Source organism: Rhodopseudomonas sp. P1 (assembly GCF_039642825.1).
Classification (GTDB): Bacteria; Pseudomonadota; Alphaproteobacteria; order Rhizobiales; family Xanthobacteraceae; genus Rhodopseudomonas; species Rhodopseudomonas palustris_H.
Genome location: NZ_CP088006.1, coordinates 968,906 through 1,026,576, shown reverse-complemented (window position 1 = coordinate 1,026,576; position 57,671 = coordinate 968,906). Strand labels below are relative to the sequence as shown.

Below are 57,671 nucleotides of genomic sequence, written 5' to 3'. Positions count from 1 at the left end.
CCGTGAACTGCATCTGCCCTGGCCCGATCACCACCGGCATGACCGACCGCATCAGCGCCGACCACAAGCAGAAATACGCCCGCCGCCGCACCGCTTTGCACCGCTACGGCGACCCGGAAGAAGTCGCCCACATGACGCTGAGCCTGTGCCTGCCCGCCGCATCGTTCATCACCGGCGCGGTGATCCCGGTCGACGGTGGTTTGATGGCGCGGAATGCGTGAGGATCACATGATCCTCACGTTTGTCATTCCGGGGCGCGCGAAGCGCGAACCCGGAATCCATACGCCGCAGCATCAGTGATGCGGCAAAGACGTAGTAACGGGTGCCTCCACGTAACCGCGAACACAGGGGCTATGGATTCCGGGTTCACGCAGCTTCGCTGCGCGCCCCGGAATGACTCGTGGATAGTTTGTACCTGATAGCGCCGCCCCATCCTCAGCCGTCATCCCCGCGCAGGCGGGGATCGAGTATTCACGAGCGGTCACATCAGGGCACGCCATCACAGCAACGCTCTGCAACCAGATCGCCCGATCACGTCGGGCGATGCCGCAGCCGCGCGGCGTAAGCGCACGGCCTCATCCCATTCTCCGTTCCACACTGTCAAACAGCCACGGCCAATCGCTCTCGCGGCTCGATGAGCCCGAGTTCTGCGCCCGTCGCTATCGCAGCGAGGGGCTGGGGCGCGCCGTGCGGCGCTAAGGGTGGATCTTGTCGCGAGGGCTTGCGATCCCTCGCGCAACGCCTCACGGCGCGCCCACCGCGGCGATCTTTGGGCCGAAGGACCGTTCTTCCGGGACACAGCGAGCTTGCGGGCTTTCCCCGGCCTCCACTGTACCCGTCCAGCCTCTGAAGCGGCGGCCGCTCGTAGTAGCGGCGGACGGTGACCCTCGGCCTCCCGGGCCACGTGGCTGCGAACCACGCAACGCAGGACGCCGCCCCTCTCCCCGCCTCAAGACGCCTCCGGAGGCGCCCCTCGATGGGAGAGGGTAATCGGAATATAATCCTGTATCAGCGCTTGTCAATCTGGAAAGTGAGGCAGCTATCAGAAATGAAGATTGGAAATAAGATCAAGCGAACTGATAATCCGCCAAGCCGTTCTTAGGGACGGCGCTAATGTTAGGGTCAGACCGATACCGTACAAGAGAGACACGCCGCCCCGAGTAAGACTGTGCGCCACATCGAGAGCTCGGTAGTACTCGTTCAAGATACCTAGTTTAACCGCCTCCGAGTCAACGCTGCCGAGTTCACCTGCGACAAAGTCCCGAGTCGAACTGTGCTTCAAAATACGGTCTGAAACGGCGTGATACGCAAGAAGATCAGAGGTGGTAGCAACGCCTCGGACAGCCAACGTGAACGCCTCGGCCGAATCGAAGCGCTTGATGTGCGGGTGACACACCAACTGATAAATGAAGGAAGCGACACCGATGAACATTAGTCCAAAATAAAGCTGATAAAGATTAGCTAGATTGAGCGCCACCACACAAGCCTTGTCAGCACAGGAAGGAAGCACGTCCGCAACCAACTTAAGAGCATCAACCAATTTGTCGTTGAACAGGATCATATAGCCAACGAACGGCATGACGACTGCCAAACGGGCGGGCAGCGAATTTCCAATAACTCGCAATGACGACCACTTTGGGAACAATTACTTAACCTCTCAATGAATCGATAACGTCCTGAATGTCTTGCGGCTGCAACGCCCATCGATAAGCTGGATGTATCTCCCAATCATATCCAAACTCAACAATCTCGCTGGCCAAGAATCTACTCTCGTCGAAGTATTTTCGATCGATCTTTCCTGCGAGATCCTCTTTCCTTGCCGTTATGAAGTCAATTTTATAAAGAAACTGAATAAGACTTCTCGGCGTAACATAACGACCATTGGTAAATCTCAAAGATACGTGCCCCATTATCTCCTGCAATTTCACACTGAGCTGATCCGTTGTAAATTGATAACTTTCCGCAGTCCTTCGCTGCTTCTTCGTCGGCCTCATATGCAACAACAGCTTCTCGATTTCAGGCAACTCGCTACGAAATTCGTTGATTACGTCCTGCAATCGATCTTGCGAATAGGCTTGAAAACTACTCTCCAAATCTTCCGAGCTAATTATCTGGTGGTTCTTGGCATGAGCCTTTTTCGCCGCCCCCTGGAATAGCTTCACCAGATCTCTTGGCCGCGCCCGAGTTAGCGACGTGAGGATCACGTGGATCGGGCGCTTGCTCCAATGTCCTAGCCCGCGAAACGTTGGATCAATAACCTTAGAAAGGACAGTCTGGGAGATTTGGGATTGTTGAATTTTGGCCAGATCCTCGTTTGAAGGAGTTCCTCCGAAGAATGTCTCGATACGTTTTGCTGCCAGTCGCAGAATTTCATCGTTATTCCACCGAAGCCATATTACGTTGCGCTCAATTTTGTCGGTGGACTCATCGGACGTACGAACGAGGAAATAGACGTCGCTCCTTAAACCTATACGGAATCGAATCCTTCTATCGATGCCCGCAATGTCTCTCATTGCGTTCAGGAGCGCAGAAATGTTGCTTATGTCCTTCTGCTGAGCAGCCCAACCGCGATCAATATCATCGATATACAGATTTATCGCGGCGGCCCGATATCCCCGCCGCTCCCCCTCTTCCAGAGTCTTCCCTAAAAGCTTGACAAGAGATTGAGTCGAGCCGGCCGCGATCTTCGTACGATTTTCTTCAGGAGATTGACCAAACACCTGCTCTACAGTAGCGGTCGTGAGAAAGATTAATATCTCTCTTTTCCATGCCTCAATTCGACCGGAAAATTCCGTCGCTGCTGATACGCGATCTTTTATTGGACTCAGATCGCTTGATTGTATCCAGATTGAAGGATGCTTCTTCTCGCAATCATCTAGATAAGCACGACGCAGCAGCGCACTCTTACCAACGCCTTTATGCCCAACCAGGATGCGTATCGGAAGATTTGCTACAAGAGAATCGTACGCCCGATTGAAATAGAAATAAGCGAGAAACCTCGCGGGCTCCTCGTTCTCTGCATCGTCAGCACCGAATAGTACTTCGATCGTTTGATCATCAAAGTTGGGCATGCAATCGCCTCAGAATTCGAATCACTAACAGTACCTTTTTATGAAATGATGCCGGTTGCAAGCGGCGAAGACAACTTAGAGTTGGACCGAGTTTGCATTTGCGATGTAGCCGCACAGAGGCTACCCGCCCCACATTGAGCGCGTGGGGGACGAAGCTTGACTACGGCAAGACTGACTGAAAGACGACTATTGATTGAGACGCTTTACCAAACTCTGCTTGGCCGAAGTTACACCCAAAGCTGGGGGCGCCCTCTACCCCCGCAGCGGCGTCGAGTTCGACGAAGCATGATAATGGGATTCGCTGCGCTCAACCCATCGTACAAGACTGCGTTATTGCCTCGCTTGACCTGGCAATCCATCCTTCGAGACGCCCCGGCTACGCTCTTCGAGCTTCGCCGCGGCTCCTCAGGATGAGGCCGTGCTCTTGGTATTGGTTGCGCGTTACGCGCGCGATGGATGCGCGGGTCGAGCCCGCGCATGACGCCTGTGTGAGTGACCGTCTGTAGGATGGGTTGAGCAACGCGAAACCCATCGCTGCGCGGCGAGGCGGTGATGGGTTTCGCTGCGCTCAACCCGTCCTACAGCGCTGCTGATAGCAAAGAGATTCCGGGCTAGCGACCTAGCGGTCGCGCCCGGAATGACTCGGGGTGGGCTGAGGTCACAACTCGACGTCAACGCCAGACGTCACTTATCACCCGCCACGCTCTCCCGCTCCTTCATGGATGGAGTGACCGGTTCGCGGCACGTGAGGTCGAATGGCCGGAGTCGCCAGCGCATCGAGCACGGTCTGCATCACGCCGTCGAAGTATCGATCGATGTCGGAATCCCAAAAATGCAGCACACGGAAGCCTTGACGGCGCAGGACAACACCGCGCTGCCGATCAGCGGTGAAATACGCCGGCATGGCGTGCTGATCGCCATCGGCTTCGATGATCAACCTGGCGGACAAGCAGACGAAGTCGACCACATAGCAACCGATCGGCGCCTTCCGCCGGAAGTGATAGCCGCGCGGCTTGAGCCCGCGCAGCCCAGCCCACAGCCGCGTTTCCTGCGGCGTGAGACGCTTGCGAAGTCCACGTGCGGTGGCACTGGCCACGGCTGATCCTCTCGCTCGGCTGCAAGAGCTTCGATCCGCGTGGGTGCGCCGTCAACCAGGACGGGTAGTAGGCGGGTAAGATTCGCGTTTTGGATGCGGGTGCCGCGAACCCGGCGGGCCGGCTACCCGCTTCGTGAAGCGGGAGCATGGAGGCAGAAGCTGCGGCTGGGCGGCAGCTCGTTGCACCCACCACCGTCATTGCCGGGCTCGACCCGGCAATCCATCACTCTTCTCGTACGTAATGTTGATCGCGCGCTAATGCGCGCGATGTATGCGCGGGCCTTCGCCGCGCCGAAGCGGGTACGGCCGCGCAGGCGGGTCGAGCCCGCGCATGACGCCTGTGTGAGTGATCGTCTGTAGGATGGGTTGAGCGACGCGAAACCCATCGCTGCGCGGCGAGGCTGTGATGGGTTTCGCTGCGCTCAACCCATCCTACGGCGCCGCTTACCGCGGCAGCGTCGTGCTACCCATCAGGAACCGGTCGATCGCCTGGGCACAGAGGCGGCCTTCGCGGATCGCCCACACCACCAGCGACTGGCCGCGGCGCATGTCGCCGGCGGCGAACACCTTGTCGACCGAAGTGGTGAAGTGCGACAGGTCGGCGGCGACGTTGCCGCGCGGGTCGAGCGCGACGCCGAGCTGGGTCAGCAGGCCTTCCTTGACCGGCGAGACGAAGCCCATCGCCAGCAGCACGAGGTCGGCTTCGAGCACGAATTCGGTGCCGGGGATCGGCTGGAACTTGGCGTCGACGCGGACGCAGTTCAGCTTCTTGACGACGCCGCCCTCGCCTTCGAACGACTGCGTCATCACGGCGAATTCGCGCTGCGCGCCTTCGGCCTGGCTCGACGAGGTGCGCATCTTCATCGGCCAGTTCGGCCAAGTCAGCGCCTTGTTCTCTCGCTCCGGCGGCGCCGGCATGATTTCGATCTGGGTCACCGACTTGGCGCCCTGACGGATCGAGGTGCCGATGCAGTCCGAACCGGTGTCGCCGCCGCCGATCACCACCACGTTCTTGCCGGCGGCGAGGATGTCGGTGCCGTTCACGGCTTCGCCGGAAACGCGGCGGTTCTGCTGGGTGAGGAAGTCCATCGCGAAATGGATGCCGCCGAGCTCGCGGCCCGGGATCGGCAGATCGCGCGGCGCTTCGGCACCGCCGGTCAGCGCGACGGCATCGTACTGCTTGAGCAGCTCGGCCGGATCGACCGCGCCCGGAGCGCTGCCGCCGACCGGCGCGCCGTAGTGGAAGGTGACGCCTTCGGCTTCCATCTGAGCGACGCGGCGGTCGATCAGAGTCTTCTCCATCTTGAAGTCCGGGATGCCGTAGCGGAGCAGGCCGCCGGCCTTGGCGAACTTCTCATAGACGTGGACGTCGTGTCCGGCGCGCGCCAGCTGCTGGGCGCAAGCAAGGCCCGCCGGGCCGGCGCCGACGATCGCGACGCTCTGGCCGGTCTTGACCGCGGCGATCTCCGGCTTGACCCAGCCGTTGTCGAACGCGGTGTCGACGATCGCGCATTCGATCGTCTTGATGGTGACCGGGTTGTCATCGATGTTCAGCGTGCACGACGCTTCGCACGGCGCCGGGCAGATCCGGCCGGTGAATTCCGGGAAGTTATTGGTCGAGTGCAGGGTGCGCGCGGCTTCCTGCCAATAGCCGTTGTAAACCAGGTCGTTCCAGTCGGGGATCTGGTTGTTGACCGGGCAGCCCGTCGCGCCGGGCTGCGGCGAACCGGTGCCGTGGCAATACGGGATGCCGCAGTTCATGCAGCGGGCGGCCTGGTCGCGCAGGTCTTTCTCGCTGAGCGGAACCACGAACTCGCTGTAGTTCTTCACCCGTTCGGCGACCGGCGCATACGCGCGATCGTGCCGCTCGATTTCCAGAAACCCCGTGACCTTGCCCATCGAACTCTGACGCCTCGAATTCTTGTCTTCGACTTTGTGTCTTGGCACGCACTCTCCGTCATTGCGAGGAGCGAAGCCACGAAGCAATCCAGCTCAACGCAAGGAGCTTCTGGATTGCTTCGCTTCGCTCGCAATGACGAGGAAGCGCTGGTGTAACTACGCCCCGATCGCGATCTTCGGCTCCTCGGCGGCGCGGGCTTTCATCTCGCGCAGCGCGCGGCGATACTCGACCGGCATCACCTTGCGGAATTTCGGCAAGTAGCTCTTCCAGTTCGCCAGGATGTCCTGGGCGCGCTTGGAGCCGGTGTACTTGGCGTGGCGCGAGATCAGCACGTGCAGCCGCTCGACGTCGGCGCCGAGCAGATCGGCGAACACGTCGACCTTGCCGTGCGCTTCGAGATCGCCGGCCTGATGGAACGCACCGGCGTTGATCATCTCTTCCGACAGCACCGGCTCAAGCTCGACCATCGCCATGTTGCAGGTCTTGGCGAAGCTGCCGTCCTCGTCCAGCACGTAGGCGACGCCGCCCGACATGCCGGCCGCGAAGTTACGGCCAGTCTTGCCGAGCACCACCACGATGCCGCCGGTCATGTATTCGCAGCAATGATCGCCGGCACCTTCGACCACCGCGACCGCGCCCGAGTTACGAACCGCGAAGCGTTCGCCGGCGATACCATGGAAGTAGCACTCGCCCTCGATCGCACCGTACATCACGGTGTTGCCGACGATGATCGACTCTTCCGGCACGATGCCGGAGATCGCGGGCGGGCGAACGATGATCTTGCCGCCCGACAGGCCCTTGCCGACGTAGTCGTTGCCTTCGCCTTCGAGATCGAAGGTGATGCCGCGCGCCAGCCAGGCGCCGAACGCCTGACCCGCAGTGCCCTTGAGGTGCACCTGGATGGTGTCGGCCGGCAGGCCGGCGTGGCCGTAATGCTTGGCGACGGTGCCGGACAGCATCGCGCCGGCCGAGCGGTCGGTGTTGTTGATCTCGATCTCGAACTTCACCGGTGCGCCGCGGTCGATTGCCGGCTGCGACTTGGCGATCAGCTTGCGGTCGAGCACGCTGTCGAGATGATGATCCTGGCCTTCCGAATGGAAGATCGTCTGGCCCTTGTCCGCCTTCTGCTTGAAGAACAGCTTGGAGAAGTCGAGGCCCTTGGCCTTCCAGTGCGCCACCAGAGCGGCCTGGTCCAGCATCTGCGACTGGCCGACCATTTCATTGAAGGTGCGGTAACCGAGGCTCGCCATCAGCTCGCGAACTTCTTCGGCGACGAAGAAGAAGTAGTTGATGACGTGCTCGGGCTGGCCGGTGAAGCGCTTGCGCAGCACCGGGTCCTGGGTGGCGACGCCGACCGGGCAGGTGTTGAGGTGGCACTTGCGCATCATGATGCAGCCGGCCGCGATCAGCGGCGCGGTGGCGAAGCCGAACTCGTCGGCGCCGAGCAGCGCGCCGATCACCACGTCACGGCCGGTGCGGAAGCCGCCGTCGACCTGGACGGCGATGCGCGACCGCAGCCGTTCGCGCACCAGGGTCTGGTGGGTTTCGGCGAGGCCGATTTCCCACGGCGAACCGGCGTGCTTGATCGAGGTCAGCGGCGAAGCGCCGGTGCCGCCTTCGAAGCCCGAGATGGTGACGTGGTCGGCGCGCGCCTTGGCGACGCCCGCCGCGACGGTGCCGACGCCGATCTCCGACACCAGCTTCACCGAGATCGCGCTCGACGGATTGACGTTCTTCAGATCGTAGATCAGCTGCGCCAGATCTTCGATCGAGTAGATGTCGTGGTGCGGCGGCGGCGAGATCAGGCCGACGCCGGGGGTCGAGTGGCGCACCGCCGCGATGGTGGCGTCGACCTTGTGGCCGGGCAACTGACCGCCTTCGCCGGGCTTGGCACCCTGCGCCATCTTGATTTGGATCATGTCCGAATTGGCGAGGTATTCGGTCGTGACACCGAACCGGCCCGAGGCGACCTGCTTGATCGCCGAACGCATCGAGTCGCCGTTCGCCATCGGCTTGAAGCGATCCGGCTCCTCGCCGCCCTCACCGGTGTTCGACTTGCCGCCGATCCGGTTCATGGCGATCGCCAGCGTGGTGTGCGCCTCGCGCGAGATCGAGCCGAAGCTCATCGCGCCGGTCGAGAACCGCTTGACGATCTCGGCGGCCGACTCGACTTCGGCGAGCGGCACCGGCTTGCGGCCTTCGGCCTCCGCGCCCTTGATCTTGAACAGGCCGCGCAGCGTCAGCAGCCGCTCCTGCTGCTCGTTGAGCAGCTTGGCGAACGCGCGGTAGCGCTCCTGCGAGTTGCCGCGCACCGCGTGCTGCAGGGTCGCGACCGAATCCGCGGTCCAGGCGTGGTCCTCGCCGCGGGTGCGGAAGGCATATTCGCCGCCGACGTCGAGCGCGGTCTTGTACACCAGCGCGTCACCGAACGCGTCGCGATGCCGGCGCACGGTCTCTTCGGCGATTTCGGCGAGGCCAACGCCTTCGATCTGCGAGTGGGTGCCGGCGAAGTACTTGGCGATGAAGTCGTGACGCAGGCCGACGGCATCGAAGATCTGGGCGCCGCAATACGACTGATAGGTCGAGATGCCCATCTTCGACATGACCTTGAGCAGGCCCTTGCCGATCGACTTGATGTAGCGCTTGACGATTTCCTTGTCTTCGAGCTTGGCCGGCAGCCGGTCCTTCAGCGCGATGATGGTCTCGAACGCCAGATACGGGTTGATGGCTTCGGCGCCGAAACCGGCCAGGCAGGCGAAGTGATGCACTTCGCGCGGCTCGCCCGACTCGATCACCAGGCCCACCGAGGTGCGCAGACCGACGCGGATCAGGTGATGATGCACCGAGGCGCAGGCGAGCAGCGCCGGGATCGGAATCCGATCGGTACCGGCGGCGCGGTCGCTGAGGATGATGATGTTGACGCCGTCACGCACCGCAGACTCGGCGCGGCCGTTGAGGTCGTCGAGCACCTGCTCCATGCCGGCAGCGCCGAGCGCGGAGTGGAAGGTGGTGTCGAGGGTGCGCGACTTGAAGTGCGGATCGCCGATCTCGGAGATCGAACGGATCTTCTCGAGGTCGCCGTCGGTCAGGATCGGCTGACGCACTTCCAGGCGCTTGGTGCCGGCGAGACCTTCGGTGTCGAACAGGTTCGGCCGCGGGCCGATGATCGACACCAGGCTCATCACCAGCTCCTCGCGGATCGGATCGATCGGCGGGTTGGTGACCTGGGCGAAGTTCTGCTTGAAGTAGGTGTAGAGCAGCTTCGGCTTGTCCGAGAGCGCCGACAGCGGGGTGTCGTTGCCCATCGAGCCGTTGGCTTCTTCGCCGGTCGACGCCATCGGCGTCAGCAGGATCGAGATGTCTTCCTGGGTGTAGCCGAACGCCTGCTGCCGATCGAGCAGCGGCAGGTTGGAGCGCTGGCCCTTGACCGGCGCGTCCTTCAGCTCTTCCAGCACGATCTGGGTGCGATGCAGCCAGTCGGCATAGGGCTGGCTGGCGGCGAGCTGCGCCTTGATCTCTTCGTCCGGGATCAGGCGGCCCTGCTCGAGGTCGACCAGCAGCATCTTGCCGGGCTGCAGCCGCCACTTGGTGACGATCTGGTCCTCCGGAATCTTCAGCACGCCCATTTCGGACGCCATCACGATGCGGTCGTCCTTGGTGACGAGATAGCGCGCCGGGCGCAGACCGTTACGGTCGAGCGTCGCGCCGATCTGGCGGCCATCGGTGAAGGCGAGCGCGGCCGGACCGTCCCACGGCTCCATCAGAGCGGCGTGATATTCGTAGAAAGCGCGGCGCTTCTCGTCCATCAGCGGGTTGCCGGCCCACGCTTCCGGAATCATCATCATTACGGCATGCGTCAGCGAGTAGCCGCCGCGCACCAGGAATTCGAGCGCGTTGTCGAAGCAGGCGGTGTCGCTCTGGCCTTCGTAAGAGATCGGCCACAGCCGGCTGATGTCTTCGCCGTACAGCTCCGAATGCACCGACGCCTGACGCGCCGCCATCCAGTTGACGTTGCCGCGCAGGGTGTTGATCTCGCCGTTATGCGCGACCATGCGGTACGGATGCGCCAGCGACCAGGTCGGGAAGGTGTTGGTCGAGAACCGCTGATGCACCAGCGCCAGCGCGCTGGCGAAATCGTCTTCGTGCAGGTCCGGATAGTACTTGCCGAGCTGGTCGGCCAGGAACATGCCCTTGTAGATCACGGTGCGGCACGACAGCGACACCGGATAGTAGCCGGCGAGCGCGCGCTCGCGACGCTGATAGATCGCGTTCGAGATCGACTTGCGCAGGATGTAGAGCTTGCGCTCGAAATCGTCTTCGGAGGTGATCGCGGTGCCGCGGCCGATGAACACCTGCATGTTGGCAGGCTCGGTCGGCTTCACGGTCTCGCCGAGCGAGGAGTTGTCGGTCGGCACGTCGCGCCAGCCGAGGAAGGTCAGGCCTTCGGCCTTGATGCGATCCTCGATGATGCTCTTGATCACCTTCCGCCACGAAGTCTCGCGCGGCATGAACAGCGCGCCGACGGCGTATTCGCCCGGCGCCGGCAGCGAGAAGCCGAGTTCGGTAGCCTTGCGGCTGAAGAAGGCGTGCGGGATCTGCACCAGGATGCCGGCGCCGTCACCGGCGCGCGGATCGGCGCCGACGGCGCCGCGGTGCTCGAGGTTGCACAGGATGCGCAGCGCGTCGCAGACGATCTGATGCGACTTGACGCCCTTGATGTTGGCGATGAAGCCGACGCCACAGGCGTCCTTTTCGCGCGACAGGTCGTACAGACCTTCGGCCGGCGGACGCCAGGTGTGCTCAGGACCGGTGGTTTTGACAGCCGAGTCCGCCGTCAGCGCATTGGCAACCATAATTTCGCGCTCGCACTCAGACCCGCTCATCTTCGTCCTCTTCATCCCGGGAGGGGATACACTATCCAGCATCGGCGCACTTCGAACGCTCGCGGCACCCTCCGGGCCACCGCTCGCGCTCTGCGAGCCACGATTTGCGTATTCAGACCCCGGTGTCCATATCGCCCAACGGACAATCAGGTGCCGCGCGCGACGTCAATCGTCTCGCGTGACGCTGCAAACCCCGTGCCGGGCTACCACCGTAAATGAGACAGCGATGCTGTCCTAGCACGACTTTGCCAAATTTTTGTCTAGCACACAAGCGCGCCCACGTCCCCCATTCGATGGTGGCTCCGGCGCGTTTCGGCTTTGGTTTTGCAGCAGCGACGCGATCGCAGCTGCCGCGGATTCACGCCAAATGCGCCGCGTTTGGGCCAAGCCCAGGCCAAATTCCCCGGCGAGGCTCCCGCCCGCACCAGAACGGGGCGGGCGCTGCAGGGAGCATGAAGCTATGAAATTCAAGGGGTGGGTAATGTCGGCGGGTCTTGCCGCGACCGCCGCGACCACGGCGATGGCCGATCCGCTACCGGCCGGCGGCGCCGCGCGGCCGCCCGTCACCCGGGTGTCGGACCTTCAGGGCTCGTATGCGGCGATGCCGCCGCCGCCCCGGCGCGATCTGCGCCGCGCGGCCCCGCTGGCCGAGGTGCTGGAGGTGCTGTCACCGGACGAGGTCACCCGCGCGGCCCGCGCCGAGGGCTTCTCGCCGCTCGGCTATCCGCGCCAGCGCGGCGTGGTCTACACCATGGCGGCGATCAATCCGGACGGTGACGATGGTCGCCTGGTGATCGACGCCCGCACCGGCCGTCTGGTCCGCTTCATGCCGGCCTGGCAGATGGGCGACCGCATGGAAGAGGTGACGGTCGCCAGTTACGGCCGGATCCAGGGACTGCCCCGGTTCGTCGAGACCAATCCGCCGCGGCCGCCGAAGCCGGTCGCCCGCGTCGCCAACCGCAATGCCGCCACGCCGATCCCACGCCCGGCGCCACAGCACCCCGCCGGCGACAAAGCCGCCAAGGCCGCAGGCGACGCCGCCGCCAAGGACGGCTCCAAGCCGATGCTCGATCAGGCCAGGCAGGACGCCGGCAAGGACACCAAACAGGACACCGCAGCGGTGCAGAGCCCGGCCAGCGCCGTGCCATCCGCCGCAGGCCCCTCGCCGGTGCGAGCCAAGCCCTCCTCCTCGGCGACGATCCGCCCGACCGAAGCAATGCCGCCGGTGCAGGGGCTGGAGTAGCCGCTCGATCGGCTTTTCAGACGAGTTGTGCCCTCGCTTACAGACCGCAACAGTCTTCCAACAGCAAAGCGCCCCGGCTGCCCGGGGCGCCTGCTTGGCTAGGGGTCTATGCAGCGAAAGAAAGTTCGCAAGCCGGCGGCGCGTTACGCGGCCGCCTTCTCGCTGTTGTCGGTGACCACTTGCGGGCCGGCCTGCGCATTGATGCTGATCGGAATGCTGCGCGGCTTTTTCGCCTCGGGAATCTCGCGCACGAGGTCAACGTGCAGCAGACCGTTTTCGAGGCTGGCGTTCTTTACCGTGACGTAGTCGGCGAGCTGGAAGGCCCGCTCGAAGGCGCGCGCGGCGATGCCGCGATACAGCACTTCGGCCTTGCCGGCCTCTTCACCGGTCTTCTCGCCCTTGATGGTCAGCGTGTTCTCCTTGCTGACGATCGACAGCTCGGACGGAGAGAACCCGGCGACCGCGACGGTGATGCGATAAGCATTCTCACCGGTGCGCTCGATGTTATAGGGCGGATAGCCAGGGGCGGCCGCATCCGCAGAGGTCTGGTCGAGCAGATTGAACAGACGGTCGAAGCCGATGGTCGAACGATAGAACGGGGTGAGATCGAAGCTACGCATGGTCAAAGTCCTCCTAGAAGCGACTATGTGATGACCCGCCCGCCATCGGGCCGGGCCTTGTCCGTGCAGCCGGGGAAGTCAGTTCCTGACCCCTTGGTGTGGCCTGCACGGAAATGATATGGGAGGGGCGTTTCGGGGTTCAAGAGGGGGCCCGAAGCAGTTCGCGCCCGCCGCTTTCATCCCGATTTTCCAGGCATTTGCTCCCCTTCCGGACCCGGTCCATGACGCTCGTCTCGACTCCTGCCAATCCGGTGCCCGAAGACGCCGTCTCCGGTTTCATCAAGACGCCCGACGGCGTGCAGCTGCGGTTTGCGCGGTGGGAGCCGGCGGGGCATCGCAAAGGCACCGTGTGCGTCTTCACCGGACGCACCGAACAGATCGAGAAGTACTTCGAGACGGTGCGCGATCTGCGCGACCGCGGCTTTGCGGTCGCGGCGCTCGACTGGCGCGGCCAGGGCCACTCGGAACGACGCTTACGCGACTATCGCAAGGGCTACGTGCGCAACTTCGCCGACTTCGAGGTCGACGTCGAAACCTTCGTCCGCGAAGTGGTGCTGCCGGACTGCCCGCCGCCGCATTTCGCGCTGGCGCATTCGATGGGCGGCGCGGTGATGCTGCGCATCGCCCGCTCCGGCAAGCGCTGGTTCGACCGCATGGTGCTGTCGGCCCCGATGATCGACCTCGCCGGCAACACCACCGCGCTGCCGATCAGGCTGCTGCTGCGGGCGATGCGGCTGGCCGGCCAGGGCGGTCGTTACGTGCCGGGTGGCAACGACGTGCTCGCCAACACCGAGCCGTTCGTCGGCAACAAGCTGACCTCGGATCCGGTACGCTACGCCCGCAACGCCGCGATCGTCGCCGAAGACCCGACCCTCGGCCTCGCCTCGCCGACCGTTGCGTGGGCCGACACTGCCTTTCGCGCCATGCACGCCTTCAAGGCGACCAACTATCCGTCGCAGATCCGGCAGCCGATTCTGATGATCGCGGCCGGCATGGACGGCGTTGTGTCGACGCCGGCGATCGAAGAGTTCGCTTATCATTTGCGGGCCGGGTCGCATCTGGTGATCCCCGGCGCCAAGCACGAAATTCTCCAGGAGCAGGATCGTTACCGCCAGCAATTCTGGGCGGCGTTCGATGCTTTCGTACCGGGGACGCCGCTTTTCTGATGTGACATTCTGTCTCCGGCGAGGCTTCGCGCCGCGTTTCGGAACTTCACACATCCGCCTTGGTTGCAGGCTGCAAGACCGTACGGTTTCGCCCTTCCGTCCCTCTCGAAAGATTTCCAGATCATGAAAATCCGTAAAGCCGTCTTCCCGGTCGCCGGCCTCGGCACCCGCGTTCTCCCCGCCACCAAGGCGATGCCGAAGGAGATGCTGACCATCGTCGACAAGCCGCTGATCCAGTACGTCGTCGACGAAGCGCGGGAAGCCGGCATCGAGCACTTCGTGTTCGTCACCGGGCGCAACAAGGGCATGATCGAGGATCATTTCGACCGCCAGTTCGAGCTCGATGTGACGCTGGAGAAGCGCAACAAGAAGAACGAGATGGAAATCCTGGCGCGCGACCAGCCGGAAGCGGGCGCGATGAGCTTCACCCGCCAGCAGGCGCCGCACGGACTCGGCCACGCGGTGTGGTGCGCTCGCGACATCGTCGGCAACGAGCCGTTCGCAGTGGTGCTGCCGGACGAATTGGTGCTCAACACCCCGGGCTGCCTGAAGCAGATGATCCAGGCCGCCGAGAAGCTCGGCGACAAGGCCAACGTCATCGCGGTGGAAGAAGTGCCGGCCGACCGCACCCATCAGTACGGCATCTGCGGCGTCGGCAAGCGCACCGGCAAGGTGTTCGAGGTCGACGGCATGGTCGAGAAGCCGGCGCCCGGCACCGCGCCGTCGAACCTGTCGATCACCGGGCGCTACATCCTGCAGCCGGAAATCTTCAAGATCCTGGCGACACAGGAGCGCGGCGCCGGCGGCGAAATCCAGCTCACCGACGCGATGATCGGGCTGTCGAAGACCCAGAAATTCTACGGCGTGGAGTTCGAAGGCGAACGCCACGATTGCGGTTCGAAGGCCGGCTTCCTGCGCGCCAACATCGCATTCGCGATGCAGCGCGACGACCTGCGCGCCGGCCTGATCGAAGACATGAAACGCTATCTGGACAAGTAATCGCGCGGCACCGAAGCGCCGGAGAGGTTACGCCACCAGCGTGACCTCGCCGCGCACGGCGACGACGCAGCGATTGCGGCCGAGTTCCTTGGCCGCATACAGCGCACGGTCGGCGGCTTCGACCAGATCGTGCCATTGATGCGCGGCCATCGGCGTGGTGCTGGCGACGCCGATCGAGACGGTGACGCCGCCCTCGATATCCGACCATTCCTCGACCTTGCGCCGGATGGTCTCGGCGATGGCTTCGGCTGCCGGCGCGGTCAGCCCCGGCAGCAGCACCGCGAACTCCTCGCCGCCGAACCGGGCGACGCAGTCGCCGGCGCGATGCACGGTGTCGGCGATACACACCGCGATCCCGACCAGCATCTGGTCGCCGGCCTGATGGCCGAAGCTGTCGTTGTAAGCCTTGAAGTGATCGGCATCGATCATCAGCAGCGCGATCGGCGTGTTCTGCCGGATGGCGCGGCGCCACTCGGTGTCGATCGCGGCGTCGAATTTGCGCCGGTTGGTCAGCCCGGTCAGCGGATCGGTGGTGGCAAGCTCCTCGAGCCGGCGCTCGGCCGCGGCGCGGCGCTCGATCTCGCGGATGAAGAACACCGTGACGGCAGCGACGAAGCCGGCCAGCACCAGCAGCACGATGCCGATCCAGATCGCCTCCTTGCGCCACATCGCGTAGATGTCGTTCCACGACTTGGCCACCAGCACCACCAGCGGCTTGGTGCTGTCGCTCCACACGAACATCCGCTGGACGCCGTCCAGCGTACCGGTGCCGGCGAACCAGCCGTTGCGGCGGCTGAACATCTTCTGCACACCCGAAGTGAACAGCATGTTCTTGCCGATCAGCTCCGGCTCGAACGGGGTGCGGACGATCAGGGTGCCGTCGTGCGCGATCACCGCGATCATGTCCTGCGGGCGCAGCCGCAGCCGCTTGAACAGGTCCTGGAAGTAACCGAACTTGATCGAGCCGGCGACGACGCCGAGAAACGTGCCGTCGGAGCCGGTGACACGTCGGCTGAGGATCACCGAGTAGTGGCCGTCGACCTGCTGCGGCTTGCTGATGTACAGCCCGGCATATGGCTCGTCGCGCTGCACCGTGAAGAACGGCTCGTTCGCGCGGTTCTCCTTCGGCGGGTTGGTCAGGGCGGAATCGCGGGTGAGATTGCCGTGCTCATCATAGACCCGGATCGCGCCGAAATGCGGACCGGTGACCGGATGATCGAACAGGATCAGCCGCGCCAGGCGGGCGTCGACCTGGCGGAGTTCGGGCAGCACCAGATTGGACGCGACCGCACGCAGCGAGGCGTCGTACAGCTCGACATTGCGATTGATGTCGGCGTCCATCGAGGCGGCGAGATTTTCGAGCGTCTGCCGCGCCAGCTCTTCGGCGCCGCGCCGCATGTCGAGCAGCACGCTGCCGCACACAGCGGAAAAACCCAGCACGGTGATCAGCGAAAACATCACCATCACCCGCGCCGACATCCGGCGCCGACGGTGGAGCTCCTTGCTGATCCTGTCGAACAGAGCGTGCGTGTCCATCATCTCAGGTTCCACGCAATGTCTTGCAGAGCGCTTAAGTTGCGCTATTGACGTAATGCGGGGTTAACACGCTGTTTCACCGCATAACGCCGGACTCGGCCGGAGAACGCACTTAGCGTCCTCCAAACGACCATCCATCCGCTCCCTTCGACCAACCACGGCGCCCGATGAAATCCTACGAACCCCTACGAGAGTATCTGGCGCAGCAGACCGCCCCGGAGCTGGTGCTCAGCATCGACGCCATCGAGGAGATGCTCGGCTTCGACCTGCCGCGCGCGGCGCAGCGGGCGGCGTGGTGGGATTCGACCTATGCGCCCGACGAGAAGATGCCGCAGCGCGAAGCCTGCCTCGCCGCCGGCTACATCGCCACCCGCCTGCCGGATGGCTCCGGTGTCCGCTTCCGGCGGATGAAGGCCGAACGGTCGCGCTGGCGCGGCTGACGGGTTCCGCGGCGGGCGCAGCGGCGCGCGCGACCGGCATTGACAGATTGCCGCACCCCGCGTCCTGATGCGTGACACGCGTCGCGGCCCGCCTGGGCCTGCGAGCCGCGAACGTCATGAGGAAACGCCGATGCGCAGAGTTGTCGCCGCCCTGTTTGCCGTCCTGCTGACCGCCGTGCCGGCGGCTGCGCAGACGTCGCTGAAGATCATGGTGGGCGGCATCGACAAGCAGATCTATCTGCCGGCCAAGCTCGCCGCCCAGCTCGGCTTCTTCAAGGAGGAAGGCCTCGACGTCGAACTGTTCAACTCGACCTCGGGCTCGCAGGCCGCCACCGCGCTGTTGGCGCGCGAAGTCCAGGGCGTCGTCGGATTTTACGATCACACCATCGACCTGCAGGCCAAGGGCAAGTTCATCACCGACGTGGTGCAGTTCTCGGTCGCGCCCGGCGAGGTCGTGCTGGTGAAGGCGGCCGAGGCGGACAGACTGAAGCAGCCGGCGAACTGGAAAGGCCTGGCGCTCGGCGTCACCGGCCTCGGCTCGGCCACCGACTTTCTCACCCGCGCGCTCGCCGCAAAGGCTGGCCTGAAGATGCAGGACTACACGCTGGTGCCGGTCGGCGCCGGCGACACCTTCCTGGCGGCGATGCAGCAGGGCAAAATCAGCTCCGGCATGACCACCGAGCCGACCGTGCAGCGCGCGCTCAGTTCCGGCACCGCCAAGATCGGCATCGACCTGCGCTCGCCGGACGAGACCCGCAAGGCGCTCGGCGGCGACTACCCGGCCGCCTGCTTGTACATGGACCGCGGCTGGATGGAGGCCAACAAGCCCACCGTGCAGAAGCTGGTCAACGCCTTCGTCAAGACGCTGAAATGGATCCAGGCGCATTCGGCCGAAGAGATCGCCGACAAGATGCCGAAGGATTACTACGCCGGCGACCGCGCGCTCTACGTCCAGGGCCTGAAGGACGGCAAGGTGCAGTACTCCCCGGATGGCGTGATGCCGAGCGGCGCGCCTGAGTCGGTCGCCAAGATCCTGGCCAGCTTCTCGCCCAACCTGCAGGGCAAGACCGTCGATCTGTCGAAGACCTACACGACGGAATTCGTGGCAAAGGCGAATGCTGGGCAGTGAGGGCGGCGATGCCTGTCGATCGGGCCAATACACACGAGCATGGAGTGACGCGACGCGTCTTCTCCCCTCCCCCTTGCGGGGAGGGGTTGGGGGTGGGGGTCCCCAGGCACTGTGCCCGCGTCGCCCTCACCCCACCCCTCTCCCGCAAGCGGGAGAGGGAGCGCGCCGCGCTCGCGGCTCGCGCATTATTTCAGATGCGAGTAGTTGCTCATGACTAGCCCCTCCGCCGTCGAACTCCATCAGGTCGCCCGCCGCTTCGTCACGCCGTCGGGCGAGGTGCTGTCGGCGCTGGAGGATTTCGACCTGTCGATCGCGCCCGGCGAGTTCTGCGCCATCGTCGGGCCGACCGGCTGTGGCAAGTCGACGACGCTCGGACTGATCGCCGGACTGGCGAAGCCGCAGGCCGGCCGCGTCACCTTGTTCGACGCGCCGGTCGAGGGCGTCGATCGCCGCGTCGGCTTCGTGTTTCAGCAGGACGCGGTGTTTCCCTGGCGCAGCGTGCTGCACAACGTGATGGCCGGCCCGCTGTTCCGCGGCATCGGCAAGAACGAAGCCGAGGCCCAGGCGCGTGACTGGATCGGGCGCGTCGGGCTGAAGGGCTTCGAACAGCACCACCCGCATCAGCTCTCCGGCGGCATGCGCAAGCGCGTGGCGCTGGCGCAGACCTTCATCAACAATCCGCAGGTGCTGCTGATGGACGAGCCGTTTTCGGCGCTCGACGTCCAGACCCGCGAACTGATGCAGGAAGAACTGCTGCAGCTGTGGGCGCAGGCGCGCTCCGCCGTTCTGTTCGTCACTCACGACCTCGACGAAGCGATCCTGCTGGCCGACCGTGTCGCGGTGCTGACGACGCGTCCGGCGCGGGTGAAGTCGGTGCACGCCATCGACCTGCCGCGCCCGCGCGACGTCGCCACGCTCCGCTATGACGAGCGCTTCATCGCCATCGCCCGCCGCATCAGCGACGACCTGCGCGAAGAAGTCCTGCGCGCGAGGGCGGGACATTGAAGATGCCACGCGACCGTCATTGCAAGGAGCGCAGCGACGAAGGAATCCAGAGGCCGCGGATGAGGCCTGGATTGCTTCGCTTCGCTCGCAATGACGTGGAGGCGAGCCGATGACCGATACATCGATGAACAACCCCGCCGGCATTCGCGCCGAGCCAATGGCTGTCCGCATGCGGCGGCGGGCGCGGCTGGTGCTGGTGCTGCGGCTCGCGGTGCTGGTGGTGCTGATCGCCGGCTGGGAGCTGGGCGTACGGTTCGGCGTGATCGATCCGTTCTTCTTCGGCCAGCCGAGCGGCATCGTGCTCAAGCTGATCGACTGGATGCAGAACGGCACCTCGATCGGCCCGCTGTGGCAGCAGGTGTGGGTGACGATCTACGAGGCTGGCGCCGGCTTCCTGATCGGGGCGGTGCTCGGGGTGCTGTGCGGCATCGCGCTCGGCCGCAACCACCTGCTGTCGGACGTGTTCTCGATCTACATCAAGGTCGCCAACTCGATTCCGCGCGTGGTGCTCGGCTCGATCTTCATCGTCGCGCTCGGGCTCGGCGCGGCGTCGAAAGTCGCACTGGCGGTGGTGATGGTGTTCTTCGTGGTGTTCGCCAATGCGTTTCAGGGCGTGCGCGAGGCCGACAAGAACCTGATCGCCAATGCGCGGATTCTCGGCGCCAGCCCGTGGCAGGTGACGACCTCAGTGGTGATCCCTTCGGCGCTGTCGTGGATCCTTGCGAGCCTGCATGTCAGCTTCGGCTTCGCGCTGGTTGGCGCCATCGTCGGCGAATTCCTCGGCGCCCGCGAAGGCATGGGCCTGCTGATCGCCACCGCCCAGGGCTCGTTCGACTCCAACGGCGTGTTCGCCGCGATGATCGTCATCGCCGTGGTGGCCCTGGTCGCCGAAGGACTGCTGACCGCGCTGGAGAAGCGATTGCTGACGTGGCGGCCGGAGGCATCGGCTCTCAACGATTAGCGGGCGATGGAGGCCGGCGGATCCGAACGCCCCGCGGCTCAGTTCTGCAGCCGGACGCTGAGCATCACCACGGTGGCGTCGTAGCTGCCGCCGACGACGTTGGAATCCAGCTTGTCGTAGCGAAGCTGGCCCTTCACCCATACCGAGCGATTCAGCTTGTAGATCAGGTTGCCTTCGATCGAATTCATTCGGTCGGAGCGGCCGGAGCCCTGATAGTCGTAGGTGCCGTAGGTGAACTTGCCGATCGCCGTCAGCCAGCGGCGGAAATCGTGGTCGACCTCCGCCGTATAGGTGCGGGTGAACACGCCCGACACGCCGGGCAGCGGCGATTCCGAAATCTGAGTGTCGGCGTTGAACTTCACCGTAGTCAGCGGCGTCACCGTCCACACCAGCGAGGCGGTGGTGAGCAGGCCACCGAGCTTCTCCAGCCGCGGGTCCACATAGGTGCGCGTCGCATAGCCGATCGAAATTTCACCGGTGAGCAGCCGCGTCAGTTCGAAGCTGGTACCGCCCTTGGCATAGCCGCCATTGGAGCCGCGCAGATACAGATAGCGATCCACCGGCACATCGTGCACGCGGGTGTCGCCCTCGATCTCGACGAACGGCTTCAGGCCCGGCTTCAGCTCGTAGCTGACCCGGCCGACGCCGCCATATTGATTGTAGTTACGGTCCTTGTTCGAGTCGCTGGTGCCGTCGGTCAGCTGCGAGTCCTGATACACGGTACGATCGAAATTGCCGACCGCGGTGACCTGCAGGCGATTGAAGCTCTGATCGATGCCGCCGGAGAAGCCGGTGGTGGTGAACAGCGGATATTTGGTCAGGCCGGCCTGAATGTTCGGGCTGCCCGGGTTGTCGGTGCCGACGATCAGCCGGCCCTGGCCGATCAGATGCGTGTCGCGGCTGACGTCGAGCCGGCCGTCGACATGGCCGTTGAACTCCGGCCGGTCGAGACTGATCGGCGCCGGCGACACCGTTCCGGCCGGCGGATTGAAGTCGTGGCCATAGCCGGTGAACGCACCGCGCAGATCGGCCACCAGCGCGTGCCGCTCCCAATCCGAGGTGATCATCAGCTCCGGCGACACCTTGTAGAAGCCGGAGCTGCGCGGCGTGTTGGTGCGCGCCGGGTTGGTGTCGTAGCCGCCGCCGACTTCGAGCGCGCCCTTGATCAGGAAGCTGCCGGCGTAGTCACCGACCGGACCGAACGGATCGTCGTCGGTCTTGAGCTGCCGGCGCGTCGGTTGCCCGGGCACACGGCCGGCGAGCGCGGGCGGGAGCGGCGGTTTGGCGGCGGTCTGCGACGGCGGCAGCGGCCGCGCCGGCGGCGGCGCCGGGGTGACCATCGGCGATCCCGGTCCCACGGCCTTCGGGCGCGGCGCACCCGGATAGTATTTCGGCCGCTGGCGCTTTCGGTTCAGCGCGTCGTAGGCGACGCCGGCATTGTCCGGATTGGCGCTGCCGGGCGGAGGCTGCAGCGCCGCCGTCGAAGTCGGCCGCAACGGCGTATTGGTGTCATCGTCCTCGGGCTGCGTGAAGACGTTGCGGCTCCGGGATGCCGAGCTGGTCGCGGCGCCGGGCGTCGGCCGCAGCGGCAGGTTCTGGGCGGCGACGAAGCCACCGCGTTGCGGATTGAGCAGATCGCTCGTCAGGCTCTGCGCAGCCGCCGGAGTGGTGCCGACCGCAGCGAGCGCCAGGCATGCGGAACCGGCGCACAAAGCTGTGCGAGAGCGGCGGCCCGGTGCTGGAGCCCACGTCACGACTGCAAAAACTCCAACGAAATCAGAATCCTGAACAACGATGAGGAGCAGATGCGCGGCTCCTCATCGTTAATGGAGTTAAAACAACTATGGTTAAGGAGCGGTTGAGAACGGCGGCAGGCTGGGATCGGCCGCGTCGCATCCCGGCCGGCGCCATGCTAGGAGAAGGCCCGGCCGCTTCGCGGCCCATGCCGGAGACCCTGCATGGCACTGTCCAAAACCCACACCAAGATACCCGCAATGAGCGAGCAAGCTGCCGCCGCGATCCCCTCGGCCCTGCGCACCCTGGAGGCCGAAGCCAGCGGTGTGACCGCGCTCGCCACCGCGCTGCAATCCGATCTCGGCGTGCGCTTCGCCGCCACGATCGACCTGATTCAGAACGCCAAGGGCCGGCTGATCATCACCGGCCTCGGCAAGTCCGGCCATATCGGCCGCAAGATCGCCGCGACGTTCGCCTCGACCGGCACGCCGGCGTTCTTCGTGCACGCCTCCGAGGCGAGCCACGGCGATCTCGGCATGATCACCGCCGACGACATCATTCTCGCGATGTCCTGGTCCGGCGAGCAGCCGGAGATGAAGAACCTGATCAACTACGCCAAGCGCTTCAAGATCGCGCTGGTGGCGATGACCTCGGACCCGACCTCGACGCTGGCGACCGCGGCGGACGTGTCTCTGACGCTGCCGAAGGCGCGAGAGGCCTGCCCGCACAATCTGGCGCCGACCACCTCGTCGCTGATGATGCTGGCGCTCGGCGATGCGCTGGCGATCGCGCTGCTCGAAAGCCGCGGCTTCACCCCGGGCGATTTCAGCGTGCTGCACCCCGGCGGCAAGCTCGGCGCGATGCTGAAATACGCGCGTGACCTGATGCACACCGGCGAAGCGATTCCGCTGAAGCCGCTCGGCACCCGGATGTCGGATGCGCTGGTCGAAATGTCCGCCAAGGGTTTCGGCTGCGTCGGTATCATCGATAGCAATGGTCAGATCGCCGGCATCGTCACCGACGGCGACCTCCGCCGTAATATGCGGTCCGACCTGATGACCGCCACAGTCGACGAGGTGATGACGCGGAATCCGAAGACGATCAGCCCGAACCTGCTCGCCGGCCAGGCGCTGGAACTGCTGAACTCCTCGAAGATCACCGCGCTGCTGGTCGCCGAAGGCAAGAAGCCGCTCGGCATCGTGCATCTGCACGACCTGCTCCGCGCAGGCGTCGCTTAAGCACTCGCGCGCCTCAGAGCCTGACTGGAAATGCGGGCAGCTGATTCAGAGGCTTTCGTAAGCCGTTCAATTGAAGATTAGTTCGTCATGGCCGGGCTTGTTGTTCAGCCCGGAGACATGACCTACGGGTGTTCGGAGACATAGTCGACGCATCATAGTGGCTGGATTTGGCGGTTGGAGGCCAAGTCCATGCCCTGGCGTGAGGTGTCGGCAGTGGATCAGAGACGCGAGTTCGTACGGCTTGCGATGCAGGAGGGGGCGAACCGGCGCGAGCTGTGCCGGCGGTTCGGCATTCATTGGACGACCGGCTACAAATGGTTGGAGCGATGGGCGGCCGGAGGTGATCTCGCCGACCTGTCGCGGCGGCCGCACGACAGCCCGCGGCAGACCTCGGCGGCGTGTGAGGCACAGGTGCTGGCGGTTCGTGATGCGCATCCGGCATGGGGCGCGCGCAAGATCGCCAGCTCGATGGAGCGGTCCGGACAGCACGCTCCGGCGGTGTCGACGATCCACGAGATCCTGCGCCGGCACGGCCGGATCAAGCCTGCCGCCGGCGGTCCACCGGCGACGCTGCGGTTCGAGATGCCGGCGCCGAACATGCTTTGGCAGATGGACTTCAAAGGCTGGGTTCGGCTCGGCAACGACGTCCGCTGCCATCCGCTGACCGTGGTGGACGATCACTCACGCTACGATCTGTGCCTCCAGGCTTGCGCCGATCAGCGCGGCGAAACCGTGCAGGACAGGCTGCAAACGACGTTCCGGCACTACGGCTTGCCCGACACGATCTTCGTCGACAACGGCTCGCCGTGGTCGGACAGTTCCGGCGAGCGCTGGACATGGTTCTCGGTGTGGCTGCTCAAGCTCGGCATCAGGGTGATCCGTAGTCGTCCCTATCACCCGCAGAGCCGCGGCAAGAACGAGCGTTTTCATCGCACGCTGGACGACGAGGTGTTTGCACTGCGGCCCTTGCGCGACCTCGCCGAGGCGCAACGTGCCTTCGATTCCTGGCGCGAGGTGTACAACTTCGAGCGCCCTCACGAGTCGCTAGGCCAGCTGGTGCCTGCTGATCGCTACCAGCCGAGCCGGCGTTCTCTGCCGGACCGCCTGCCGGCTCCAGAATACGATGAGCGCGACATCGTCCGATCCGTCTCGAAAACCAAGGCCTATGTCAGCTTCAAAGGTCGTTTGTGGAAGGTGCCGCAAGCCTTCGCCGGAGAGCGCTTGGCCATCAGGCCGCTCTCCACCGACGGCAAATACGGCGTGTTCTTCGCTGCCCACCAAGTCGCCACCATCGACTTGACGGGCGTGGAAAGTGTCGGTCATGTCTCCGAACACGTGTCGACTATGTCTCCGGGCTGAACACTTGTCCCGGCCATCCACGCCTTTCCTGCTGTTTTCGCTGCAAGACATGGATGCCCGCATAAGGCCGGGCATGACGGGTTGAAGCGAAAGTGCTTGATTTCACTGCCCGCATTTCCGGGCAGGCTCTCAGGATGACGCTCTTTCCAGAATGGTGCCCCTTCGCTTGAAGGATCGGAAGAAGGCCTAAACCACCGCTACCGTTAGCTGCACGCCATCCGCCGCAACGATACGAATGCGGCTGCCGGCAGGAGTGTCGGGGCCGGACACGCGCCACACCGTATCGTCGATCCGCACCGTTCCAACGCCGCCCTCGATCGGCTTCTCAAGTGTGAACTCCCGCCCCACCAGAGCATCGGTGCGGCGATTGAGGAACGGATTGCTGGCGTGCACCTCGACGTCGCCGCTGCGCGCCATCCGCCGCCATAGCGGCACTGCGGCAGCGGCGAACAGGCCGAACAGCAGGATCTGCGCCTGCCATCCCGGCTCCAGCAGCAGCGAAAGCACTCCGACGAGGAGTGCTGCGAGCCCGAGCCAGAACAGAAAGACGCCCGGCGCCAGCAGCTCCAGTGCCATCAGCACCAAGCCGAAGATCAGCCAGTTCCAGACGCCGAGCGCGGCGAGGATCGCGGTCATGGCAGCGGCCTCCGTCTCACCGTGCCGGCGGCACCGGCGTCGTCGGCGGCACAGAACCGCGGCGGGCGGCCTGCGCGGAAGCCGCGCTTTCGCCGAAGGTCGCCTTGGCGATCTCGCCGATGCCGGCGAGCGAGCCGAGCATGCTCATCGCCTCGACCGGCAACATGATCACCTTCTGGTTCGGCGAGTCGGCGAGCTGGCCGAACGCCTTGATGTATTTGTCGGCGATGAAGTAGTTCAGCGCCGCGACGTCGCCCTTGCCGATCGCTTCCGACACCATCTGGGTCGCGCGTGCTTCGGCTTCGGCAGAGCGCTCGCGTGCCTCGGCGTCGCGGAACGCGGCTTCGCGACGGCCCTCGGCCTGCAGGATCTGGGCCTGCTTGGCGCCCTCGGCGCGCAGGATCTCCGACTGACGCTGACCTTCGGCCTGCAGGATGTCGGCGCGCTTGACGCGCTCGGCCTTCATCTGCCGGCCCATCGCCTCCACCAGGTCGTTCGGCGGCACGATGTCCTTGATCTCGATGCGATTGACCTTGATGCCCCACGGCGACACCGCAGCATCGACGACGCGCAGCAGCCGCTCGTTGATCTCGTCGCGATGCGACAGCACCTGGTCGAGATCCATCGAGCCCATCACCGAACGGATGTTGGTCATGGTCAGCACAATGATCGCCTGCTGCAGATTATCGACCTCGTAGCTCGCCTTGGCGGCGTCGAACACCTGGTAGAACGCGACGCCGTCGACGGTCACGGTGGCGTTGTCCTTGGTGATAACTTCCTGCTGCGGGATCTCGATCACCTGCTCCATCACATTCATCTTGCGGCCGACGCGATCGAAATACGGAATGATCAGGTTGAGGCCCGGCGCCAGCGTCCGGGTGAACTTGCCGAACCGTTCGATGGTCCAGTTGTAACCCTGCGGCACCGTCTTGACGCCCGCGAACAGCGTCAGGATCACCAGCAGGACGAGAACGATGGACACCACATCGAACCCGCTGAGATCATAAAACATGCAAACTCTCCTCGCCGGATTTCGGCATCCGTGCGGTCATGGTGATGCGTGCGCCGGCACGGCGCAACACTGGTGGGTCGCGGTCGCCGCAATCCAGGTTCGACGATGGGGGATTTGGTCGCGGAAGCCTGGCGCTGACGACAGCCTTCGCTTTGGTTACAGCCAGCCTTGCAGCTCGCGCAGTACGAGCTGGCGGATCACCTGCACACCGGCGTCGGAGTCGTTGAGGCAGGGAATCGCGGTAAATTCCTCGCCGCCGTGCTCCATGAAGATCTCGGCGTTTTCCTGCGCGATCTCTTCCAGCGTCTCCAGACAGTCGGCCGAGAAGCCGGGCATCACCACGGCGAGCTTGCGCACGCCCTTGCGGGCCAGCGCCTCGATGGTTTTGTCGGTGTAGGGCTGCAGCCACTGATCGAAACCGAACCGCGACTGGAAGGTCAGCAGCAGCTTGTCGTCGGCAACGCCCATCCGCTCACGCAGCGCCTCGACGGTCGCCACGCACTGCGCCTGGTATGGATCGCCCTTGTCGATATAGGCCTGCGGCATGCCGTGGAACGAGGCCACGATCAGTTCGGGCTCGAACGACAGCGAGGCGAGGTGCGATTTGATCGAGGTCGCAAGCGCGTCGATATAGGCCGGGTCGCGATAGTACGGCGGCGTGACCCGCAGCGTCGGCTGGGCACGCAGCTCGCGCAGCACGCGAAACGCCTGGTCGCACACCGTCGCCGAGGTGGCGGCCGAATACTGCGGATACAGCGGCACCACCAGCAGCCGGGTGCAGCCCTTGGCCACCAGCGCCTCGATCCGGTCGCGCAGCGACGGATTGCCGTAGCGCATCGCCCAATCGACGATCAGATGGCCACGATCGCCCAGCGACGCCGACAGCTTCTCGGCCTGTGCGCGGGTGATGGTCTTGAGCGGCGACTCGTTCTTCTCGTGGTTCCAGATCTTCTGATAGTCCTTGGCCTTGCGGGCAGGACGGGTGTTCAGAATGATGCCGTTGAGCGCCAGCTTCCAGAACAACCCCTGGTTCTCGATCACCCGCGGATCCGACAGGAACTCGCGCAGATAGATGCGCACACCCTTGGTGTCGCAGCTGTCCGGGGTGCCGAGGTTCACCAACAGCACACCGACCCGCTCCGGCGCGGGCGCCGGGGCGATCGCTGGTCCATGGATCGGAACAATGACGCTCATGTTGCTGCTGGCTTCGCGCTTTGGCCTATCGTTGTCAAGACGACGCGGTGACGGTCAGTGCGTCGTACACCGCGGCATCGCGAGGGCGGTTCCATGGTGTCCTGATCATCTACGCACAAGCCGCCGTCGGGTTTTGCTGAAACCCACGCACGGCGCAGATTTGCAGGCTGCTGGTTAAAGACACGTCACACGTTCGGCTGCGACATACCCTAGGAGAAGTCCGCAGCCGAGCAGCAGCACCAGACCGGCGGCGCCAAACTCGAGGCCCCGCATCACCAGCATGCCGCCGCCATCGCGCTGTGCGGCCAGTTTGCGGGCCAGCCCCTTTGCCGACACCGCCGCTACCGCGATGGTCGCGACCGTGATCGCGGTGCCCAGCGCCATCACGAAAGTGGCGACGATCCCGGCCCAGAACAAGCCCTGGGCGAGCGCAAACACCATCAGCAGGATCGCCCCCGAGCAGGGGCGGATGCCGACGGTCAGCACCGCACCAAGACCGCGGCGCCAGCCGCCTGGGCCGGCGAGCTCGCTCGGTTCCGGCCCGTGCGAATGTCCGCAATGGTCGCAGGCTTCGCCGGGGCCGTGATGATGGTGGTGATCGTGGTGGCTATGCGCATGAGCGTGGTCGTGGCCGTGCCCATGGTCATGACGATGGTGCTGATGATCGCCATGCGCCGCGCGGGCGTGGGCATGGCCGTGCCCAACGTGGTCGTGATCATGATCGTGGTGGTGATGGTCGTGATCCGTCAGCGCCGCCGGCACGCCGGCCATCGCCAACTGCGGCTTGCGCATCGAGGTCTGCAGGGCGCGCAGAAAGCCGCCGCCCTTGACCCAGACCAGCCGCGCGCCGAACAGCGCGATCAGCGCGTAGCTGCCGATCTCGATCGCGCGCTCGGCGCTGCACATCGTGCTCGCGGTGGCATTCAGCAGCCAGGCGCAGATGCCGACGATCAGCACCGCCACCACCGCCTGGAGCATCGCCGAGACGAACGACAGCGCGATGCCGCGCCGCGCGGTCTCTTCATTGGCGACCAGATAGGACGAGATCACCGCCTTGCCGTGGCCCGGTCCGGCGGCATGGAACACCCCGTAGGCGAACGAGATCGCCAGCAGGGTCCACACCGCGCTGCCGTCGGCCTTGGCGGCGCGGATCGTCGCCGACATCTGCTTATAGAACGCCGATTGCTGCGCCAGCAGCCAGCCGACGATGCCCCCGGCTTGCGGCTCCGGCGCCCCCCTCGGCGCGCCGAACGGATTGTGGGCGAACGCCGCATGCAGCGTGGCGTCGCCGAGCACGAGCGCGGCGACGCAGACGAACAAGGCGGCAACCGCAAACCGGCGATGAGACGTCATGGGCAGGTCACCGCGATCTTGTTGGCGAACATCGCGCCGTAGTTGGAGTTATCGCCGTTCAGGAAGTTGTCTTCGCTCATCCGCTGCGCGGTGGCGCTGCCGTCGGTCGGGCGCTGGAAGTTCAGCGCGCAGCCGGACGGCGCGCCGACCAGGCTGACCGGGTTCTTTTCGGCGAACGAGAAGTCGATGAAGTAGCTCGGGTCGAACACCTCGACCGACAATTCGCTGCTCTTCACCGGCGTCTTCAACGGCAGGAAGAAGTGCAGCGTCAGCACGTTGTCCTTGTAGGACAGGTAGTAATCGACCGGCTCGCCGAACTTCTGCTTCTTGCCGCCGACCTTGGCGAAGGTGAAGTAGGCGAATTCCTTCAGCGACTCGACGTTGGTCTGCGCCAGCGGCGCCAGCTCCTCGCGGCTATAGACGCCTTTCTCCTTGGTCTCGATGCCCTGCAGCGCATAGGTCGAGAACATGTCGTCGAACGCCCAGGCGTGGCGGACGCCGGTGAACGAGCCGTCGGGCGCATAAACCAATTCGCTGGTCGAGGTCACCCAGACGTGCGGGTGGGCCTCGGCGGTGCCGAAGCCGAACAGGGCCACGACCGCCGCGACCAGCGCGGAGCGGACGGCGGCGCGGCGCAATAGGCCGATCATGCGGCTACGCGGCCTCCGGGGTGTCGAGCAGACCGCGGCGGCGCAGAAGCGCGTCGGGCTCCGGCTTGCGGCCGCGGAACGCCACATAGGCCTCTTCCGGATCGCGCGAGCCGCCGGACGAATAGATGTCGTCGCGCAGCCGCTTGGCCACCTCCGGCGCGAAGATGTCGCCGGCCTCCTCGAACGCGCCGAACGCGTCGGCGTCCATCACCTCGCTCCACATGTAGCTGTAGTAGCCCGAGGCGTAATGATCGCCGGAGAAGATGTGGCCAAACTGGGTCGGCCGGTGCCGCAGCGCGATCTCTTCCGGCATGCCGATCTTGTCGAGCTCCTTGCGCTCGAAGGCGCGGATCTCGCCGATGCCGGCGGCCGGCTGGGTGTGGAATTCCAGATCGAGCAGCGCCGAGGACACGAACTCGACCGTGGCGAAGCCCTGGCCGAACTTGCGGGCGGCAATGAAGCGCTGCAGCAGGTCGTCGGGCAGCGGCTCGCCGGTCTGGTAGTGACGGGCGAACTGCCGCAGCACCTGCGGCTGCTCCTGCCAGTGCTCGTAAAGCTGCGACGGCAGCTCGACGAAGTCGGTGAACACGCTGGTGCCGGACAACGAGGGGTAGGTCACATCGGATAGCATGCCGTGCAGGCCGTGGCCGAATTCGTGGAACAAGGTGCGGGCATCGTCGGGCGACAGCAGCGACGGCTCGCCGCCGGCGCCCTTGGCGAAGTTGCAGACGTTGATGATCAGCGGCGCCACTGCGCCGTCGAGCTTCTGCTGATCCCGCAGTGACGTCATCCAGGCGCCGGAGCGCTTCGACGGCCGGGCATAGTAGTCGCCGTAGAACAGCCCGCGATGCGCGCCGTTTGGGTCCTTGACCTCCCAGACCCGGACGTCCGGATGCCACACCGGGACGTCCTTGCGTTCCTCGAAGGTGATGCCGAACAGCCGCGTGGCGGTGTCGAACGCCGCGGCGATCATGCCGTCGAGCGTCAGATACGGCTTGATCGCGGCATCGTCGAAATTGGCGCGGCGCTGGCGCAGCTTCTCGGCGTAGTAGCGCCAGTCCCATGGCGCCAGCTTGAAGTTGCTGCCTTCTTCAGTAACCAGCTCCTGCAGCGCGTCGCGGTCGGCGAGCGCGCGGGCGCGCGCCGGCTTCCACACCCGCTCGAGCAGGCCGCGCACCGCTTCGGGCGTCTTGGCCATCGAGTCTTCGAGCCGATAGGCCGCGAAGGTCGGATAGCCGAGCAGCTTGGCGCTTTCCTCGCGCAGGCTGAGGATCTCGCCAATGATGGCGTTGTTATCGTTGTCATTGCCGTTGTCGCCGCGGGCGATGAAGGCGCGGTACACCTTCTCGCGCAGGTCGCGCCGGCTCGACATCTTCAGGAACGGCTCGACCGACGACCGCGACAGCGTCACCACCGCCTTGCCGGGCATCCCGCGCTCTTCGGCCGCGGCGCGGGCGGCGGCCACGAAGCTGTCGGGCAGCCCCTCGGTATCGCCCTCGCCGAGCTCCATCACCCACTCCTGCTCGTCGCCGAGCAGATGATGGCTGAAGCTGGTGCCGAGCTGCGCCAGGCGCTCGTTGATCTCGGCCATGCGCGCCTTCGCGGCCTCGTCGAGGCCGGCGCCGGCGCGGTGGAAGCGGGTGTAGCTGCGTTCCAGCAGCCGGCTCTGCTCCGGCGTCAGGTTCAAAAGCGCCGCCTTGTCGCGCAGCGCCGCGATCCGGCCGAACAGCACCGCGTTCATCATGATCGGATTCCAGTGCCGCGCCATCCGCAGCGACACCTCTTCGTCGATCTTGAGCAGCTCGGGGCTCGAATGCGCCGACACCAGGTCGTAGAACACCGCGGCGACACGGTTCAGCAGCTTGCCGGCGCGCTCCAGCGCCGTAATGGTGTTGTCGAAGTCCGGCTCGGTCGGATCGTTGACGATCGCAGCGATCTCGCCGGCGTGGTCGGCGAACGCCTGCTCGAAGGCCGGCATGAAGTGCTCGGGCCTGATCTCGGCGAACGGCGGGGTCTCGAACGGGGTGGTCCAGGCGGCCAGCAGCGGATTGCCGGCATCAGCGGGTGCGGCAATCGGTCCGGAGCTTTCTGACATCAATCCATCCTGAATGCGGGGCCTCGTAATTGCACGACATATACCATTGCGTACGGCTTTTTTGCGCCCGGATTGCCTTGTTGCTGCTGGTAAATTACGCAAGGCGCGCCAGACGCCCCACTGCTGACACTTTACGGGATCATCGGCTTGCGCTTGCCGACGCGGGCGATTTCGTTAGATTGCGCCCGCCAGAAGGACCTTCGAACCATGAGCAAGCCTGCCACCGCCGCCGGATCGCGCCAGATCGCCTGGCCGAGCGTCATCACCGTCATCAGCGCCGCCATCCTGATTGGCGCCGAGGTGTTCGGAGCCGCATTTGCGGGCGGGTGGGCACTGGCGATCCTGTTCGGTCTCGGCGAGAGCGCCGCCCACATCCTCCAAGTGGTTCTGTTCGTGATCGGCGTAGTGATCATGGTCGGCTTCATCCGCAACGCGCAGCGCATCGAACCGTTCTTCAAGCGCGCCTGATTTGGCTCCGCGGCCAGCCGCCGCGCCGACGCACCGCCGTCATAATTGTCCCCGTCGTTATTGACGAACTTGAACAGACGTTCAGCTTCGCCGTTGCCGGTGTGATTGATCGGCAACGCTTCCCGACGAGCCGGGATAATTCTCCGGTTAAGACAAAAAAAATCTTGCGGCCCGGCATCGAAACACCTATCTCCAGCCTTGCCCAATTTCGCACGTGCCCGTGGTCGTGTGTCAGTCGGTAGGTATCCGGACAAGAGGCCGGACAGCCGCCAAGGGATGAAGAGCCGAGGGTCTCCAAGCGGCAACGCGACGAGGCCAGCATCTCTCTCAAGAGATGCCGTTGAAGGTGGCTTCCTCTCTTGCAACCGTGACTGACAGCCGGAGGCGAACCGGCGCACCTCGTTCTCAACGGGGGACGCGACTTAAAGCAACGACGGAGCGGGCTTTTTTGGTCTCTGCCGGCTTTCCATCAGCCGGCGCGAATACCGAAGAGGCTTGTCCTTCATTGCCAGTGAGCGGGCGGGATCCTTCCCAACCAATCCAAGGCAGCACTGCTCGTCCGAGCTGATCGCTCGTCGCGCCTCCATCGCGCGACGGCGCTGAAGCCGTCGGATCAGCGCCATCGTTGGTAAGCGCCCGTCGCTGGGCGCGTGGGAGAGTGCCATGACCGAACGTATCCGTGAATTCCTGCGCGACCGCCGCGCCAAGGGTCTGGACGTCGAGCCGTGCCTGGTCGTCGACCTCGAAGTGGTCCGCGACAACTTCATGCATTTCGCCAAGGCGCTGCCGGACAGCCGCGTGTTCTATGCGATCAAGGCCAACCCGGCGCCGGAAGTGCTGTCGCTGCTGGCCTCGCTGGGCTCGTGCTTCGACTGCGCCTCGGTGCAGGAAATCCAGATGGCGCTGGCCGCGGGAGCGACCCCGGACCGCATCTCGTTTGGTAACACCATCAAAAAGGAGCGCGACATCGCGCGCGCCTACGAGCTCGGCATCCGCCTGTTCTCGGTCGACTGCACCGCCGAGGTGGAGAAGGTCGCGCGTGCGGCGCCCGGCTCGAAGGTGTTCTGCCGCATCCTGTACGATTGCGCCGGCGCCGAGTGGCCGCTGTCGCGCAAGTTCGGCTGCGATCCGGAGATGGCGGTGGACGTGCTCGACAACGCCAAGCGTCTCGGCCTGGAAGCCTATGGCATCTCGTTCCATGTCGGCTCGCAGCAGCGCAAGGTGAAGGCGTGGGACCGCGCGCTGGCGATGGCCGCGACCGTGTTCCGCGACTGCGCCGAGCGCGGCATCCAGCTGTCGATGGTCAACATGGGTGGCGGCTTCCCGACCAAGTATCTGAAGGAAGTCCCGCCGGTCGTGCAGTACGGCCGCTCGATCTTCCGGGCGCTGCGCAAGCACTTCGGCAACCAGATCCCGGAGACCATCATCGAGCCGGGCCGCGGCATGGTCGGCAACGCCGGCGTGATCGAGACCGAAGTCGTTCTGATTTCGAAGAAGAGCGACGAGGACGACGTGCGCTGGGTGTATCTCGACATCGGCAAGTTCGGCGGTCTCGCCGAGACGATGGACGAGTCGATCCGCTACGCGATCCGCTCGCGCCACGACGGCGCCGAGATGACGCCCTGCGTGCTCGCCGGCCCGACCTGCGATTCGGCCGACGTGCTGTACGAGAAGATGCCGTATCCGCTGCCGGTGACGCTCGAGATTGGCGACAAGCTGCTGATCGAAGGCACCGGGGCCTATACGTCGACCTACTCGTCGGTGGCGTTCAACGGCTTCCCGCCGCTGGCGACCTACCACATCTGATGTCCGCTCCTCCGCGCTGCGGAGGTCGGATAGCAGGGTGAATCAGCGACTGGTGTCGCCCTCACCCCGGCCCTCTCCCGCAGGCGGGAGAGGGAGCAGAAGAATTGAGGCCGGCTTGCCGGCCTCTCCCTGTCACATTGCTATCTGCTGACAACACGCTGCCGGCGCGGTTCGCCGGACGGCGTGGGGATCGACGTGCCATGACGAACACCCTCGCCCACCTGACTGCCTTGAACGTCGCAGCCGTTCCGTTCGCGATCCGTGCGGAAAAGAGCTCCGACATTGCCGCGCGTGAGCGCCTGCTGGATGCGTGCTTCGGCGAAGGCCGGCATGCGCGCACCTGCCAGCGTTTGCGTGATGGACGCGCGCCCGCGGAAGGCCTCGCTTTCTCCGCGGTCCGTCAAGGCCGGCTGGTCGGCACGGTGCGGCTCTGGCACGTTGACGCAGGGGGCCGGGCCGCACTCGTGCTCGGCCCCCTCGCCGTCGATTCGTCGTGCCGTGAGTTCGGCGTCGGTGGCGCCTTGATGCGCGTCGCGCTGGCGGAAGCCGCCGCCCGCGGCCACGGCGCCGTGATCCTGCTCGGCGATGCGCCGTACTACGCGCGGTTCGGCTTCTCGGCCGAGAAGATGACTGAGCTGGCGCTGCCCGGCCCGTTCGAACGCGACCGCCTGCTCGGCCTCGAACTGCGCGAAGGCGCGCTCGATGGCGCCGCCGGCCTCATCGTCGCCACCGGCGCCGCCGCCAAGCCGGCGCGCGCCGAGCGAGTGCGTCTTCGTCGCGCCGCGTAAGGAGGGTCCGATGCGTTTTCCCCGTCCGACCCACCGCGTCTTCGCGCCGCGCGATCCGGCCAAGCGGCCGCGCGTGACCGTATTCGTGCTCGCCGTATTCGCGCTCAAAATCGCGGTCGACGCCTTGCGGCGCCGGCGCACCCGCGTCCCGGAGACCACGACAGCCTGATCCCGCCACCGCCGCTCCCGTCTCCAGCAAGGCTTGATTTGCCGGGACAGACGCGGCATTGGCTGCTCACCCAAGTTCCCCTCAACTTCAAGGTCGTCCTGATATGTCGCGTCGCCTGATTTCCACCGGATCGCCGTTCGAAAAGACTGCCGGCTACAGCCGCGCCGTGGTCGATGGTGATTTCGTCTTCGTCTCGGGGACCACCGGCTACGACTACACGACCATGAGCCTGCCCGAGGACGTGACCTCGCAGACCCGCAACTGCTTCAAGACCATCGGTGCGGCGCTGAAGGAAGCGGGCTTCGCGATGGAAGATATCGTGCGCGCAACCTACTACATCACCGACCCGAAGGATGCGGACGCGGTCTTCGCAGTGTGTGGTGAGAATCTGAGCGAGATCCGCCCGGCGGCGACGATCGTCGCGGTTGCCGGCCTCTACAAGCCGGAAATGAAGATCGAAATCGAAGTCACCGCGAAGCGCCGGAGCTGACGCGGGGCGGCCAAAATGCCGCACCGCTCACTTGGCGCAACCGACCCTTCTCGGCTTCCCCGTTGACTTTCGGACGGGGAGCCCTACGTTCCGACGATCATGATGATCTTGCCCCGCAACCGCTTGACGCTGCGCGCCGGTCGCCTTCACGCAGGAAGGTGACCCGGGCGCGCGCGTGCGCCGTCCGGGCTTAACGATCTCGTCGACGACTTCTCCCCTTTTTCAGACTGCTACTTATCCCGTGAATGCCGCTGCGCATGACGCGCTCGGCGTGACAAGGACCCGTGAAAGACATGATCCAGTCCATTCGTACCCAACGACCGCCGATTACCATCCGGAATCGCGATGCCGAACGGCTCGGCCAGCTCGCCGAAGCCGCTGCGCAGCGCTATCCGGCCACGGCCGATTTCCTCGCCGGAGAGGTCGCTCGCGCCAATGTGGCGCCTGACCACGATCCCCTGCCCGGGATCGTTTGCATGGAGTCAGCCCTCACCTTCCGGGACGATACCACCGGCAAGGAAAAGCAGGTCACGCTGGTCTATCCGACCGAAGCCGACGTCGAGGCTGGTCGTATTTCGGTATTGACCCCGATCGGGGCGGCCCTTATCGGCCTCTCCGTCGGACAATCGATCAGTTTCGAGACCCCGTCGGGCGAGCGACGCTCGCTGACGGTGCTCAGCGTGTCCGAACCGAATTGAGTAGCCGTCGCAGGTGACATCTGAAATTCACCTCGCCGTCACATTCCCGAACTGTCTTGCCCGCACATAGCGGCGTAACCCCTGCCACCCTGTCCGGAGTTCAAACCTGATGTCGTCTACCTCGAAGATCCACGCCAAGATCACCGGCCCCATTGTGATGATCGGCTTCGGCTCGATCGGCAAGGGCACGCTGCCCTTGATCGAGCGGCACTTCGAGTACGACAAGAAGCGGTTCGTGATCATCGATCCGCACGCGGACAGTGAACTCGCCGAGAAGCACGGCGTCCGCTTCATCAAGCAGGCGGTGACCAAGGACAATTACCGTGAGCTGCTGGTTCCGCTGCTGACCGAGGGCGGCGGCCAGGGCTTCTGCGTCAACCTGTCGGTCGATACCGGCTCGGTCGACCTCATGACGATGTGCCGCGAGATCGGCTCCCTTTACATCGACACCGTCGTCGAGCCGTGGCTCGGCTTCTACTTCGACAAGAACGCCGGCCCGGAGAAGCGCTCCAACTACGCGCTGCGCGAGACCCTGCTGGCCGCCAAGGCCAAGAACCCGGGCGGCACCACCGCGGTGTCGACCTGCGGCGCCAACCCCGGCATGGTGTCGTGGTTCGTCAAGCAGGCGCTGCTCGATATCGCCCGCGACACCGGCGTCGAAGTCAACGAGCCGAAGAGCCGCGAAGGCTGGGGCCAGCTGGCGCAGAAGCTCGGCGTCAAGGGCATCCACATCGCCGAGCGTGATACCCAGCGCGCCAAGACCCCGAAGCCGATGAACGTGTTCGTCAACACCTGGTCGGTCGAGGGCTTCGTGTCCGAAGGCCTGCAGCCGGCCGAACTCGGCTGGGGCACCCACGAAAAGTGGATCCCGGACAACGGCCGCAAGCACACCGAAGGCTGCCAGGCGGCGATCTACCTGCTGCAGCCGGGCGCCAACACCCGCGTCCGCACCTGGTGCCCGACGCCGGGCCCGCAGTACGGCTTCCTGGTGACTCACAACGAGTCGATCTCGATCGCTGATTACTTCACGGTCCGCGACGGCCAGAACGTGGTGTACCGGCCGACCTGCCACTACGCCTATCACCCGGCCAACGACGCGGTGCTGTCGCTGCACGAGATGTTCGGCGCCGAAGGCAAGATGCAGCCGAAGTGGCACATCCTCGACGAGAACGAGATCGTCGACGGCATCGACGAGCTCGGCGTGCTGGTCTACGGCCATGCCAAGAACGCCTACTGGTACGGCTCGCAGCTCTCGATCGAAGAAACCCGCAAGGTTTGCCCGTATCAGAACGCCACCGGCATGCAGGTGTCGTCGGCGGTGCTGGCCGGCATGGTGTGGGCGCTGGAGAATCCGGAAGCCGGCATCGTCGAGGCCGACGAGATGGACTTCCGCCGCTGCCTCGAAGTGCAGACGCCGTATCTCGGCCCGGTGAAGGGCTACTACACCGACTGGACCCCGATCACCGACCGCCCCGGCCTGTTCCCGGAAGACATCGACACCTCCGATCCGTGGCAGTTCAAGAACGTGCTGGTGCGCTGAGGCAAGACCGCCTCAGCCCCACCACAACTACACGCGCCCCTCCCCGACCGCAGCGCGCTCCCTCTCCCGCTTGCGGGAGAGGGCTGGGGTGAGGGCGACGCGGGCACGGCGCCTGCGTGAAGACGTCCTGGGCGCTGTGCCTGTGGACCCCCACCCCCGACCCCTCCCCGCAAGGGGGAGGGGAGCAGATGCGCTGCGGCATGGCAGCCGCCTGATCGATCTCAAGCTGTTACGACTCACGCGTTCTCCCCACGCACAGCGCCCTCTCCCGCAAGCGAGACCTCTGCGAAACTTGTTGATTTGGCGAGTTGGCAGCTGGAGGGGTGATGGCGTGATGCGATTTGGCTGCGAGCGGCGGTTTCGGCCGCCGTGGCCGGAGATTGGTCAGCGGATGGCGGCTGCGGTTCGCAGGTTGTAGGCGATCGAGATTAGATCGAGGTGGAATGCGTTGGCGGTGATGCCGGCGTAGCGCATGCGGGTGAAGCCGTAGCGGCCTTTGAGTTGCGAGAAGGTCCGTTCGATCGCCTGCCTCACGCGCCCGATCAGCTTGTTGCGTACGGCCTGCCATCGCGGCAGCGTCTTCTGGTGTTTGTTGCGACGATGCTGGATGCGATCCTTGATGCCACGAGCTTTGAGGGCTTGGCGGCGCGCACGCTTCTCGTAGGCCTTGTCGGCATAGACCGCCTTCTCGTCGCCGAGGACGAGATCGTCGGCGACTTGGCTCTCATACGTCTTCGCCCCGGTCAGTTTGCGGGCCCGGATCAGCCCCGATCCCTGATCGATTGCGATGTGCGCCTTGTAGCCGAAGAACAGCTGGCGCTTGGGGCCCTGCCTTGTCCAGTTGGCTTCCGGATCGTGTGACGAGCGGCTCTCGACCTCGCGCGGGGTCGATCCCGAGGCAGGCGTCCGCCCTGAACTTTGAACCAGGGTTGCGTCGATCAAAGTCCCTGTCCTCAAGACATATCCAGCCGCTTCGAGCTGCCGGAGAACTTCCTGAAACAGGGCGTCTCCCAGGCCGGCCTGCTGCAAGGCATTGCGAAACCGGCAAAGCGTCGTCTCGTCGGGTGTCTGCGCATCCAGCGCGAACCCGCAGAAGCGCCGGAACGAAACTCGGTCGAGCAGGGCCTCTTCGAGACCGGGGTCGGACAGTCCGTACCACTGCTGCAGCAACAAGGCTTTGAACATTGTCAGCGGCTCGTAGGGCGGCCGACCGGTCTCGCCCGGCCGCACCTTCCGGATCAGGACGGCAAGACGGCCCCAATCGAGCAGGCCCGAAATGCGCTCCAGCCGCTCGTTGCGCCCAAAGCCCGCCGGCAGCAAAGCCTCAATGAAACTGTCCTGCGCCATCCCGTTCACCTCCGACTAAGCGCAAGTGAATCACATCTGGATAGAACAGTCAGGTTTTGCAGAGGTCTCGCTTGCGGGAGAGGGCGCTGTGCGTGGGTGTGCTTCGCCGATTACAACTGACCACCAAAAGAGACCGAGCCCGCAAATGCGAGCCCGGTGAGGTGATCGTCGGCTGTTTCTTGGTGGCGGCGATTAGCCGCCCTTTGGTTGAATCGGGTCGCCGAGTTTCTCCGGCGGCGCTGGCGGCAAGGCTGGCTTGGCGCCGGACTGCACCGCGTCGGCGTCCGGCCGGGCCGGTTGCGGCGGAATATCGTGCGGGCGGGCGCCGCTGTCTTGGGCGGGCTCCGGCGCGCTCGGCTTGCTCTCGGCGCCTGGCGTGGACTGCGGCGGCTGCGGCGTCGCCTGGGCGAATTGCAGCCGCCCAGTGCTGGTATCAACCTGGGTCAGCGACAGGCCGGATAGCGCCACGCCCGCCGCGATCAGCACACCGGCCAGCAGCAGATCCCGCTTGAGGCCGCGCTCCTTGTCGTTGTTGTTCGCCGTCATGACCCTCATCCCTTGCTCGCCGAACCAACGGACGCGCGCGGGCATCGTTCCGGGTTCCGGTGTCGCACCGGGTTCCCGAACGGTCAGAATTAGCGACAAGGTGAATCAATCTTTAGTGCTGGTTTCCCAGGTGGCGAATTCGACGCCGGCTTCCCTGCCGAGTTCGTCGACCACCGCATCGAGTTCGCTCGGCTCCACCGCGGTCGATACCAGCGTGGCAACGATCTCGACCTTGTCCTCGGCATGCTCAAGCGCTTCGACCTCGACTTCCGCCACCGGATAGTCGGCCTTTTCCAGCCGCTCCTCGAGGTGCTCGCGCAGCCGCCCGGCAGCCGCGCTGCCGGCGGTGAGACGCACCGCATAGGTCGCCTCCGAAGTGCGTTCGTCGAACGGGATGCGGTTGATCGCATTGACCAGCGGCCGCAGCAGCGTGTTGCCGGCGATCACGAACACCGTCAGCGCCACCGCCTGGGCCACCAGATCGCCGCCGGCGCAGCAACCGACAGCCGCCGAGCTCCACAGCGTCGCCGCGGTGTTGAGGCCGCGGACGTTCATGCCCTCTTTCATGATCACGCCGGCGCCGAGGAAGCCGATGCCGGAGACCACATAGGCGATCACCCGGACCGCGCCGTCGGCACCGGCCAGATGCATCGCCAGATCGACGAAGGCTGCGGCGCCGACTGCCACCAGCACGTTGGTGCGCAGCCCTGCGGTGCGGGTCCGGTACTGCCGCTCGGCGCCGATCAGCATGCCGAGCACAAAGGCAACGGCAAGGCTGACCAGCGTGTCGAAGAAGTCCGCTGTCTGGAAGGTCGTGAGAAACCGCATCGGGAGCCGCCTGCTTTCGGAGACGGTTCCCTCTTACAGCGGAAGGATGCCGCCCGCACCATCCTCGTCGCAAAATGCCAGCAGCGTGCCTTTGGCGTTCCAGGCGAGCGCGGCGATCGGCGGCGTGTCATTGCGGCGGGCGAGAATCTCGGCGCCGTCATTCATCCGCACCAGCAGCACAGTGCCGTCGCTGTAGCCGGCCGCGAGAATGTCGTTCTTCGGATGACACGCGACCGCGCTGACGCGGGCCTGCAGCGGCGCCAGCATCGCCGGCTGCTTGCCCATCGGACCGTCCTTGCTGGCGAACGGCCAGATGATCACAGTATCGGCGCCCGATGTGGCGAGGCCCTTGCCGCCGACCGTCCAGGACATCGATCGCACCCGGCCGGGATAGCCGGTCATCCGCATGTGCTTGGCATCCGCCAGCCGCCAACCGTGCAGCGCCGGCTCGTGCATCGCGGTGACCAGGAAGCGGTTATCGGGACTGAAGATCACGCCGAGATGCGAACCGGCCCATTCTAGGAATTCGGCGTTGCCGGCCATGTTCGGAAACCACAGCGTCACGCCGTTGTAGTGCGCGATCGCGAGCCGCAGCCCCTTCGGCGCGAAGGCGAGGCCGCCGACGGTCGATGGCACCTCGAAGAACTTGTCTTCGCCCTTCGGCGCGCGAACGTAAGCGATCTTGCCGGCCGACCACGCCACCGCGCCGTCCGGATGCAGCGCGACGTTGTCGATCCAGCGCCGCTTGGCATCGGTCGCGAAGGTCTCGGCCTTGCCCGAACCATCCAACAGCGTCACCTTGCCGTCGTCGCCGCCGGTAACGATGCGCTTGCCGTCACATGCCGCGCTGAGAATGCCGCCGCCGTGCAGCGGAACGGTCGAGGTCGTGCCGTCGGCAGCGACCAGCGTCGCGTTTTCCTCGGTGCCGATGAACACCGCGGTATCGCCGAGAAAGTGGACCGCACTGGCACCGCCTTCGATCGCAACCGGCTTGACCCGGTCGGTGACCGACGCGATCGACCCGGCCTCGCCGGGCGCCTCGAAGCCGCTCATGACGCGATGCACTTGGCGAAGCCGTCGCGGATCGCCTGTTCGGGCAGATCGCGACCGATGAACACCACGCGGCTCTCGCGCGGCTCGCCCTCTTTCCAGGCGCGCTGGTGATCGCCTTCCAGCATCATATGCACGCCCTGGAACACGTAGCGGTCGTCGTCGCCGGTGAAGGCAAGGATGCCCTTAGAGCGCAGGATCTTGCCGCCTTCGGTCTGCACCAATTGCTGCAGCCATGGCATGAACTTGGCGGGATCAAGCGGCTTGTCGCTCTTCAGCGACAGCGATTGCATGTCCTCGTCATGATAATGCTTCAGCCCGTGACCGTGATGGTGATCGTGGCCATGGTGATGATGGCCGTGGTCGTGATCATGGTGGTGATCGTGATCGTCGGCCTCAAGGAAGGCCGGCTCGATCTCCAGAATCCGGTCGAGATCGAACGCGCCGCGCTCCAGCACGTCGGCGAGCGCGACCTGACAGCGCTCGGTGCGATGCAGCTTGGCGTACGGGTTGATCGCGCGAATGCGCGCCTCGACTTCCGCGAGTTCGGCCGGACTCACCAGGTCGGTCTTGTTCAGCACGATGACGTCGGCGAAGGCGATCTGGTTCTTGGCCTCGGGCGCATCCTTCAGCCGTTCGCTCAGCCATTTGGCGTCGGCGACGGTCACCACCGCATCGAGCCGCGCGGCGTTCTGCACGTCTTCGTCGACGAAGAAGGTCTGGGCCACCGGGGCCGGGTCGGCGAGGCCGGTGGTCTCGACGATGATCGCGTCGAACTTGCCCTTGCGCTTCATCAGGCCGGCGAGGATGCGCACCAGGTCGCCGCGCACCGTGCAGCAGACGCAGCCGTTATTCATCTCGAACACTTCTTCGTCGGCACCGATGATGAGGTCGTTATCGATGCCGATCTCGCCGAATTCGTTGACGATCACCGCGTATTTCTTGCCGTGGTTTTCCGACAGGATGCGGTTCAGCAGCGTGGTCTTGCCGGCGCCGAGATAGCCGGTGAGCACGGTGACGGGAATCTTCGAAGCGGCCGTAGAGGTCATCAGGCAGTTACTCCAGCGCGGAGCCCCGGCCCGAAACACACGGCGTGCGCGTCTCCAAGGCTGAGGCCGAAAATCATGGCGGGACCGCCGGATTCCGGGCGACCGCCGCGGCGGTCCAGGCTCGGGTCAGCGGGACCGGCGCTGCGTCATCCGCTCAGCGCGCCAGTCAGCGTTCTTATATTGTGCCGGACCATATCAATGTAAGTGGGGGCGTCGCCGTTTTCGGGCGTCAGGCTGTCGGAATACAGCGTGCCGCCGATCTTGGCGCCGGTCTCGGCGCTGATCCGCTGCATCAGCCGTGGGTCGGTGACGTTCTCCAGGAACACCGCCGGCACCTTGTCCTTGCGGATCTGGGTGATGATCTTGGCGACGTCGCGGGCACTGGCTTCGGATTCGGTGGAGACGCCCTGCGGCGCGATGAACACGATCCGGTAGGCGGCAGCGAAATAGCCGAAGGCGTCATGGGTCGAGATCACCTTGCGCTTGCTCTCGGGGATCTTCGCCGCAGCCTCGCGGACGTCGCGGTCGAGCGCATCGAGCTTGGCCAGATACGCCGCGGCGTTGGCGCGGTACGTGGCCTCGCCGGCCGGATCGGCGGCGATCAGCGCGTCGCGGATATTGCCCACATAGGTCTTGGCATTGGCGACCGACTGCCAGGCATGCGGATCGGCGTGGCCGTCGCCGTGATCGTGTGCGTGCCCACCGCCGGCGTGGGCGTCATCCTCGTCGGCATCGCGCGGCGTGATGCCCTTGGTGGCGGTGACGACGGTCGCCTTGCTGCCGGACGATTGCACCAGCCGCGGCAGCCAGCCTTCCAGGCCGAGACCGTTGACCACCAGCAGCCTGGCGTCGGCGACTTTCTTGGCGTCGGTCGGCGACGGCGTATAGACGTGAACGTCGCCGCCAGGGCCGACCAGCGTGGCGATATCGACGCGGTCGCCACCGACATTGCGAACGAAATCACCGAGAATCGAGAAGCTCGCGACCACCCGGACGCGCTCCTGCGCGTGTGCCGGCAGCATCGCGGCAAGGCCGGCGGCGAGGATCAGGACGACACGGAACATCGGCGTTACGCCTCCAGATGCGGTGCGGGAAACAGCTTACGAATCACGCCGCCGAAGCGGCCGAACAGCACCGAGCCGAGATACAGCACGGCGGCGACCAGGATGATCGCCGGGCCCGACGGCAGGCCGGCCTGATACGACAGCACCAGCCCGACATAGCCGGACAGCATGGCGCTGGAGACCGCCACCATCATCATGCCGGTGATGTCGCGCGCCCAGAATTTGGCAATGCCGGCGGGCAGAATCATCAGGCCGACCGCGAGCAGCGTGCCGAGCGCGTGGAAGCCGTTGACCAGACTGATCACCACCAGCGCCAGGAAGGCGAGATGCGCGGGCGCGCCGGCGCGGCTGACCGTCCGTAAGAATAAAGGGTCGACGCATTCGATCACCAGCGGCCGCCAGATCACCGCAAGCGCCACCAGCGTCAGCGTCGCATTGAAGGCGATCACCAGCAGGGTGCGATCGTCCATCGCCAGGATGTTGCCGAACAGCACGTGCAGCAGATCGATATTGGTGCCTTTCATCGACACGATGGTGACGCCGAGCGCGAGCGACACCAAGTAGAACGCCGCCAGCGAGGCGTCCTCTTTCAATTCGGTGACGCGCGACACTACGCCGGCGAGAATCGCCACCGCGAAGCCGGCGATCAGGCCGCCGAACGTCATCGCGAACAGGTTGAGGCCCGACAGCAGAAAGCCGATCGCCGCGCCCGGCAAAATCGCGTGCGCCATCGCGTCGCCGACGAGACTCATCCGCCGCAGCATCAGGAAGACGCCGATCGGCGCGCCGCCGAGCGACAGCGCCACGATACCGGCGAGCGCCCGTCGCATGAATTCGAACTCGGTGAACGGCGCGATCAGCGCCTGGTACAGCATCATGATGTCAGGCCGCCTGGGAAGCTGCGGTGCAGGCCGGCGCGCCGTCGTCGAACGCTTCGCACATCCGCCGCGCTTCGGCCTGGTTGTCGGCGGTCAGCACCTCGGCGGTCGGGCCCCACGCTACCGCCGTGCGCGCCAGCAGAAGAGTCTCGGGGAAGCTGGCGTGGACCAGGTCCATGTCGTGCAGCGCCGCCACCACGGTGCGGCCTTCGCCGTGCCAATGCTGCACCAGATGGACGAGGTCAGCGGTGGTGCGGGCGTCGACGGCGTTGAACGGCTCGTCGAGCACAATCACGGCCGCGTCCTGCAGCAGCACCCGGGCGAACAGCATGCGCTGCATCTGGCCGCCCGACAGCGTTCCGATATTGCGGTTTTCGAAGCCGGACAGGCCGACGGCCGCCAGAGCTTGGGAGATTCGCTGCCGCGCAGACCGGTCAATGCGGCCGAACGCTCCGGTCGAGCGCCACAATCCGGTGCCGACGAAATCGAACACCGAAATTGGAAAGGAGCGGTCGATCTCGGCGCTCTGGGGAAGATAGGCGATGTCGTGAACGTCCAGGCCGTCCCGATCGATCGATCCCGCCAGCGGCTTCAGGATACCCACGATGCCGCGAAACAGCGTCGACTTGCCGGCGCCATTCGGCCCGACCACTGCCAGCAGCGAGCCGGCGTCGATTCGTCCCGATAGGTGATGCACCGCCGGGTGACGGTCGTAGCCGAGGGTGACGTCGTTGAAGGTCAATTGCGCCCGCATGGTCACCTCATTGCCACCAGCACAAGCGTCCAAAGACCGGCACTGACGGCCAGCGCCGCCGCGATTCGGGCCCCAAGCCCCATCCGCAGGATCGACCAAGGCGCCGGCTGCGGAGGGTGCGGCGATTCAGCACCGTGGACATGCAGATGCACATGGCCGGACGACGTGCCCAGATGGGATGGCGAAGGAGGTGATTGTGGCACGCGCGACAGTCCGCTTCATCGAGATCTGTTACATTATAACATTATCGGATGGCCGGCCCGCAAGTGTCCCCAACTGCACAAACCGCCCAGATTCAATATGTTAAATGGTTCGTTGCAAGCGCCGAAGAATTGGGCAGCTTCGTGCTCCTGACTCGCCATCAGGCAGGCTCCCAGCGGTTTCGAATTAAGGCGGAATTTGGATCTCTTTAAGGTTCCATTAGGTATAAAAAATTGTGCGTCGTCATGAGGTTAGTTCCAAAGGGAGTGTGGCCTCCCGGTGACAGCATTTTACGCAAAATCCCGCTAAGCCATGATGCAGATGGCGCCGACTAGCGGTGCGTCTGACAAAGTCTGGAGACAACACATGAAGAAGATTCTGCTCGGCACCGTGGCCCTGGTCGCCCTCGGCGCGGCCCCGGCCCTCGCCGCGGACCTCGCCGCCCGCCCGTACACCAAGGCTCCCGCCTACGCCCCGGCTCCGGTTTACAACTGGACCGGCTTCTACATCGGTGGTCACATCGGTGGCGCCTTCTCGGGCGACAACAGCATCGGCACCGGCGTTACCGCCAGCGACAACGGCAAGTTCCTCGGCGGTGTGCAGGCCGGTTACGACTGGCAGTTCGCTCCGAACTGGGTGCTCGGTGTTGAAGGCCAGTACTCCTGGCTGAGCGGCACCAACCAGTCGGTGTCGTGGGGCGCGCCGGGTGCGGTGTTCACCTACTCGGATAACCAGCGTGGTCTGGCGTCGGTCACCGGCCGCCTCGGCTACACCTGGGGTGCCGCGCTGCTCTACGCCAAGGGCGGTTGGGCTTATGCCGACTACAGCAGCAGCCTGACCTTCAACGGCGCGGGCGTCTCGATCAGCAGCAAGTCTGACGGTTACACCGTCGGTGGCGGTCTCGAATACCTGTTCGCTCCGAACTGGTCGGGCAAGATCGAGTACCAGTACTACGACTTCGGCAACGTCGACCTCGGCAACGGCTTCTCGGCCAAGAACGACGAGCACGTGGTCAAGGCCGGCCTGAACTACCGCTTCAACTGGGGCGGTCCGGTCGTCGCCAAGTACTAAGACCTGATCACTTCCTTTGCGGGAAGTTGGAAGGGCCGGCCTCGCGCCGGCCCTTTTTCATTTTCGAAACCATGTCAGAACCGGGTGCACCGATCGCTCAAATAGCGATCGTTCCTCGTAGAACGACGTGAAGAATATTAACCCCCTAAACTGATACTCCCGGCCGGCGTCGCCAAGACGACGCGTCAGTGCAAAGTCCAGGTTGGGGGAAACATGTCTGGGAAATTCGCGATATTCCGGCGTCCGCGGCTGAAGTTTCCGCAACTCGGAATTCGTGGCAGCCTATTTGCTGCGTTCACCGTGATCGCCGGCATGGCGATCCTGATCAGCGCGTGGGCCGGGATCAGCCTGCATCAGCTTGGGCGTACGATCGCCGAGCTGAGCGGCCGCGACATTCCCAAACTTGCCGCCAGCCTCCAGCTCGCTACCGAAAGTGAAAGCCTCGCCAGCCAAGCCCCTATTCTCCTCGACTCGCTTTCCGCCGAACAACTCCGTGAGCGCTCAGCCCGGATGAAGGCGGCCCAGCAGGTCGCGATCCAGAAGCTCGCCGACATCACGGCTTACGGCGGCGACAAGGCGGTCGTTTCGGCGCTGAGCGAGACCCTGAAGAACATCGACGACACCATCCGCAGCCTCGGCGCAGCCGCTAAGGAGCGACTCGATCTGACCACGCAACACGCCAAGCTCTATGAAGAGCTGCGCCGCTCGCACGACGCGTTCATCGCTGTCGCCAACCCTGCGATGCTCGATGCGCAGACTCAGATGAATGCCGTGCTCGGTTCGGCCAATCTGTCGCAGGACGACGCCACTGCGACGGGACGCCAGATCGAACAGCTCGGCAACGTTATCGCCCAGAGCAATCTGATCGCCTCCAACCTGATGGCGGCTCTTTCGGCTTCCAGCGCCGATGATCTGGAGCCGGTCGAAGCCAGCTTTAAGGAAGCCCGTCAGGTGGTGAACACCAATCTGGAAGGTCTCCCGCAAAATCAGACAACCGCCGACATCAAGGCCGCGGCTCAAAAGCTGATGGCGCTCGGCGATGGCAAGACCGGCGCGTTCAAGTTGCGTCAGCTCGAACTCGATGCCCGCGACTATCGCGATCTGCTGCTCGACGAGACCCGCAAGCTCAACGTTGGCCTCGGCATCAGCGTCAAGCAGCTCGTCGACAACGTCCGCAACGAGACGACCGTCGGCACCTCGGACGCGCAGGCGCAGATCACGCTGGCCACGCGGGTGATGATCGCACTCGGCGCGGCGACCCTGATCGGCTCGGCACTGTTCGTCTGGCTGTATGTCGGACGCAGCATCCTGCGCCGAATCGGCGGCTTGCAGAAGTCGATGCAGAGCCTGTCGGCAGGTGACCTCAGCACTGCCATCGAGCGCGGCAGCCGCCGCGACGAGATCGCCGTGATGGCCGAATCGCTGGAAGTGTTCCGCGACAACATGATCCGGGCGCGGACGCTGAGCGAAGAGCAGGACAAGGATCGCGCCGCCAAGGCCGAACGTACCCAGCGGATCGAGGCGCGGATCGCCGAATTCGAGGCGACCGTGCGGAGCGCGATGGAAAAGCTGCAATCCTCAGCCGACCAGATGCAGGAAACCGCGCACACGATGGCGACCACCTCCGAGCAGTCGAGCGCGCTGGTCACCACCGTCGCGTCGGCCGCAGAGGAAACCTCGGTCAACGTCCAGACCGTGGCAACCGGCACCGAGCAGCTCGCCTCGTCGATCGCCGAGATCAGCCGTCAGGTCACCACCTCGGCCGAGATCGCGACCCGCGCCGTGCGCGAGGCGGGCGAGACCGACACCACGATGCAGGGGCTCGCCGATAATGCCGAGCGGATCAGCGCGGTGATCGACCTGATCCAGAGCATCGCCTCGCAGACCAACCTGCTGGCGCTCAACGCCACGATCGAGGCGGCGCGTGCCGGTGACGCCGGCCGCGGCTTCGCGGTGGTGGCCGCCGAGGTCAAGGATCTCGCCAGCCAGACCGCCAAGGCGACCGAGGAGATCCGGGCGCAGATCGCCGCCATGCAGGGCGTGACCAGCTCGGCCGTTGGCGCAATCCGCAACATCGGCCAGACCATTACTTCGATCAACGAGGTGACTACCGCCATTACGGCGGCGGTCGAAGAACAGGGCGCGGCGACCCGCGAAATCGCCCGCAACATCCAACATGCCGCCGGCGGCACCAGCGAAGTCTCCAGCAACATCGTCGGCGTCAGCGCCGCCGCCTCTCAGGCCGGCTCTGCTGCCGCCGAGGTCTTGAATGCCTCCGGCTCGCTGCGCCAGGAAGCGGCGCTGCTGCGCGAGGAGATCGACGCGTTCCTGACCAATATCCGCGCGGCCTGATTGGGACACGATATGAAAGGAAGGGCCGGCGGCTAGCCCCGCCGGCCTTTTTTGCGTCCAGATGCTGGAATTTGAGGCCTGTCAGGACTGCAACCGGCCCTGACGGTTTTTCGGCTGGCGCCGCCGCTCCGCGCCCGGTAAGCCGGATCAGGGAGCATGCGCCGAATGCATAAGAAGACCGACGCGACCGAGACGCCGCACGACGACTTGCACTACGTGCAGGACAGCCACCCCGGCCCCGACCAGACGGTCGAGATCGCGCCGGGCGTGCTGTGGCTGCGGCTGACGCTGCCGTTCAGGCTCAACCACGTGAACATCTATCTGCTCGCCGATGGCGATGGCTGGGCGATGGTCGACACCGGCTTCGGCAACGATGCGACCATCGCGGCCTGGGAGACGCTGTTCGACGGTGCGCTGGCGGGCTTTCGCATCAGCCGGGTGATCGTCACCCATGCCCATCCGGACCATGTCGGCATGGCGGGCTGGATCGTGCAGCGGTTCGGCTGCCCGTTCTACATGTCGCAGATCGAGTATCTTCAAGGCGTGTATCATCAGAACCGTCGCACCGAAGAACGGCTGGTCAACAACCGCGCGTTCTTCCGCCGCCACGGCATCGACGAAGCCGTGATCGACCAGCTCGTCGGGCGCGGCCAGGACTATCTGAAGAAGACCGTGCCGCTGCCGGCAGCGTACCGTCGGCTCGCCAAAGGCAAGGACATCACGATCGGGCAACGGTCGTTCCGGATCATCACCGGTGCCGGCCACTCGCCCGATCAGGTGATGCTGTATTGCGAGGCCGATCAGCTGTTCCTTTCCGCCGATCAAGTGCTGAGCAAGATCTCGCCGAATGTCAGCGTGTGGGCACACGAGCCCGACGAAGACGCGCTCGGCTCGTATCTTTCGTCGCTTGCCGAGCTCGACACACTCTTACCGGACGACGTGCTGGTACTGCCGGGCCATGGCCTGCCGTTCCACGGCGTCAAGATCCGCATCAAGCAGCTCGCCGATCATCACGAGGAGCGCTGCGGGATGATCGCGGATGCCTGCCGCGCCATCCCGATGAGTTCGTCCGAGCTGGTCCCGGTGGTATTTCACAAACACGTGTTGGATGCGCATCAAACCGGCTTTGCGGTCGGCGAGCTGATCGCGCACGTCAACTACATGCTGACGCAGAACCGTTTGCAGCTAGCGCCGACGACAGACGGCGTTTTGCGGTTCACCAGCGCTTAACGTTTACGGCGCTGTCCGCGTGATCCCTGACAAGGCCGCATTCGAGCCAAGGCATTGATCTTCATCAAGCCTTGCCCTGCGGAACCGATGATATGGATCGCGTCGGGCGCAGCTCGGTCGCCGAATTGCGCCTCGACTTCGGTGATGGAAGAGTTCTAATAGTTTCGCCGGTTCTGCGGCGTTCCGTCGTTCGATCCCGCCTCCCCAACAGGTCATCGCGATGCAGTACAATCAATTCTTTCAAGACGCTCTCACCCGACTTCACGACGAGCGTCGTTACCGGGTGTTCGCAGATCTCGAGCGAATTGCCGGCAGGTTCCCGCACGCTACGTGGCACTCGAACTCCGGAGCTCGCGATGTCGTGATCTGGTGCTCGAACGATTATCTCGGCATGGGCCAGCACCCGAAGGTGGTCGGCGCGATGGTCGAGACCGCAACCCGGATCGGCACCGGCGCCGGCGGCACCCGCAACATCGCCGGTACGCATCATCCGCTGGTGCAGCTGGAGCAGGAGATCGCCTCGCTGCACGGCAAGGAAGCGGCGCTGCTGTTCACCTCGGGCTACGTCTCCAACCAGACCGGCCTGTCGACCCTCGGCAAGCTGATCCCGAACTGCCTGATCCTGTCGGACGCGCTCAATCACAATTCGATGATCGAAGGCATCCGTCAGTCGGGCTGCGAGCGCGTGGTCTGGCGCCACAACGATACCGCTCATCTCGAAGAACTGCTGATCGCCGCCGGTCCCGACCGTCCGAAGCTGATCGCGTTCGAGAGCCTGTACTCGATGGATGGTGACACCGCTCCGCTGGCGAAGATCTGCGATCTCGCCGAGAAGTACAACGCGATGACCTACTGCGACGAAGTGCACGCGGTTGGCATGTACGGTGCGCACGGTGCCGGCGTCGCCGAGCGTGACGGCGTGATGGCCCGCATCGACATCATCGAAGCGACCCTCGCCAAGGCGTTCGGCTGCCTCGGCGGCTACATCACCGGCAAGTCCGAAGTGATCGACGCCGTACGTTCCTACGCGCCGGGCTTCATCTTCACCACCGCGCTGCCGCCACCGATCTGCGCCGCTGCGACCGCCGCGATCAAGCATCTGCGCAGCTCGACCTGGGAGCGTGAACGCCATCAGGATCGCGCCGCACGTGTTAAGGCAGTGCTGAACAACGCCGGCATTCCGGTGATGCCGACCGACACCCACATCGTGCCGGTGTTCGTCGGCGACGCCGAGAAGTGCAAGAAGGCGTCGGATCTGCTGCTCGAGCAGCACAACATCTACATCCAGCCGATCAACTACCCGACCGTCGCCCGCGGCCTCGAACGGCTCCGCATCACGCCGTCGCCGTATCACGACGACAAGCTGATCGACGCGCTGGCCGAAGCCCTGGTGCAGGTGTGGAACGAGCTCGGCCTGCCGCTCGGCGCCAAGGCGATCGCTGCGGAGTGATCCGTATCGCTCGCACGCCGCGGTAACGATCTTCAGCGGGGGCGCCCGCGGCCGGGAAAATCCCTGTCGCAGGCGCCCCTTCTGTTTTGGTAGACTTGCAATTGCGTCCCGCAGGCCTGCATCCGGCGGCCTGCGCGGGAAGTGATTGATCAATCGCCTGCCGCCTGACGCGAGGGAGCACGACCGCGATGCTGCACGACTGGGGCGTGATCGCAGCCGCCCTCGCCTACATCGGGTTTCTGTTCGTCGTCGCGAGCTGGGGCGACCGGCTCTCGCAAGGCCAGCGCGAGCGCGCCGGCGGGCTGATCTATCCGCTGTCGCTGGCGATCTACTGCACGTCCTGGACCTTCTTCGGCTCGGTCGGTTTCGCCAGCCGCTCCAGCTTCGACTTCCTGGCGATCTATGTCGGTCCGGTCCTGGTGGTGCTGGTCGCTGCACCGCTGCTGCGCCGCGTCATCCGACTGGCCAAGTCGCAGAACATCACCTCGATCGCCGACTTCATTGCCGCCCGCTACGGCAAGAGCCAGAAGGTCGCCGCCACCGTGGCGATCATCGCGATCATCGGCTCGGTCCCCTACATCGCGCTGCAACTGAAAGCGGTGTCGTCGTCGCTGCAAACCATCCTCGGCGACGACCACAACATCGCCGACATCCCGATCGTCGGCGACATCGCGTTGATCGTCGCGATGGCGATGGCCTTGTTCACGGTGCTGTTCGGCACCCGGCAGGCCAGCGCCACCGAGCATCAGCACGGCCTGATGCTGGCGGTCGCCACCGAGTCGATCGTCAAGCTGGTGGCGTTCCTGGCGGCCGGCATCTTCGTTACCTTCTGGATGTTCAGCCCATCGGCGCTGATCGAACGGGCGACGCAGATGCCCGAAGCGGTCCGCGCGCTGGATTCGACGTCGCCGGCCAACTTCCTGACCATGACGGCGCTGTCGTTCTGCGCCTTCATGATGCTGCCGCGGCAATTCCACGTCAGCGTGGTGGAGAATTCGAACGAGGCCGAAGTCGGCCGCGCCCGCTGGCTGTTTCCGCTGTACCTGATTGCGATCAATCTGTTCGTGATTCCGATCGCGCTCGCCGGCCTCGTCAAATTCCCGTTCGGCAAGGTCGACAGCGACATGTACGTGCTGGCGCTGCCGATCGACGCCGACGCCCCGATGCTGAGCGTCGCGGTGTTCATCGGTGGGCTATCGGCCGCGACCGCGATGGTGATCGTCGAATGCGTCGCGCTGGCCGTGATGGTGTCAAACGATCTGGTGATGCCGCTGGTGCTGAAACGGCACGGCGCCCCCCGCCCCGACGAACAGCGTAATTTCGGCAGTTTCCTGCTGACGGTGCGGCGGGTCGCGATCTTCGCGATCCTGATCCTCGCCTATCTGTACTACCGGGCACTCGGCAACACCCAGCTCGCCGCCATCGGCCTGTTGTCGTTTGCCGCGATCGCTCAGTTCGCGCCGTCGTTCTTCGGCGGCCTGGTCTGGCGCCGCGCCACTGCGCGCGGCGCGATCGGCGGCCTGCTCGTCGGATTCGCCGTGTGGGCCTACACGCTGTTCATCCCGAGCTTCATGGAGAACAGCACCACCGGCCTGCTGCTGTTGCAGCACGGCCCGTGGGGCATCGAGGCGCTGCGGCCGCAGGCGCTATTCGGCTCCGATCTGCCGCCCCTTCTCCACGGCGTGCTGTGGAGCCTGTCGCTCAATCTCGTCGCCTACATCCTGCTGTCGCTGCTGCGGCAGCCGTCCTCGATCGAACGGCTGCAGGCCGAAGTCTTCGTCCCGGACACGCTAACGCCGATGACTCCGGCGTTCCGGCGCTGGCGCACCACCGTGACGGTGCAGGACATTGTCGGCGCCGTGTCGCAATATCTCGGACCGGATCGGGCGCGGGACTCGTTCCGCAGCTTCGCCGCCGGCCGCCGCATCACGCTCGATCCCGCCGCCCCCGCGGATTTCGAGCTGTTGAAGCACGCCGAGCATTTGATCGCCTCGTCGATCGGCGCGGCCTCGTCCCGGCTGGTGCTGTCACTGCTGCTGCGCAAGCGCACGGTGTCGGCCGAAGCTGCCCTGAAGCTGCTCGACGATTCTCATGCCGCGCTGCATTTCAACCGCGAGATCCTGCAGACCGCGCTGAACCACGTCCGCCAGGGCATCGCGGTGTTCAATCCCGAGCTGCAACTGATCTGTTCGAACAGGCAGTTCGGCGAGATCCTGGGATTGCCGCCGCACATCATCCAGATCGGCATTCCGCTGATCGAGATCCTGGAATTCCTCGCCAGTAACAGCACCGCACCGATCGACGCCGAAGCGCACACCCAGATGCGGATGGCGGCCTACACCACCGAGGGCGAACCGTTCATCGAGCGCTTCCCGGACCGCCATCTGGTGGTCGAGGTCCGCGCCAACCGGATGCCCGACGGCGGCCTGGTGATCACCTTCTCCGATGTGACTCCGAGCTTCGAAGCCGCCGAAGCGCTGGAGCGCGCCAACGCCACGCTGGAACGCCGGGTGCGTGAACGCACCGAGGAATTGACCCGGCTGAATTCGCAGCTCGCTCTCGCCAAGAGCACGGCCGAAGAAGCCAACATCTCCAAGACCCGCTTCCTCGCCGCCGCCAGCCACGACATCCTGCAACCGCTCAATGCCGCCCGGCTGTACGCCACCAGTCTGGTCGAGCGCCAGAATGGCGGCGAAGACTCTCGCCTCGTCGAGAACATCGACGAGTCGCTGCAGGCAATCGAAGAGATCATCGGCGCGCTGCTCGACATTTCGCGGCTCGACGCCGGCGCGATGACGCCGTCGCTGACCAACTTCGTGGTCGGCGACCTGATGCGCTCGCTGGAGATCGAGTTCTCGCCGACCGCCCGAGCCAAGGGGTTGGAGCTGACCTTCGTGCCGTGTTCGCTGCCCGTGCAGTCGGACCGGCTGATGCTGCGCCGGCTGATGCAGAACCTGATCTCGAACGCGATCAAATACACCCCGCAGGGCCGCGTCCTGGTCGGCTGCCGCCGTCAGGGGCAGTCGCTCCGGATCGGCATCTACGACACCGGCGTCGGCGTGCCGATCCTGAAGCGGGGCGAGATCTTCAAGGAATTTCACCGGCTCGAACAGGGCGCGCGGATCGCGCGGGGACTCGGGCTCGGGCTGTCGATCGTCGAGCGGCTGGCCCGCGTGCTCAACCACGGCATTGCGCTCGATTCCAACCGCGGCGGCGGCTCCTGTTTCTCGGTGACGGTGCCGATCGCCGAAGCGGTCAATCACACTGCGGCAGTGACCAGCGCCACGCCGCTGTCGCGCGCCTCGATGAGCGGCATCCTGGTGGTCTGCATCGAGAACGATCCGGCGATCCTGGACGGCATGAAGACCCTGCTGACCACCTGGGACGCCAAGGTGATCGCGGTCGCCGATCCGGAAGCCGCGGTCCGCGCCATCGAGGGCAGCGAGCAGCGCGTCACCGGCCTTCTGGTCGACTACCACCTCGACCGCGGCAACGGCATCGCGGCGATTCGCGAAATCCGCGCCCGCTTCGGCCAGAGCATCCCGGCGATCCTGATCACCGCCGACCGCAGCCCCGGCGTCCGCGCCTCGGCGCGGCAGGAGGAAATCGCGGTGCTGAACAAACCAGTGAAAGCCGCCTCGCTGCGGGCGCTGCTGAGCCAGTGGCACGCCCAGCAGTCGGTCGTTGCTGCGGAATAGGGTGCGCCACATTGCGCGCTCTCTTCCATTGAGGAAGCCCGGGCTCACATTCCGTGACAGAGTTGCATCAAAGTCGCGTTCATGGTATGTTCTATATAAGGGCCTTGCTAGGCGCTTATTGCAGAAGGCAAGAGCTATACCCTAAGCTGAGCTAGAGGTATCATTTTGCTTAACGCGCTGGAAGACAGGCCCCTTAAATTACTTTCTGAGGCTGCAGCGGAAAAGTACGTAGCAGCGACCAGCCTGCAACACCGTAAATCCCACGGTCAGTTTTTCACACCTTCAAGCGTAGCCAGCTTGATGGCGGATTGGGTCACGGCCGACCAAGTCCAGAATCTCCTCGACCCCGCTTTCGGCATTGGCGTATTGGCGGAAGCCTGCATAGAAAAAAACCGCAGAGCGCACATAACGGCGTTCGAAAAGGACGTAGGGATAATTGGTTTTGCACCGAAGAAATTGGCTAGCAAGGTGCATCTAAAAGAAGGAGACTTTCTCCGGGAAGACATTCCTCAGATGTTTGATGGGTTCGTCATGAACCCACCTTATATCCGACACCGGGAAATCGTGGGCTACGATCGGGAGCGACTTAGCATCTCTTCTCGGAGTGGATGCGCAATCCCAAGATCAGCAAACCTATATATCTATTTTTCCTTGAAGGCCATCTGCAGCTTGAGGGCAGGTGGCAGAGGCGCCATTCTGATTCCTTCTGAGTGGATGAGCGCCAACTTTTCCGCAGAGTTCAAACGCTTCATTCTTTCGAAGAACCTGCTTCGACACTTGATAGTTTTTTCTCACTGCTCAGCGGTCTTTGACGACGCCTTGACCACCGCCTCCGTGCTGCTGATCGAGCACCCCCGTGACTGAAGAAATTACAGCTTGGTTTTTACATGCGATCGACGCAGCGGATGCTCCCAAGAGCCTAAGGGAGCTGTCTGAGCGTTTTTCCGCTCGTTCGATCTCAAAATCGAAGCTCTTGCATTCGGCAAAATGGGAACCACTGCTACGAGGAGAAGACACCTCTCTTCCCAAAGGATGGGTCAACCTAGGTGAACTAGCGTGCACACGTCGCGGAATTGCAACCGGCGCCAATGATTACTTTTTGCTCAGCAGGCAAGCAGCAGATGAATTTGGACTTCCTGAGAAGCACCTAGTTCGCTGCATTGGACGCGCGAACGACGTGAGCTCCCTTATCTTCACTCAAGCCGACTTCGATAATGCCGACCTGTCCGGAGCGAAATGCTGGCTCTGGGATGTCAAGTCTCGCCCTGACGCAAAAGAGAAGCTATACATCTCCTATGGAGAAGAGCGCGGCGTGCATAAACGCTACCTTCCGGCCCATAGAACCCCCTGGTACTCGATGGAGCAAAGAGAGGTGGCTCCAGTTTGGGGATCAGTATTTGGAAGAGGGGATCTTGAGTTTGTATTCAACTCCGCCCGAGTTAGAAGCCTAACAAACTTCCACTGCATCTACCCGAACGATCGCCGAGAACTAAATTGCCGCGCTCTCACAGCGGTCCTCAACTCCAATTCCGTACGGTCGCGCTCGAAGCTGCACACACGCGGATTCGGCGGTGGACTAGCCAAATTTGAACCGAGAGATCTACTAACAATTCCCGTCCCCGACTTGAGGCAGGTGGACGACGCTTTTTTGGGTCGACTATCCGATCAGCTTTCCAAGCTCGACGAAGCAACCAGAACAAATCGTGATGACGGCTCACAATTAGCCCTCGACGAACTAGTAGAGAGAGCAGCCGAACAAGCCTCTAAGCACAGAGACAAACTACTTTAGCCGACTCCTTTGCCCGACTACCTAAGCAAACTCACCAGTTGACCATCATTGATCTGGATTTCGCCGCCCTGGGGCTTAGCGAAAATGTCATGACGCCCATTCTTAGTTATATTGTGAACTAACGTAAATGTTGGCTGCTCGACAACCTGGCCAATTTGCATGCCGTTGCTCAATGGAACCATGATCGTGGTTTTTGAAGATCGCTTATGCTTTTCGACGCGCAATTTCGCTCCACTAGCAATGAGTTCCATTATCTGAAGAAACCCTATCCCCCAGACCTCATCAAAGAAGACCTGAACGTATGCCTGAGGCTTTTTGTTTAATACAATCCAAAGATATACTTTAATGAGGTCCTCGACTTTAACGGTGAAATTGGGCTCGAGGCTCGTAGGTTTCTTCCCATCCTTCAGTCGCCGCTCTTGGTATGCGATATACTGCCGCGCGTTGAGCCGGCTTGAGCGCACCTCCAATGCCCCTACCGATTGCCTGACAAACGGTTTTGCTTGCTCGCTCGAAAGAGCTGTGAGTTCGGGGACGTCCGATCCTATCGCGAAAAGGAGCAGATCTGCCCGCTTACCATTCTTGTACGTATCCTCTACGCCGGACACATACTCTTCCTTGAAACCTTCATCTTCTGCAAAGAGCTTACTATTGAAACCATAATGAACAGCCTTTAGAGACATTGAACTTGAGTTTATTGCGTCGGCAACCGCATCCTCTGCCCAGTCTCCTAGCGCTTGCTCGGCCTGAAACTTCGAATCCGACTGGGATGGAACGAATATTCGTCCTGGCTCACTCGGCCGCCCGTCAAAACAAAGAAATTTGTCATCCACACCGATTCTGCGAAGAACCGTCACACAGGCCAGGGCGGCATTCTTAAGTCTTGCAACATAGGTCACGGCTTGCTCACCAAGTCGCTAACGCGACACTTTAAAGCACGCGCAAGCTTCTCAAGCGATGCAACGGTTAGATTACGCTCGCCACGCTCGATTGCACCGATGTAGGTACGGTGCAGCCCTGATCGATCGGCGAGCTCTTCTTGCGAGACACCAAGTTGCTTCCGGCGATTCCGGACGTTCTTCTGA

48 protein-coding genes (2 of these 48 running past the window's edge) are annotated in these 57,671 nt (G+C 64.2%); 24 read left to right on the top strand and 24 right to left on the bottom strand.

What is annotated here, in order from left to right; genetic code table 11:
- On the top strand, positions 1-221 hold the 3' portion of the coding sequence (locus tag LRC39_RS04730) for an SDR family NAD(P)-dependent oxidoreductase (protein WP_346296497.1). The gene continues 556 nt to the left of window position 1, outside the view; the window shows 221 of its 777 coding nt (coding positions 557-777); its start codon lies beyond the left edge, outside the window; its stop codon occupies positions 219-221.
- A gap of 821 nt (positions 222-1,042) precedes the next feature.
- Here the strand turns inward: LRC39_RS04730 and LRC39_RS04725 are convergent.
- The 5 genes from LRC39_RS04725 to gltB all read right to left on the bottom strand — a co-directional run bounded on the left by LRC39_RS04725 (position 1,043) and on the right by gltB (position 10,950).
- Entirely contained in the window at positions 1,043-1,579 is a 537-nt protein-coding gene (locus LRC39_RS04725) for a hypothetical protein (protein WP_119019229.1), read from the bottom strand.
- Positions 1,580-1,649: 70 nt separating this feature from the next.
- Positions 1,650-3,071 carry a P-loop ATPase, Sll1717 family gene (locus tag LRC39_RS04720; protein WP_119019228.1) on the bottom strand — a complete coding sequence of 474 codons (1,422 nt, stop codon included), beginning with the start codon at positions 3,069-3,071 and terminating at the stop codon, positions 1,650-1,652.
- A 691-nt stretch (positions 3,072-3,762) separates the two neighbouring features.
- Complete coding sequence (locus LRC39_RS04715; protein WP_164639137.1) at positions 3,763-4,167, bottom strand: DUF559 domain-containing protein; 405 nt, start codon at positions 4,165-4,167, stop codon at positions 3,763-3,765.
- 444 nt (positions 4,168-4,611) lie between these two features.
- A complete protein-coding gene (locus tag LRC39_RS04710) occupies positions 4,612-6,066 on the bottom strand; it encodes a glutamate synthase subunit beta (protein ID WP_264054345.1) in 1,455 nt (484 codons plus the stop codon).
- A gap of 156 nt (positions 6,067-6,222) precedes the next feature.
- The gene (gltB, locus tag LRC39_RS04705) at positions 6,223-10,950 is read right to left on the bottom strand and encodes a glutamate synthase large subunit (protein WP_346296496.1); all 4,728 of its coding nucleotides are present in this window, start codon (positions 10,948-10,950) and stop codon (positions 6,223-6,225) included.
- 460 nt (positions 10,951-11,410) lie between these two features.
- Here gltB and LRC39_RS04700 point away from each other — a divergent pair, with 460 nt between their 5' ends.
- Entirely contained in the window at positions 11,411-12,193 is a 783-nt protein-coding gene (locus LRC39_RS04700) for a hypothetical protein (protein ID WP_346296495.1), read from the top strand.
- A gap of 143 nt (positions 12,194-12,336) precedes the next feature.
- Here LRC39_RS04700 and LRC39_RS04695 read toward each other — a convergent pair whose 3' ends face one another.
- Entirely contained in the window at positions 12,337-12,813 is a 477-nt protein-coding gene (locus LRC39_RS04695) for an Hsp20 family protein (RefSeq protein WP_107343047.1), read from the bottom strand.
- 221 nt (positions 12,814-13,034) lie between these two features.
- Between LRC39_RS04695 and LRC39_RS04690 the strand changes: the two genes are divergently transcribed.
- Complete coding sequence (locus LRC39_RS04690; protein WP_263990647.1) at positions 13,035-13,979, top strand: alpha/beta hydrolase; 945 nt, start codon at positions 13,035-13,037, stop codon at positions 13,977-13,979.
- A 123-nt stretch (positions 13,980-14,102) separates the two neighbouring features.
- A complete protein-coding gene (gene galU, locus LRC39_RS04685) occupies positions 14,103-14,978 on the top strand; it encodes a UTP--glucose-1-phosphate uridylyltransferase GalU (protein WP_107343045.1) in 876 nt (291 codons plus the stop codon).
- Between the two features lie 27 nt (positions 14,979-15,005).
- Here galU and LRC39_RS04680 read toward each other — a convergent pair whose 3' ends face one another.
- The gene (locus LRC39_RS04680; RefSeq protein WP_346296494.1) at positions 15,006-16,514 is read right to left on the bottom strand and encodes a sensor domain-containing diguanylate cyclase; all 1,509 of its coding nucleotides are present in this window, start codon (positions 16,512-16,514) and stop codon (positions 15,006-15,008) included.
- Positions 16,515-16,681: 167 nt separating this feature from the next.
- Between LRC39_RS04680 and LRC39_RS04675 the strand changes: the two genes are divergently transcribed.
- The 4 genes from LRC39_RS04675 to LRC39_RS04660 all read left to right on the top strand — a co-directional run bounded on the left by LRC39_RS04675 (position 16,682) and on the right by LRC39_RS04660 (position 20,049).
- The gene (locus LRC39_RS04675; protein WP_346296493.1) at positions 16,682-16,954 is read left to right on the top strand and encodes a DUF7662 domain-containing protein; all 273 of its coding nucleotides are present in this window, start codon (positions 16,682-16,684) and stop codon (positions 16,952-16,954) included.
- Between the two features lie 130 nt (positions 16,955-17,084).
- Positions 17,085-18,083, top strand: coding sequence for an ABC transporter substrate-binding protein (locus LRC39_RS04670; RefSeq protein ID WP_346296492.1), 999 nt, complete (start codon positions 17,085-17,087; stop codon positions 18,081-18,083).
- Between the two features lie 210 nt (positions 18,084-18,293).
- Positions 18,294-19,088: an ABC transporter ATP-binding protein gene (locus tag LRC39_RS04665; RefSeq protein ID WP_264075575.1), complete on the top strand. Its 795-nt coding sequence runs from the start codon at positions 18,294-18,296 to the stop codon at positions 19,086-19,088.
- Between the two features lie 109 nt (positions 19,089-19,197).
- Positions 19,198-20,049 carry an ABC transporter permease gene (locus tag LRC39_RS04660; RefSeq protein ID WP_346296491.1) on the top strand — a complete coding sequence of 284 codons (852 nt, stop codon included), beginning with the start codon at positions 19,198-19,200 and terminating at the stop codon, positions 20,047-20,049.
- Positions 20,050-20,087: 38 nt separating this feature from the next.
- Here the strand turns inward: LRC39_RS04660 and LRC39_RS04655 are convergent, their stop codons facing one another.
- Positions 20,088-21,803 (bottom strand): outer membrane beta-barrel protein, encoded by a 1,716-nt coding sequence (locus tag LRC39_RS04655; RefSeq protein ID WP_346296490.1) that lies wholly within the window; start codon positions 21,801-21,803, stop codon positions 20,088-20,090.
- Between the two features lie 204 nt (positions 21,804-22,007).
- Here LRC39_RS04655 and LRC39_RS04650 point away from each other — a divergent pair, with 204 nt between their 5' ends.
- Positions 22,008-23,021, top strand: a complete 1,014-nt coding sequence (locus tag LRC39_RS04650; protein WP_107354318.1) for a KpsF/GutQ family sugar-phosphate isomerase — start codon at positions 22,008-22,010, stop codon at positions 23,019-23,021.
- Between the two features lie 189 nt (positions 23,022-23,210).
- Positions 23,211-24,380, top strand: a complete 1,170-nt coding sequence (locus LRC39_RS04645) for an IS481 family transposase (RefSeq protein ID WP_346295641.1) — start codon at positions 23,211-23,213, stop codon at positions 24,378-24,380.
- 186 nt (positions 24,381-24,566) lie between these two features.
- On the opposite strand, the gene LRC39_RS04640 is transcribed toward LRC39_RS04645, so the two are convergent.
- From LRC39_RS04640 to LRC39_RS04615, 6 genes are all read right to left on the bottom strand, one after another.
- Complete coding sequence (locus tag LRC39_RS04640) at positions 24,567-25,016, bottom strand: NfeD family protein (RefSeq protein ID WP_346296489.1); 450 nt, start codon at positions 25,014-25,016, stop codon at positions 24,567-24,569.
- A gap of 16 nt (positions 25,017-25,032) precedes the next feature.
- Positions 25,033-26,028: an SPFH domain-containing protein gene (locus tag LRC39_RS04635; protein ID WP_346296488.1), complete on the bottom strand. Its 996-nt coding sequence runs from the start codon at positions 26,026-26,028 to the stop codon at positions 25,033-25,035.
- Positions 26,029-26,184: 156 nt separating this feature from the next.
- Entirely contained in the window at positions 26,185-27,222 is a 1,038-nt protein-coding gene (hemH, locus tag LRC39_RS04630) for a ferrochelatase (RefSeq protein WP_107343038.1), read from the bottom strand.
- A 174-nt stretch (positions 27,223-27,396) separates the two neighbouring features.
- The gene (locus tag LRC39_RS04625) at positions 27,397-28,575 is read right to left on the bottom strand and encodes a nickel/cobalt transporter (protein WP_346296487.1); all 1,179 of its coding nucleotides are present in this window, start codon (positions 28,573-28,575) and stop codon (positions 27,397-27,399) included.
- On the bottom strand, positions 28,572-29,225 hold the full coding sequence (locus tag LRC39_RS04620) for a DUF1007 family protein (protein WP_346296486.1): 654 nt from the start codon (positions 29,223-29,225) through the stop codon (positions 28,572-28,574). The genes LRC39_RS04625 and LRC39_RS04620 overlap by 4 nt, the downstream gene beginning before the upstream one ends.
- Before the next feature lie 4 nt (positions 29,226-29,229).
- A complete protein-coding gene (locus LRC39_RS04615) occupies positions 29,230-31,320 on the bottom strand; it encodes a M3 family metallopeptidase (RefSeq protein WP_264054333.1) in 2,091 nt (696 codons plus the stop codon).
- Between the two features lie 207 nt (positions 31,321-31,527).
- Between LRC39_RS04615 and LRC39_RS04610 the strand changes: the two genes are divergently transcribed.
- The 7 genes from LRC39_RS04610 (at position 31,528) to LRC39_RS04580 (ending at position 37,279) form a co-directional block, all read left to right on the top strand.
- Positions 31,528-31,788: a hypothetical protein gene (locus LRC39_RS04610; protein WP_107343034.1), complete on the top strand. Its 261-nt coding sequence runs from the start codon at positions 31,528-31,530 to the stop codon at positions 31,786-31,788.
- Positions 31,789-32,451: 663 nt separating this feature from the next.
- Positions 32,452-33,594 (top strand): type III PLP-dependent enzyme, encoded by a 1,143-nt coding sequence (locus LRC39_RS04605; protein WP_107354312.1) that lies wholly within the window; start codon positions 32,452-32,454, stop codon positions 33,592-33,594.
- Between the two features lie 200 nt (positions 33,595-33,794).
- Positions 33,795-34,382: a GNAT family N-acetyltransferase gene (locus LRC39_RS04600; RefSeq protein WP_346296485.1), complete on the top strand. Its 588-nt coding sequence runs from the start codon at positions 33,795-33,797 to the stop codon at positions 34,380-34,382.
- Positions 34,383-34,392: 10 nt separating this feature from the next.
- Positions 34,393-34,551, top strand: a complete 159-nt coding sequence (locus tag LRC39_RS04595) for a hypothetical protein (protein WP_346296484.1) — start codon at positions 34,393-34,395, stop codon at positions 34,549-34,551.
- 103 nt (positions 34,552-34,654) lie between these two features.
- Positions 34,655-35,041, top strand: coding sequence for a RidA family protein (locus LRC39_RS04590; RefSeq protein ID WP_107343031.1), 387 nt, complete (start codon positions 34,655-34,657; stop codon positions 35,039-35,041).
- A gap of 293 nt (positions 35,042-35,334) precedes the next feature.
- Positions 35,335-35,739: a nucleoside diphosphate kinase regulator gene (rnk, locus tag LRC39_RS04585; RefSeq protein ID WP_107354310.1), complete on the top strand. Its 405-nt coding sequence runs from the start codon at positions 35,335-35,337 to the stop codon at positions 35,737-35,739.
- 109 nt (positions 35,740-35,848) lie between these two features.
- Positions 35,849-37,279 carry a homospermidine synthase gene (locus tag LRC39_RS04580; RefSeq protein ID WP_107343030.1) on the top strand — a complete coding sequence of 477 codons (1,431 nt, stop codon included), beginning with the start codon at positions 35,849-35,851 and terminating at the stop codon, positions 37,277-37,279.
- Between the two features lie 384 nt (positions 37,280-37,663).
- Here the strand turns inward: LRC39_RS04580 and LRC39_RS04575 are convergent, their stop codons facing one another.
- The 8 genes from LRC39_RS04575 to aztA all read right to left on the bottom strand — a co-directional run bounded on the left by LRC39_RS04575 (position 37,664) and on the right by aztA (position 44,795).
- Positions 37,664-38,626, bottom strand: a complete 963-nt coding sequence (locus tag LRC39_RS04575) for an IS5 family transposase (RefSeq protein ID WP_264074900.1) — start codon at positions 38,624-38,626, stop codon at positions 37,664-37,666.
- A gap of 192 nt (positions 38,627-38,818) precedes the next feature.
- Complete coding sequence (locus tag LRC39_RS04570; protein ID WP_107343029.1) at positions 38,819-39,217, bottom strand: hypothetical protein; 399 nt, start codon at positions 39,215-39,217, stop codon at positions 38,819-38,821.
- Between the two features lie 60 nt (positions 39,218-39,277).
- Positions 39,278-40,000, bottom strand: a complete 723-nt coding sequence (locus tag LRC39_RS04565; protein ID WP_346296483.1) for an MgtC/SapB family protein — start codon at positions 39,998-40,000, stop codon at positions 39,278-39,280.
- A 33-nt stretch (positions 40,001-40,033) separates the two neighbouring features.
- Complete coding sequence (locus LRC39_RS04560; RefSeq protein ID WP_346296482.1) at positions 40,034-41,053, bottom strand: WD40 repeat domain-containing protein; 1,020 nt, start codon at positions 41,051-41,053, stop codon at positions 40,034-40,036.
- Positions 41,050-42,099 (bottom strand): CobW family GTP-binding protein, encoded by a 1,050-nt coding sequence (locus tag LRC39_RS04555; RefSeq protein WP_346296481.1) that lies wholly within the window; start codon positions 42,097-42,099, stop codon positions 41,050-41,052. Before LRC39_RS04555 ends, LRC39_RS04560 begins: the two co-directional genes overlap by 4 nt.
- 146 nt (positions 42,100-42,245) lie before the next feature.
- Positions 42,246-43,163: a metal ABC transporter substrate-binding protein gene (locus LRC39_RS04550; protein ID WP_346296480.1), complete on the bottom strand. Its 918-nt coding sequence runs from the start codon at positions 43,161-43,163 to the stop codon at positions 42,246-42,248.
- A 5-nt stretch (positions 43,164-43,168) separates the two neighbouring features.
- Complete coding sequence (locus LRC39_RS04545) at positions 43,169-44,038, bottom strand: metal ABC transporter permease (RefSeq protein ID WP_346297472.1); 870 nt, start codon at positions 44,036-44,038, stop codon at positions 43,169-43,171.
- 7 nt (positions 44,039-44,045) lie between these two features.
- Complete coding sequence (aztA, locus tag LRC39_RS04540) at positions 44,046-44,795, bottom strand: zinc ABC transporter ATP-binding protein AztA (protein WP_264054328.1); 750 nt, start codon at positions 44,793-44,795, stop codon at positions 44,046-44,048.
- Positions 44,796-45,362: 567 nt separating this feature from the next.
- Here aztA and LRC39_RS04530 point away from each other — a divergent pair.
- The 7 genes from LRC39_RS04530 to LRC39_RS04500 all read left to right on the top strand — a co-directional run bounded on the left by LRC39_RS04530 (position 45,363) and on the right by LRC39_RS04500 (position 56,586).
- Positions 45,363-46,067, top strand: a complete 705-nt coding sequence (locus tag LRC39_RS04530) for an outer membrane protein (protein ID WP_107354302.1) — start codon at positions 45,363-45,365, stop codon at positions 46,065-46,067.
- Positions 46,068-46,280: 213 nt separating this feature from the next.
- Positions 46,281-48,419 carry a methyl-accepting chemotaxis protein gene (locus LRC39_RS04525; RefSeq protein ID WP_346296479.1) on the top strand — a complete coding sequence of 713 codons (2,139 nt, stop codon included), beginning with the start codon at positions 46,281-46,283 and terminating at the stop codon, positions 48,417-48,419.
- A 165-nt stretch (positions 48,420-48,584) separates the two neighbouring features.
- The gene (locus tag LRC39_RS04520; protein WP_346296478.1) at positions 48,585-49,649 is read left to right on the top strand and encodes an MBL fold metallo-hydrolase; all 1,065 of its coding nucleotides are present in this window, start codon (positions 48,585-48,587) and stop codon (positions 49,647-49,649) included.
- Positions 49,650-49,869: 220 nt separating this feature from the next.
- Positions 49,870-51,099 carry a 5-aminolevulinate synthase gene (hemA, locus tag LRC39_RS04515; RefSeq protein ID WP_264054325.1) on the top strand — a complete coding sequence of 410 codons (1,230 nt, stop codon included), beginning with the start codon at positions 49,870-49,872 and terminating at the stop codon, positions 51,097-51,099.
- A gap of 188 nt (positions 51,100-51,287) precedes the next feature.
- Positions 51,288-54,797, top strand: a complete 3,510-nt coding sequence (locus LRC39_RS04510) for a hybrid sensor histidine kinase/response regulator (protein ID WP_107354298.1) — start codon at positions 51,288-51,290, stop codon at positions 54,795-54,797.
- A 165-nt stretch (positions 54,798-54,962) separates the two neighbouring features.
- Positions 54,963-55,661, top strand: coding sequence for an N-6 DNA methylase (locus tag LRC39_RS04505; RefSeq protein ID WP_346296477.1), 699 nt, complete (start codon positions 54,963-54,965; stop codon positions 55,659-55,661).
- Positions 55,654-56,586 (top strand): hypothetical protein, encoded by a 933-nt coding sequence (locus LRC39_RS04500; RefSeq protein ID WP_346296476.1) that lies wholly within the window; start codon positions 55,654-55,656, stop codon positions 56,584-56,586. The genes LRC39_RS04505 and LRC39_RS04500 overlap by 8 nt, the downstream gene beginning before the upstream one ends.
- Before the next feature lie 17 nt (positions 56,587-56,603).
- Here the strand turns inward: LRC39_RS04500 and LRC39_RS04495 are convergent, their stop codons facing one another.
- Both LRC39_RS04495 and LRC39_RS04490 read right to left on the bottom strand, forming a co-directional pair.
- Complete coding sequence (locus LRC39_RS04495) at positions 56,604-57,485, bottom strand: AccI family restriction endonuclease (RefSeq protein WP_346296475.1); 882 nt, start codon at positions 57,483-57,485, stop codon at positions 56,604-56,606.
- Positions 57,482-57,671: the 3' portion of a helix-turn-helix domain-containing protein gene (locus tag LRC39_RS04490; RefSeq protein WP_346296474.1), read on the bottom strand. It continues 80 nt past the right edge of the window; only the last 190 of its 270 coding nucleotides appear in the window; its start codon lies beyond the right edge, outside the window; its stop codon occupies positions 57,482-57,484. The genes LRC39_RS04495 and LRC39_RS04490 overlap by 4 nt, the downstream gene beginning before the upstream one ends.

Excerpts from the sequence above, each read along its gene's own strand:
- LRC39_RS04605 (WP_107354312.1), top strand. The coding sequence starts at position 32,452 with ATGACCGAACGTATCCGTGAATTCCTGCGCGACCGCCGCGCCAAGGGT.
- LRC39_RS04695 (WP_107343047.1), bottom strand. The coding sequence starts at position 12,813 with ATGCGTAGCTTCGATCTCACCCCGTTCTATCGTTCGACCATCGGCTTC.
- LRC39_RS04640 (WP_346296489.1), bottom strand. The coding sequence starts at position 25,016 with ATGACCGCGATCCTCGCCGCGCTCGGCGTCTGGAACTGGCTGATCTTC.
- LRC39_RS04725 (WP_119019229.1), bottom strand. The coding sequence starts at position 1,579 with ATGCCGTTCGTTGGCTATATGATCCTGTTCAACGACAAATTGGTTGAT.
- LRC39_RS04680 (WP_346296494.1), bottom strand. The coding sequence starts at position 16,514 with ATGGACACGCACGCTCTGTTCGACAGGATCAGCAAGGAGCTCCACCGT.
- LRC39_RS04720 (WP_119019228.1), bottom strand. The coding sequence starts at position 3,071 with ATGCCCAACTTTGATGATCAAACGATCGAAGTACTATTCGGTGCTGAC.
- LRC39_RS04590 (WP_107343031.1), top strand. The coding sequence starts at position 34,655 with ATGTCGCGTCGCCTGATTTCCACCGGATCGCCGTTCGAAAAGACTGCC.
- LRC39_RS04550 (WP_346296480.1), bottom strand. The coding sequence starts at position 43,163 with ATGTTCCGTGTCGTCCTGATCCTCGCCGCCGGCCTTGCCGCGATGCTG.
- LRC39_RS04545 (WP_346297472.1), bottom strand. The coding sequence starts at position 44,038 with ATGCTGTACCAGGCGCTGATCGCGCCGTTCACCGAGTTCGAATTCATG.
- LRC39_RS04635 (WP_346296488.1), bottom strand. The coding sequence starts at position 26,028 with ATGTTTTATGATCTCAGCGGGTTCGATGTGGTGTCCATCGTTCTCGTC.
- LRC39_RS04530 (WP_107354302.1), top strand. The coding sequence starts at position 45,363 with ATGAAGAAGATTCTGCTCGGCACCGTGGCCCTGGTCGCCCTCGGCGCG.
- LRC39_RS04665 (WP_264075575.1), top strand. The coding sequence starts at position 18,294 with ATGACTAGCCCCTCCGCCGTCGAACTCCATCAGGTCGCCCGCCGCTTC.
- LRC39_RS04710 (WP_264054345.1), bottom strand. The coding sequence starts at position 6,066 with ATGGGCAAGGTCACGGGGTTTCTGGAAATCGAGCGGCACGATCGCGCG.
- LRC39_RS04600 (WP_346296485.1), top strand. The coding sequence starts at position 33,795 with ATGACGAACACCCTCGCCCACCTGACTGCCTTGAACGTCGCAGCCGTT.
- LRC39_RS04595 (WP_346296484.1), top strand. The coding sequence starts at position 34,393 with ATGCGTTTTCCCCGTCCGACCCACCGCGTCTTCGCGCCGCGCGATCCG.
- LRC39_RS04525 (WP_346296479.1), top strand. The coding sequence starts at position 46,281 with ATGTCTGGGAAATTCGCGATATTCCGGCGTCCGCGGCTGAAGTTTCCG.
- LRC39_RS04625 (WP_346296487.1), bottom strand. The coding sequence starts at position 28,575 with ATGACGTCTCATCGCCGGTTTGCGGTTGCCGCCTTGTTCGTCTGCGTC.
- LRC39_RS04575 (WP_264074900.1), bottom strand. The coding sequence starts at position 38,626 with ATGGCGCAGGACAGTTTCATTGAGGCTTTGCTGCCGGCGGGCTTTGGG.
- LRC39_RS04650 (WP_107354318.1), top strand. The coding sequence starts at position 22,008 with ATGGCACTGTCCAAAACCCACACCAAGATACCCGCAATGAGCGAGCAA.
- LRC39_RS04565 (WP_346296483.1), bottom strand. The coding sequence starts at position 40,000 with ATGCGGTTTCTCACGACCTTCCAGACAGCGGACTTCTTCGACACGCTG.
- LRC39_RS04520 (WP_346296478.1), top strand. The coding sequence starts at position 48,585 with ATGCATAAGAAGACCGACGCGACCGAGACGCCGCACGACGACTTGCAC.
- LRC39_RS04620 (WP_346296486.1), bottom strand. The coding sequence starts at position 29,225 with ATGATCGGCCTATTGCGCCGCGCCGCCGTCCGCTCCGCGCTGGTCGCG.
- galU (WP_107343045.1), top strand. The coding sequence starts at position 14,103 with ATGAAAATCCGTAAAGCCGTCTTCCCGGTCGCCGGCCTCGGCACCCGC.
- LRC39_RS04610 (WP_107343034.1), top strand. The coding sequence starts at position 31,528 with ATGAGCAAGCCTGCCACCGCCGCCGGATCGCGCCAGATCGCCTGGCCG.
- gltB (WP_346296496.1), bottom strand. The coding sequence starts at position 10,950 with ATGAGCGGGTCTGAGTGCGAGCGCGAAATTATGGTTGCCAATGCGCTG.
- LRC39_RS04580 (WP_107343030.1), top strand. The coding sequence starts at position 35,849 with ATGTCGTCTACCTCGAAGATCCACGCCAAGATCACCGGCCCCATTGTG.
- LRC39_RS04555 (WP_346296481.1), bottom strand. The coding sequence starts at position 42,099 with ATGACCTCTACGGCCGCTTCGAAGATTCCCGTCACCGTGCTCACCGGC.
- LRC39_RS04510 (WP_107354298.1), top strand. The coding sequence starts at position 51,288 with ATGCTGCACGACTGGGGCGTGATCGCAGCCGCCCTCGCCTACATCGGG.
- LRC39_RS04660 (WP_346296491.1), top strand. The coding sequence starts at position 19,198 with ATGACCGATACATCGATGAACAACCCCGCCGGCATTCGCGCCGAGCCA.
- LRC39_RS04700 (WP_346296495.1), top strand. The coding sequence starts at position 11,411 with ATGAAATTCAAGGGGTGGGTAATGTCGGCGGGTCTTGCCGCGACCGCC.
- LRC39_RS04670 (WP_346296492.1), top strand. The coding sequence starts at position 17,085 with ATGCGCAGAGTTGTCGCCGCCCTGTTTGCCGTCCTGCTGACCGCCGTG.
- hemA (WP_264054325.1), top strand. The coding sequence starts at position 49,870 with ATGCAGTACAATCAATTCTTTCAAGACGCTCTCACCCGACTTCACGAC.
- LRC39_RS04570 (WP_107343029.1), bottom strand. The coding sequence starts at position 39,217 with ATGCCCGCGCGCGTCCGTTGGTTCGGCGAGCAAGGGATGAGGGTCATG.
- LRC39_RS04560 (WP_346296482.1), bottom strand. The coding sequence starts at position 41,053 with ATGAGCGGCTTCGAGGCGCCCGGCGAGGCCGGGTCGATCGCGTCGGTC.
- LRC39_RS04615 (WP_264054333.1), bottom strand. The coding sequence starts at position 31,320 with ATGTCAGAAAGCTCCGGACCGATTGCCGCACCCGCTGATGCCGGCAAT.
- LRC39_RS04690 (WP_263990647.1), top strand. The coding sequence starts at position 13,035 with ATGACGCTCGTCTCGACTCCTGCCAATCCGGTGCCCGAAGACGCCGTC.
- hemH (WP_107343038.1), bottom strand. The coding sequence starts at position 27,222 with ATGAGCGTCATTGTTCCGATCCATGGACCAGCGATCGCCCCGGCGCCC.
- LRC39_RS04675 (WP_346296493.1), top strand. The coding sequence starts at position 16,682 with ATGAAATCCTACGAACCCCTACGAGAGTATCTGGCGCAGCAGACCGCC.
- aztA (WP_264054328.1), bottom strand. The coding sequence starts at position 44,795 with ATGCGGGCGCAATTGACCTTCAACGACGTCACCCTCGGCTACGACCGT.
- LRC39_RS04645 (WP_346295641.1), top strand. The coding sequence starts at position 23,211 with ATGCCCTGGCGTGAGGTGTCGGCAGTGGATCAGAGACGCGAGTTCGTA.
- rnk (WP_107354310.1), top strand. The coding sequence starts at position 35,335 with ATGATCCAGTCCATTCGTACCCAACGACCGCCGATTACCATCCGGAAT.